This window comes from Streptomyces sp. NPDC008238 (genome assembly GCF_042956445.1).
GTDB lineage: Bacteria > Actinomycetota > Actinomycetes > Streptomycetales > Streptomycetaceae > Actinacidiphila.
In genome coordinates this window covers 12,082-68,683 of record NZ_JBIBGK010000010.1, presented here as the reverse complement: position 1 = coordinate 68,683, position 56,602 = coordinate 12,082, and the positions used below count along the sequence as shown (strand labels likewise).

The 56,602-nt window shown below is 73.2% G+C and carries 47 protein-coding genes and 2 pseudogenes; 26 read left to right on the top strand and 23 right to left on the bottom strand.

Translation table 11 applies throughout. The features are described 5' to 3' along the window. Nucleotides 1-13: 13 nt before the first annotated feature. Nucleotides 14-514, top strand: a pseudogene (locus ACFZAU_RS21705) (hypothetical protein); the annotation flags it as partial. A 128-nt stretch (nt 515-642) separates the two neighbouring features. Here the strand turns inward: ACFZAU_RS21705 and ACFZAU_RS21700 are convergent. After that, nucleotides 643-1,932, bottom strand: coding sequence for a type III PLP-dependent enzyme domain-containing protein (locus tag ACFZAU_RS21700; RefSeq protein WP_499600238.1), 1,290 nt, complete (start codon nt 1,930-1,932; stop codon nt 643-645). A gap of 483 nt (nt 1,933-2,415) precedes the next feature. Here ACFZAU_RS21700 and hutU point away from each other — a divergent pair, with 483 nt between their 5' ends. The 5 genes from hutU to ACFZAU_RS21675 all read left to right on the top strand — a co-directional run bounded on the left by hutU (nt 2,416) and on the right by ACFZAU_RS21675 (nt 8,133). After that, nucleotides 2,416-4,110 (top strand): urocanate hydratase, encoded by a 1,695-nt coding sequence (gene hutU / locus ACFZAU_RS21695; protein WP_500553559.1) that lies wholly within the window; start codon nt 2,416-2,418, stop codon nt 4,108-4,110. Continuing rightward, nucleotides 4,107-5,315, top strand: a complete 1,209-nt coding sequence (locus tag ACFZAU_RS21690) for an allantoate amidohydrolase (protein WP_500553558.1) — start codon at nt 4,107-4,109, stop codon at nt 5,313-5,315. Before hutU ends, ACFZAU_RS21690 begins: the two co-directional genes overlap by 4 nt. Beyond that, nucleotides 5,312-6,670 (top strand): formimidoylglutamate deiminase, encoded by a 1,359-nt coding sequence (locus ACFZAU_RS21685; RefSeq protein ID WP_500553670.1) that lies wholly within the window; start codon nt 5,312-5,314, stop codon nt 6,668-6,670. The genes ACFZAU_RS21690 and ACFZAU_RS21685 overlap by 4 nt, the downstream gene beginning before the upstream one ends. Continuing rightward, entirely contained in the window at nt 6,667-7,839 is a 1,173-nt protein-coding gene (gene hutI, locus ACFZAU_RS21680; protein ID WP_500553557.1) for an imidazolonepropionase, read from the top strand. The genes ACFZAU_RS21685 and hutI overlap by 4 nt, the downstream gene beginning before the upstream one ends. A gap of 66 nt (nt 7,840-7,905) precedes the next feature. Next, nucleotides 7,906-8,133 carry a hypothetical protein gene (locus ACFZAU_RS21675; RefSeq protein ID WP_500553556.1) on the top strand — a complete coding sequence of 76 codons (228 nt, stop codon included), beginning with the start codon at nt 7,906-7,908 and terminating at the stop codon, nt 8,131-8,133. A 61-nt stretch (nt 8,134-8,194) separates the two neighbouring features. Here ACFZAU_RS21675 and ACFZAU_RS21670 read toward each other — a convergent pair whose 3' ends face one another. Continuing rightward, complete coding sequence (locus ACFZAU_RS21670; protein WP_500553555.1) at nt 8,195-9,079, bottom strand: RNA polymerase sigma factor SigF; 885 nt, start codon at nt 9,077-9,079, stop codon at nt 8,195-8,197. 195 nt (nt 9,080-9,274) lie between these two features. On the opposite strand from ACFZAU_RS21670, the gene ACFZAU_RS21665 reads away from it, so the two are divergent. The 5 genes from ACFZAU_RS21665 to ACFZAU_RS21645 all read left to right on the top strand — a co-directional run bounded on the left by ACFZAU_RS21665 (nt 9,275) and on the right by ACFZAU_RS21645 (nt 14,244). Continuing rightward, complete coding sequence (locus tag ACFZAU_RS21665; RefSeq protein WP_500461988.1) at nt 9,275-9,643, top strand: STAS domain-containing protein; 369 nt, start codon at nt 9,275-9,277, stop codon at nt 9,641-9,643. A gap of 141 nt (nt 9,644-9,784) precedes the next feature. Then, a complete protein-coding gene (locus ACFZAU_RS21660) occupies nt 9,785-10,285 on the top strand; it encodes an ATP-binding protein (RefSeq protein WP_500553554.1) in 501 nt (166 codons plus the stop codon). A gap of 91 nt (nt 10,286-10,376) precedes the next feature. Further along, entirely contained in the window at nt 10,377-11,099 is a 723-nt protein-coding gene (locus ACFZAU_RS21655; protein WP_500553553.1) for an LPXTG cell wall anchor domain-containing protein, read from the top strand. Between the two features lie 599 nt (nt 11,100-11,698). Next, nucleotides 11,699-11,953 (top strand): hypothetical protein, encoded by a 255-nt coding sequence (locus ACFZAU_RS21650; RefSeq protein ID WP_500553552.1) that lies wholly within the window; start codon nt 11,699-11,701, stop codon nt 11,951-11,953. A 5-nt stretch (nt 11,954-11,958) separates the two neighbouring features. Continuing rightward, nucleotides 11,959-14,244, top strand: coding sequence for a hypothetical protein (locus ACFZAU_RS21645; RefSeq protein ID WP_500553551.1), 2,286 nt, complete (start codon nt 11,959-11,961; stop codon nt 14,242-14,244). A gap of 44 nt (nt 14,245-14,288) precedes the next feature. Here ACFZAU_RS21645 and ACFZAU_RS21640 read toward each other — a convergent pair whose 3' ends face one another. The 3 genes from ACFZAU_RS21640 to ACFZAU_RS21630 are packed head-to-tail and all read right to left on the bottom strand — an operon-like array spanning nt 14,289 to nt 17,152. After that, the gene (locus ACFZAU_RS21640; protein WP_500553550.1) at nt 14,289-15,473 is read right to left on the bottom strand and encodes a dipeptidase; all 1,185 of its coding nucleotides are present in this window, start codon (nt 15,471-15,473) and stop codon (nt 14,289-14,291) included. 3 nt (nt 15,474-15,476) lie between these two features. Further along, on the bottom strand, nt 15,477-15,980 hold the full coding sequence (gene purE / locus ACFZAU_RS21635; protein WP_500553669.1) for a 5-(carboxyamino)imidazole ribonucleotide mutase: 504 nt from the start codon (nt 15,978-15,980) through the stop codon (nt 15,477-15,479). 32 nt (nt 15,981-16,012) lie between these two features. Next, entirely contained in the window at nt 16,013-17,152 is a 1,140-nt protein-coding gene (locus ACFZAU_RS21630; protein WP_500553549.1) for a 5-(carboxyamino)imidazole ribonucleotide synthase, read from the bottom strand. Nucleotides 17,153-17,258: 106 nt separating this feature from the next. Here ACFZAU_RS21630 and ACFZAU_RS21625 point away from each other — a divergent pair, with 106 nt between their 5' ends. Then, a complete protein-coding gene (locus ACFZAU_RS21625) occupies nt 17,259-17,813 on the top strand; it encodes a GtrA family protein (protein WP_500553548.1) in 555 nt (184 codons plus the stop codon). A 37-nt stretch (nt 17,814-17,850) separates the two neighbouring features. Here ACFZAU_RS21625 and ACFZAU_RS21620 read toward each other — a convergent pair whose 3' ends face one another. Together ACFZAU_RS21620 and ACFZAU_RS21615 are read right to left on the bottom strand one after the other, a co-directional pair. Next, the gene (locus tag ACFZAU_RS21620) at nt 17,851-19,098 is read right to left on the bottom strand and encodes a sensor histidine kinase (protein ID WP_500553547.1); all 1,248 of its coding nucleotides are present in this window, start codon (nt 19,096-19,098) and stop codon (nt 17,851-17,853) included. Between the two features lie 47 nt (nt 19,099-19,145). Further along, nucleotides 19,146-19,820, bottom strand: coding sequence for a response regulator transcription factor (locus ACFZAU_RS21615; RefSeq protein WP_089222240.1), 675 nt, complete (start codon nt 19,818-19,820; stop codon nt 19,146-19,148). A gap of 342 nt (nt 19,821-20,162) precedes the next feature. Here ACFZAU_RS21615 and ACFZAU_RS21610 point away from each other — a divergent pair, with 342 nt between their 5' ends. Continuing rightward, a complete protein-coding gene (locus ACFZAU_RS21610) occupies nt 20,163-21,665 on the top strand; it encodes a peptide MFS transporter (RefSeq protein ID WP_499611135.1) in 1,503 nt (500 codons plus the stop codon). A gap of 664 nt (nt 21,666-22,329) precedes the next feature. Here the strand turns inward: ACFZAU_RS21610 and ACFZAU_RS21605 are convergent. Next, nucleotides 22,330-23,673 carry a UDP-glucose dehydrogenase family protein gene (locus tag ACFZAU_RS21605; protein ID WP_500553546.1) on the bottom strand — a complete coding sequence of 448 codons (1,344 nt, stop codon included), beginning with the start codon at nt 23,671-23,673 and terminating at the stop codon, nt 22,330-22,332. Between the two features lie 182 nt (nt 23,674-23,855). On the opposite strand from ACFZAU_RS21605, the gene ACFZAU_RS21600 reads away from it, so the two are divergent. Then, the gene (locus ACFZAU_RS21600) at nt 23,856-24,923 is read left to right on the top strand and encodes an LCP family protein (protein WP_500553545.1); all 1,068 of its coding nucleotides are present in this window, start codon (nt 23,856-23,858) and stop codon (nt 24,921-24,923) included. 128 nt (nt 24,924-25,051) lie between these two features. Here ACFZAU_RS21600 and ACFZAU_RS21595 read toward each other — a convergent pair whose 3' ends face one another. Continuing rightward, on the bottom strand, nt 25,052-26,278 hold the full coding sequence (locus tag ACFZAU_RS21595; RefSeq protein ID WP_499611129.1) for an LCP family protein: 1,227 nt from the start codon (nt 26,276-26,278) through the stop codon (nt 25,052-25,054). Between the two features lie 118 nt (nt 26,279-26,396). Then, entirely contained in the window at nt 26,397-26,660 is a 264-nt protein-coding gene (locus ACFZAU_RS21590) for a DUF1876 domain-containing protein (RefSeq protein ID WP_499611127.1), read from the bottom strand. Between the two features lie 129 nt (nt 26,661-26,789). Between ACFZAU_RS21590 and ACFZAU_RS21585 the strand changes: the two genes are divergently transcribed. Continuing rightward, nucleotides 26,790-27,332 carry an acyl-CoA thioesterase gene (locus ACFZAU_RS21585; RefSeq protein ID WP_499611125.1) on the top strand — a complete coding sequence of 181 codons (543 nt, stop codon included), beginning with the start codon at nt 26,790-26,792 and terminating at the stop codon, nt 27,330-27,332. A gap of 51 nt (nt 27,333-27,383) precedes the next feature. On the opposite strand, the gene ACFZAU_RS21580 is transcribed toward ACFZAU_RS21585, so the two are convergent. Beyond that, the gene (locus ACFZAU_RS21580) at nt 27,384-28,829 is read right to left on the bottom strand and encodes an LCP family protein (RefSeq protein WP_500553544.1); all 1,446 of its coding nucleotides are present in this window, start codon (nt 28,827-28,829) and stop codon (nt 27,384-27,386) included. A gap of 86 nt (nt 28,830-28,915) precedes the next feature. Between ACFZAU_RS21580 and ACFZAU_RS21575 the strand changes: the two are divergent. Then, nucleotides 28,916-29,956: pseudogene (locus ACFZAU_RS21575) on the top strand (glycosyltransferase family 2 protein); the annotation flags it as partial. Between the two features lie 16 nt (nt 29,957-29,972). On the opposite strand, the gene ACFZAU_RS21570 reads toward ACFZAU_RS21575, so the two are convergent. The 5 genes from ACFZAU_RS21570 to ACFZAU_RS21550 form a co-directional block, all read right to left on the bottom strand. Beyond that, nucleotides 29,973-31,892, bottom strand: coding sequence for an LCP family protein (locus ACFZAU_RS21570; protein WP_500553543.1), 1,920 nt, complete (start codon nt 31,890-31,892; stop codon nt 29,973-29,975). Nucleotides 31,893-32,097: 205 nt separating this feature from the next. Beyond that, nucleotides 32,098-33,756: an LCP family protein gene (locus ACFZAU_RS21565; RefSeq protein ID WP_500553542.1), complete on the bottom strand. Its 1,659-nt coding sequence runs from the start codon at nt 33,754-33,756 to the stop codon at nt 32,098-32,100. A 53-nt stretch (nt 33,757-33,809) separates the two neighbouring features. Next, a complete protein-coding gene (locus tag ACFZAU_RS21560; RefSeq protein ID WP_500553541.1) occupies nt 33,810-35,627 on the bottom strand; it encodes an LCP family protein in 1,818 nt (605 codons plus the stop codon). 120 nt (nt 35,628-35,747) lie between these two features. Continuing rightward, nucleotides 35,748-37,058, bottom strand: coding sequence for an LCP family protein (locus tag ACFZAU_RS21555; protein ID WP_500553540.1), 1,311 nt, complete (start codon nt 37,056-37,058; stop codon nt 35,748-35,750). A gap of 130 nt (nt 37,059-37,188) precedes the next feature. Then, nucleotides 37,189-37,941 (bottom strand): TIGR03089 family protein, encoded by a 753-nt coding sequence (locus tag ACFZAU_RS21550; RefSeq protein ID WP_500553539.1) that lies wholly within the window; start codon nt 37,939-37,941, stop codon nt 37,189-37,191. 116 nt (nt 37,942-38,057) lie between these two features. On the opposite strand from ACFZAU_RS21550, the gene ACFZAU_RS21545 reads away from it, so the two are divergent. From ACFZAU_RS21545 to ACFZAU_RS21530, 4 genes are all read left to right on the top strand, one after another. After that, entirely contained in the window at nt 38,058-39,638 is a 1,581-nt protein-coding gene (locus tag ACFZAU_RS21545) for a peptidoglycan recognition protein family protein (RefSeq protein WP_500553538.1), read from the top strand. 64 nt (nt 39,639-39,702) lie between these two features. Then, nucleotides 39,703-40,785, top strand: a complete 1,083-nt coding sequence (manB, locus tag ACFZAU_RS21540) for a mannose-1-phosphate guanylyltransferase (protein ID WP_499611109.1) — start codon at nt 39,703-39,705, stop codon at nt 40,783-40,785. Between the two features lie 146 nt (nt 40,786-40,931). Then, nucleotides 40,932-41,909, top strand: coding sequence for a DNA-3-methyladenine glycosylase family protein (locus ACFZAU_RS21535; protein ID WP_500553537.1), 978 nt, complete (start codon nt 40,932-40,934; stop codon nt 41,907-41,909). Between the two features lie 29 nt (nt 41,910-41,938). Next, on the top strand, nt 41,939-42,730 hold the full coding sequence (locus ACFZAU_RS21530) for a hypothetical protein (RefSeq protein ID WP_500553536.1): 792 nt from the start codon (nt 41,939-41,941) through the stop codon (nt 42,728-42,730). Nucleotides 42,731-42,823: 93 nt separating this feature from the next. Here ACFZAU_RS21530 and ACFZAU_RS21525 read toward each other — a convergent pair whose 3' ends face one another. Both ACFZAU_RS21525 and ACFZAU_RS21520 read right to left on the bottom strand, forming a co-directional pair. Continuing rightward, complete coding sequence (locus tag ACFZAU_RS21525; RefSeq protein WP_500553535.1) at nt 42,824-43,009, bottom strand: DUF397 domain-containing protein; 186 nt, start codon at nt 43,007-43,009, stop codon at nt 42,824-42,826. Beyond that, entirely contained in the window at nt 43,006-43,872 is an 867-nt protein-coding gene (locus tag ACFZAU_RS21520) for a helix-turn-helix domain-containing protein (protein ID WP_500553534.1), read from the bottom strand. Before ACFZAU_RS21520 ends, ACFZAU_RS21525 begins: the two co-directional genes overlap by 4 nt. Before the next feature lie 112 nt (nt 43,873-43,984). On the opposite strand from ACFZAU_RS21520, the gene ACFZAU_RS21515 reads away from it, so the two are divergent. Next, on the top strand, nt 43,985-44,416 hold the full coding sequence (locus tag ACFZAU_RS21515) for an ATP-binding protein (RefSeq protein WP_500553533.1): 432 nt from the start codon (nt 43,985-43,987) through the stop codon (nt 44,414-44,416). A gap of 33 nt (nt 44,417-44,449) precedes the next feature. Here ACFZAU_RS21515 and ACFZAU_RS21510 read toward each other — a convergent pair whose 3' ends face one another. Beyond that, complete coding sequence (locus ACFZAU_RS21510; RefSeq protein ID WP_500553532.1) at nt 44,450-45,100, bottom strand: GNAT family N-acetyltransferase; 651 nt, start codon at nt 45,098-45,100, stop codon at nt 44,450-44,452. An 80-nt stretch (nt 45,101-45,180) separates the two neighbouring features. Between ACFZAU_RS21510 and ACFZAU_RS21505 the strand changes: the two genes are divergently transcribed. After that, the gene (locus tag ACFZAU_RS21505; RefSeq protein WP_500553531.1) at nt 45,181-45,360 is read left to right on the top strand and encodes a hypothetical protein; all 180 of its coding nucleotides are present in this window, start codon (nt 45,181-45,183) and stop codon (nt 45,358-45,360) included. Here the strand turns inward: ACFZAU_RS21505 and ACFZAU_RS21500 are convergent. The 3 genes from ACFZAU_RS21500 to ACFZAU_RS21490 are packed head-to-tail and all read right to left on the bottom strand — an operon-like array spanning nt 45,357 to nt 48,164. After that, nucleotides 45,357-46,661 carry a coenzyme F420-0:L-glutamate ligase gene (locus tag ACFZAU_RS21500; protein ID WP_500553530.1) on the bottom strand — a complete coding sequence of 435 codons (1,305 nt, stop codon included), beginning with the start codon at nt 46,659-46,661 and terminating at the stop codon, nt 45,357-45,359. The genes ACFZAU_RS21505 and ACFZAU_RS21500 overlap by 4 nt on opposite strands. Next, complete coding sequence (cofD, locus tag ACFZAU_RS21495; protein WP_499611098.1) at nt 46,658-47,629, bottom strand: 2-phospho-L-lactate transferase; 972 nt, start codon at nt 47,627-47,629, stop codon at nt 46,658-46,660. Before cofD ends, ACFZAU_RS21500 begins: the two co-directional genes overlap by 4 nt. A 25-nt stretch (nt 47,630-47,654) precedes the next feature. Further along, nucleotides 47,655-48,164, bottom strand: coding sequence for a cysteine dioxygenase (locus ACFZAU_RS21490; RefSeq protein ID WP_499611095.1), 510 nt, complete (start codon nt 48,162-48,164; stop codon nt 47,655-47,657). 590 nt (nt 48,165-48,754) lie between these two features. On the opposite strand from ACFZAU_RS21490, the gene ACFZAU_RS21485 reads away from it, so the two are divergent. The 3 genes from ACFZAU_RS21485 (at nt 48,755) to ACFZAU_RS21475 (ending at nt 54,505) form a co-directional block, all read left to right on the top strand. Next, complete coding sequence (locus ACFZAU_RS21485; protein WP_018559705.1) at nt 48,755-49,018, top strand: WhiB family transcriptional regulator; 264 nt, start codon at nt 48,755-48,757, stop codon at nt 49,016-49,018. Between the two features lie 199 nt (nt 49,019-49,217). Then, on the top strand, nt 49,218-53,027 hold the full coding sequence (locus ACFZAU_RS21480; protein ID WP_500553529.1) for a glycosyltransferase: 3,810 nt from the start codon (nt 49,218-49,220) through the stop codon (nt 53,025-53,027). After that, a complete protein-coding gene (locus tag ACFZAU_RS21475; protein WP_500553528.1) occupies nt 53,024-54,505 on the top strand; it encodes a DUF5719 family protein in 1,482 nt (493 codons plus the stop codon). Before ACFZAU_RS21480 ends, ACFZAU_RS21475 begins: the two co-directional genes overlap by 4 nt. Before the next feature lie 35 nt (nt 54,506-54,540). Here the strand turns inward: ACFZAU_RS21475 and ACFZAU_RS21470 are convergent, their stop codons facing one another. Further along, on the bottom strand, nt 54,541-54,996 hold the full coding sequence (locus ACFZAU_RS21470; protein ID WP_500553527.1) for a metallopeptidase family protein: 456 nt from the start codon (nt 54,994-54,996) through the stop codon (nt 54,541-54,543). Between the two features lie 302 nt (nt 54,997-55,298). Between ACFZAU_RS21470 and ACFZAU_RS21465 the strand changes: the two genes are divergently transcribed. After that, entirely contained in the window at nt 55,299-55,718 is a 420-nt protein-coding gene (locus ACFZAU_RS21465; protein WP_078619945.1) for a DUF3499 domain-containing protein, read from the top strand. The last annotated feature ends 884 nt before the right edge of the window (nt 55,719-56,602 follow it).

Here is a 56,602-nt window from a genome sequence, read left to right as displayed (position 1 = left end):
GGAGGAGGCAGCGGTGGTGCGGGGAGCGTATGCGCTGGCGCGGGTGGCGGTCCTGGTGCGGGTACCGGCGCGCCGGCTGTGGTGGCTGGGGCTCGTGGCGGCGGGCGTCGGGGTCTTCGTGCCCGGACTGACCGGCCGCCGGATCGGGGTGCTGGGCGGGGCCGCGCTCTTCGTGGTCGCCGCGGTGGTGGCCTTCCTGGTGCGCCGGGGGCGGTACACGGCCCTGGCGGAGGCGGCCGAGCGCGCGCCCCGGGGCGCCTTCCTGCAGGACCGCCGGGTCACCGCGCGCGCCTGGGCCCGGGCCCGGCGCTGGTGGCTGCTCGGGGCGTTCGCGGTGGCCGTCGCGTCCGGCGTCGCCGCGCCCGCGGCGGCGGGGATGCTGCTGGCCGGTGCCGGGGCGGGGCTGTGGGCCAAGGCCGTATGGCTCGGACGCTGGGAGCGGGCGCACGAGACGCTGCTGTGGGTCCGGCCCGAGCACGCGGGACGCGGTCCCGCCGCCCCGTCCGTCCCCGGGTAGGAGGCCACCGGGCCGGTCGCGGGCGACGCCGGTCCGGGCGGATCGTCGCGCCGCCGGGCCGCGGCGGCCCACTGAGCCGTCCGGGTGACGGCCGGGGCGGGCCGGTCGTCCCGCGCCCGGCCGGTTCAGCCGCCGCTCTCCCGTACGAGGTCCTCGATGGTCTGGGCGCGGCGCAGGGTGCGGAAGTCCGGGTCGGGCCCGGAGTAGCCGTGGACGGCCGGGCGGGGCAGCGAGTTGTACGCGAAGTGCGTCGAGAAGTAGTACGCCCCCGTGTCGGGCAGCGCCACGAGGTCGCCCTCCGCGAGCAGCGGCAGCTCGCGCGCCGTCGCGACGAGGTCGCCCGCGAAGCAGCACGGCCCGGCCACGTCCTGGACGACCGGGGCGCCGTCCTTGGGGCGGCCCCGCGGATCGAGGGCCAGCACCCGCAGCGGCCAGGCGCCGGGCGCGAAGACGGTGCGCGTGGCGACCTGGGCGCCGGCGTGCGTCACGGCGATCGCGCGGCCCCCGGCGGACTTGGTGTACTCCACGCGCGCCAGGATCGTGCCCTGCTTGGCCACCAGTGACCGACCGAACTCCGTGACCAGCGCGTACCGCCCGTCGAAGAGCCCGGGCACGGCGGCGCGGAGCGCGTCGGCGTAGGCGCGGAAACCGGGCCGGACCTCGTCGGAGGCGAAGTTGACCGGCAGACCGCCGCCGATGTCGAGGGTGGTGACCTGCCGGCGCCCGGCCGCCGTGTTGATCCGCTCGGCGAGCTCGTACGCGGCGCGGACACCGGCCGCCATCAGCTCCAGGGGCACTCCCTGCGACCCGGTGTGGGTGTGCAGCCGGGTGAGCCAGGGCCGGTCGAGGTAGGCGCGGACCACCCAGTCCGCGGCGCCCTCGTCGCGCAGGGCGACGCCGAACTTCGACGTGGCGGTGGCCGTGCTCATCGCCCCGATGCTGCCCGCGCCGACCTGGGGGTTGACCCGCAGGCCCAGCGGGGCGCCGGTGGTGCCGGGGGGTACGAGCCGGTCCAGGCGGGCCAGTTCCTGCGGGTTGTCGGCGTTGAGGGCGATGCCGAGGGCGAGCGCCTCCCGCAGCTCGTCCGGGGTCTTGGCGGGGGAGTCCAGCACGATCCTCCCGGCGGGTACGCCCGCGGCCCGGGCCAGGGCCAGCTCGCCGGGGCTGGCGACCTCCGCGCCAATGCCTTCCTCGGACAGCAGCCGCAGCACCGGCACCAGGGAGGCCGCCTTGACCGCGAAGGTGTGCGTGACCTCCACCCCGGGCGTCGCGAAGGCCGCCCGCAGTTCGGCGGCGGCCGCCCGGACGCCGTCCAGGTCGAGCAGTCCGACCACGGGTCTGTCCGGGCCGACCAGACCCTGTTCGACCGCCGCGCGCAGTGCCCGTCCCCGTCGTGCCGCCGGTTCCTCGGTCATACCGCCATCGTGTCAGCCCGGGACCGCGACGGGCAGGCTCCCCGCCTCCGCCCGCGACGGTGGTGCCGGTCGCGGCCTACGAGTCGTGCGGGGCGTCCCTTGCGGGCGCCGGATCCGTCCAGGTCGGTCCTGTACCGGCCTGCGCGTGCCGCGGGTGCCGGAGGCCGCCCGCGGGGTGGCCGGCCGGCCCGGCCCGGGTCCCGGCCGGCCCGAACGCCGTTCAGGGCCTTGCCTGCGGCCGTGCGGCCTCGCGCTGCTAGCCCCGGTGGCGGCAGGGGCCGTGCCGGACGCCGCCCGTGCGTCCCGTGGCCGCCGGGCGCCGTCGTGCGGGGCCGGCGGGTACGAGCGGGCCGGGAAGGGGGAGGTGTCCAGCGGCACATCGGGGCGGCGGTGGTGGCGGGGAGGTACGACGGCCCGGTTGACTAGTGCTATTCAGCAGACCAGGATGTGAATGACTCAATCCAGTCACGAGGAGGCAGGGGCATGACCGGAACCGGTGCCGGACCGAGGACCGTACGCGCACCGCGCGGCAGCGCGCTCACCGCCCAGGGATGGCAGCAGGAAGCCGCGCTGCGGATGCTGCAGAACAACCTCGACCCCGAGGTCGCCGAGCACCCCGAGAAGCTCGTCGTCTACGGCGGCACCGGCAAGGCCGCCCGTGACTGGCGGTCGTTCGACGCGATGGTGCGCACCCTCCAGGGCCTCAAGCAGGACGAGACGATGCTCGTCCAGTCCGGCCGCCCGGTCGGCGTGATGCAGACCCACGAGTGGGCGCCGCGCGTGCTCATCGCCAACTCCAACCTCGTCGGCGACTGGGCCACCTGGGAGGAGTTCCGCCGCCTGGAGGCGCTGGGCCTGACCATGTACGGCCAGATGACGGCCGGTTCGTGGATCTACATCGGCACCCAGGGCATCCTCCAGGGCACCTACGAGACCTTCGCCGCCGTCGCCGAGAAGAAGTTCGGCGGCAGCCTGGCCGGCACCATCACCCTCACCGCCGGTCTCGGCGGCATGGGCGGCGCCCAGCCGCTCGCCGTCACCATGAACGGCGGCGTCGCGATCTGCATCGACGTCGACCCGCGCGCCATCGAGCGCCGCATCGAGCACCGCTACCTGGACGTGCGGGCCGACTCCCTGGAGCACGCCCTCGCCCTGGCCACCGAGGCCCGCGACCAGCGCAAGCCGCTCAGCATCGGCGTGCTGGGCAACGCCGCCGAACTGGTGCCGCAGCTGCTGGCGATGGACGCGCCCATCGACATCGTCACCGACCAGACCTCCGCGCACGACCCGCTGGCGTACCTGCCGATCGGCGTCGACTTCGCGGACATGACCTCCTACGCGGCCGAGAAGCCCGCCGAGTTCACCCAGCGGGCGCGCGAGGCGATGGCCAAGCACGTCGAGGCCATGGTCGGCTTCATGGACGCCGGCGCCGAGGTCTTCGACTACGGCAACTCCATCCGCGGCGAGGCCCAGCTCGCCGGTTACGAGCGCGCGTTCGCCTTCCCCGGCTTCGTCCCGGCCTACATCCGCCCGCTGTTCTGCGAGGGCAAGGGCCCCTTCCGCTGGGCGGCGCTGTCCGGCGACCCGGCGGACATCGCCAAGACCGACAAGGCGATCCTGGAGCTCTTCCCGGAGAACGAGTCGCTGGCCCGCTGGATCAAGATGGCCGGCGAGCGCGTCCACTTCCAGGGCCTGCCCGCCCGCATCTGCTGGCTCGGCTACGGCGAGCGCGACAAGGCCGGTGAGCGCTTCAACGAGATGGTCGCCGACGGCACCCTCGCCGCGCCGGTCGTCATCGGCCGCGACCACCTCGACGCGGGCTCGGTGGCCTCCCCGTACCGCGAGACCGAGGCCATGCTCGACGGTTCCGACGCCATCGCCGACTGGCCGCTGCTCAACGCCATGGTCAACGTCGCCTCCGGCGCCTCCTGGGTCTCCATCCACCACGGCGGCGGCGTCGGCATCGGCCGCTCGATCCACGCCGGCCAGGTCACCGTCGCCGACGGCACCAAGCTGGCGGGCGAGAAGATCCGCCGCGTGCTCACCAACGACCCCGGCATGGGCGTCATCCGGCACGTCGACGCCGGGTACGAGCGCGCCGAGGAGGTCGCCGCCGAGCGCGGCGTGCGCGTGCCCATGCGCGAGGGCGGCGAGGGCGCGGAAGGCGGGGAGGCGTGACCTCCTCGTTCCACGAGATGTGGACGGAGTTGCGGCCGATCGGCCGCGACTCCGGCTCCGGCGGCTACCGCCGCTACGCCTGGACCGGCGCGGACACCGACTGCCGCGCCTGGTTCCGGGCGCAGGCCGAGAGCCGGGGCCTGGCATACGAGCTGGACCGCAACGGCAACCAGTGGGCCTGGCTGGGCGACCCCGCCGCGGGGGACGCCGTCGTCACCGGTTCGCACCTGGACTCGGTGCCGGACGGCGGCGCCTTCGACGGGCCGCTGGGCGTCGTGTCGTCCTTCGCGGCGCTGGACGAGCTGCGCGCCCGTGGCGCCGCTCCCGCAAGGCCCCTGGCGGTCGTCAACTTCGGCGACGAGGAGGGCGCCCGCTTCGGACTGGCCTGCGTCGGCTCCCGGCTGACCGCCGGACAGCTCACCCCCGACAGGGCCCACACCCTGCGCGACGGCGACGGCGTCACCCTCGCCCAGGCCATGGAACGCGCCGGCCACGACCCCGAGGCGATCGGCCCGGACCCCGAACGCCTCGCCCGCATCGGCGCGTTCGTCGAGCTCCACGTCGAGCAGGGCCGCTTCCTCGCCGACACCCCGCACGCGGTCGGTGTCGCCTCCGCCATCTGGCCGCACGGCCGCTGGCGGTTCGACTTCCACGGCGAGGCCAACCACGCGGGCACCACCCGCCTGGAGGACCGCCGCGACCCGATGCTGACCTACGCCAACACCGTGCTGGCCGCCCGGAAGAAGGCCCGGCTCGCCGGGGCGCTGGCCACCTTCGGCAAGGTCGGCGTCGAGCCCAACGGCGTCAACGCCATCGCCTCCCTCGTACGCGGCTGGCTGGACTCGCGCGCCGCCGACGAGGCCACCCTGGCCGAGGTGGTGGGCGAGATCGAGCGCGCCGCGGTCGAGCGGGGCGCGCGCGACGGCGTCCGGGTGCAGGTCACACGGGAGTCGTTCACCCCGGTCGTGGAGTTCGCGCACGGCCTGCGCGACGAGCTGGTCGAGCTGCTCGGGAACGCCCCCGTGCTGCCGACCGGGGCGGGACACGACGCCGGCATCCTCTCCGAGGCCGTGCCGACCGCCATGCTGTTCGTACGGAACCCCACCGGGGTCTCGCACTCCCCGGCCGAGACGGCCACCGAGGACGACTGCCTGGCCGGGGTGACCGCACTCGCCGACGTACTGGAGGGCCTGGCGTGTCGCTGACGCCGCAGAGCTACTGGGCCGAGTACGCGTGGACGGGCGGCCGCGTCGAACGGGGCGTGGTCCTCGACACCGCCGCCGACGGCCGGATCGCCGCCGTGCGCACCGGGGCCGCCGCGCCGCCCGTCGGGGCGGTGACGCTGCGCGGGCTCACCCTGCCGGGCCTGGCCAACGCCCACAGCCACGCCTTCCACCGGGCGCTGCGCGGCACCGTGCAGCAGGGCAGCGGCACCTTCTGGACCTGGCGCGAGGTCATGTACCGGGTGGCGGCCGCGCTGACCCCGCAGACCTACTTCGACCTCGCCCGCGCCACGTACGCGGAGATGGCGCTGGCCGGCATCACCTGCGTCGGCGAGTTCCACTACGTCCACCACCGGCCCGGCGGCGGCCCCTACGAGGAGCCCAACGCCATGGGCGAGGCGCTGATCGCCGCCGCCGCCGAGGCGGGCATCCGGATCACCCTGCTCGACACCGTCTACCTCTCCTCCGGCTTCGGCGCCGCCCCCGAACCGCACCAGCTGCGCTTCAGCGACGGCGACGCCGAGGCCTGGGCCGAGCGGGCCTCCGCCCTCACCGACCGGCCGCACGCGCGGATCGGTGCGGCCGTCCACTCGGTGCGCGCGGTCCCGGCGGACCAGCTGGCGACCGTCGTGCGCTGGGGCGAGGAGCGCCAGGCGCCGCTGCACGTCCACCTGTCCGAGCAGCCCGCCGAGAACGAGGCCTGCCAGGCGGCGTACGGCGTCACGCCCACCCGGCTGCTCGCCGACCACGGCGTGCTCGGCCCGCGCACCTCGGCCGTGCACGCCACCCACCTCACCGACGAGGACGTCGCGCTGCTCGGCGGCTCCGGCACCACGGTGTGCATGTGCCCCACCACCGAACGGGACCTCGCCGACGGAATCGGCCCGGCCGGCCGGGTGCAGGAGGCGGGCAGCCCGCTCAGCCTCGGCAGCGACAGCCACGCGGTGATCGACCTGTTCGAGGAGGCGCGGGCCATGGAGCTGGACGAGCGGCTGCGCACCCGCACCCGCGGCCACTGGACCGCCGCCCAGCTGCTGCGCGCCGCCACCGCCGACGGCCACGCCTCACTCGGCTGGGACGACGCCGGGCGGCTGGAGGCGGGCGCGCTCGCCGACTTCACCACGATCGCGCTGGACAGCCCGCGCACCGCCGGACCCCCCGCCCGGCTCGGCGCCGAGACCGCCGTCTTCGCGGCCACCGGGGCCGACGTCCGCCACACGGTGGTCGGCGGCCGGCACGTCGTCCGCGACGGCGTGCACCAGCTCGTCCACGACGTCGGGGCCGCACTGACCGCCGCGATCTCCGCCGTCCCCGCCGCCGAAGGAAACCCGTCATGAGCAGCAGCGTCATCACCAACATCGGCAGCCTGGTCACCAACGACCCGGCGCTCGGGGAGGGCCCGCTCGGGCTGCTGGAGGACGCCGCCGTCGTCATCGACGGCGAGCACGTGGCCTGGGTCGGCCCCCGTGCGGCGGCGCCCGCCGCGGACGAGTCGTACGACGCGGCCGGACGGGCGGTCGTCCCCGGCTTCGTCGACTCCCACTCGCACCTGGTCTTCGCCGGGGACCGCACCCAGGAGTTCAACGCCCGCATGTCCGGCCGGGCGTACACGGCGGGCGGCATCCGCACCACCGTCGCCGCCACCCGCGCGGCGAGCGACGAGGAACTGCACGCCAACGTCGCCCGCTACGTTGCCGAGGCCCTGCGCCAGGGCACCACCACCATCGAGACCAAGTCCGGCTACGGCCTCACCCCGCACGACGAGGCCCGCGCCCTGCGCATCGCGGGCGACCACGCCGACGAGGTGACCTTCCTCGGCGCGCACATCGTGGCCCCCGAGTACGCCGACGACCCGGCCGGCTACGTCGACCTGGTGACCGGCCCCATGCTCGACGCCTGCGCCCCGTACGCCCGTTGGGTCGACGTCTTCTGCGAGCGCGGCGCCTTCGACGGCGACCAGGCGCGCGCCGTCCTCACCGCCGGCGCCGCCCGCGGCCTGGTCCCGCGGGTGCACGCCAACCAGCTCGGCCACGGCCCGGGCGTGCAGCTCGCCGTGGAGCTGGACGCGGCCTCCGCCGACCACTGCACCCACCTCACGGACGCCGACGTGGACGCGCTCGCGAACAGCCGCACGGTGGCCACGCTGCTGCCCGGCGCCGAGTTCTCCACCCGCGCCGTCTACCCCGACGCGCGGCGGCTGATCGACGCGGGCGCGACGGTCGCGCTGTCCACGGACTGCAACCCCGGATCCTCCTTCACCAGCTCGATGCCCTTCTGCGTGGCCGTCGCCGTGCGGGACATGGGCATGACCCCCGACGAGGCCGTGCGGGCCGCGACCCTGGGCGGCGCGCAGGCGCTGCGCCGGGACGACGTCGGACGGCTCGCCCCCGGCGCGCGGGCCGACGCGGTCGTGCTGGACGCCCCGTCGCACGTCCACCTCGCCTACCGGCCCGGTGTGCCGCTGGTGTCCGCCGTATGGCGGCGCGGGGTACGCGCATCGCTCTGACCCCCGCCAGGCGCGGGCGGACGCGGCCGCACCGGTGCTGGACGTTCGGGATCGAGACGTCGACGGGTGCTGACCGGGGCCCTGCTGTCCCTGGCGGCCACGGCCCCCTTCGGCACGGCCCCGTGCGTCACGGCGGCACCGGCCTCCGGCGCCGGTGACGGGGCCCGGCCGCTCGGCCGGGTCGTGCCCGCGCCGTCCTCGGTCGCGCCGGGCGGGACGGCGTCCGAGACGATCACCGGCAGCGCCGACATCGAGTACACAGCCTTCCCCCGCCTGCCCGTCCTGAGCACGTGAAGGGCCCGGTGAGAGAACTCTCACCGGGCCCGTCGCGCCGTTTCCGGGGGAGGGAGGCGGGTCACTCCTCCACGAGCAGGCCCCGCCGCAGACGCGCGAGGGTGCGGCTGAGCAGCCGCGACACGTGCATCTGGGAGATGCCCAGCTCGGTGCCGATCTCGGACTGCGTCATGTTGCCCACGAAGCGCAACGAGAGGATCTGCCGGTCGCGCGCCGAGAGCTCGGCGATCAGCGGCTTGAGGGACTCCACGTACTCGATCCCCTCCAGACCGTGGTCCTCGTACCCGATGCGGTCGGCGAGCGCGCCCTCGGAGTCGTCCTCCTCGGGCTGGGCGTCCAGCGAGCTCGCGGTGTAGGCGTTGCTCGCGCTCATGCCCTCGACGACCTCGGCCTCGCTGATCTGCAGCCGGTCGGCCAGCTCGCCGACGGTCGGCGCGCGGTCCAGCTGCTGCGCGAGCTCGTCACCCGCCTTGGCCAGGTCCAGCCGCAGCTCCTGCAGCCGCCGCGGGACCCGCACGGACCAGGAGGTGTCGCGGAAGAAGCGCTTGATCTCGCCGATGATGGTCGGCATGGCGAAGGTGGGGAACTCGACCCCGCGGCTCAGCTCGAAGCGGTCGATGGCCTTGATCAGGCCGATCGTGCCCACCTGGATGATGTCCTCGACCGGCTCGCTGCGGGAGCGGAACCGGGAGGCGGCGAACTTCACCAGGGCCAGGTTGAGCTCGACCAGGGTGTTCCGCACGTAGCTGTACTCATGGGTGCCCTCCTCCAGCGTCTCCAGTCGCTGGAAGAGCGTCTTGGACAGGGCCCGCGCGTCCACCGGGCCCACTTCGTCGAAGGGCGGGATCTCCGGGAGGTCCTCCAGGCCCTCCGGTGTTCCGTGTTCCTCGTGGACGCCGGCCTCGGTGGTCGCCGACGCGTCGTGCGCGTCGAGCCGGGATGCCATGCTCTCCTCCCTCGGGTGCGGCGGCAGGGCAAGCGGAGCGTGAAATTCAGCCCACACTCAACGCCTACCCCGTCCGGCGGGGATATTGCAACCCGGCGGACATCGATCTCCGGACCGCCGGAGCGACTACCACCCAGGTCAGGAAGCGCGTAGGGTGCGAGGTGCGGATCTCCGAGTCGTCCGGGAGGAGTGTGCATGGACCGCGAGATGGTCGACACGGCCGGGCGTGACCGGCTGCACGTTTCCGTGCAGCGCTACGGCACGAAGGCGGTCGTGGCGCCGGCGGGTGAGCTCGACCACCACACCGCCGACCTGCTGCGCGAACCGCTCGACACCCTGATCGAGGACGGCTTCGGCACCCTCGTGGTCGACTGCACGCATCTGGAGTTCTGCGACTCCACGGGCCTCAACGTCCTGCTCGGCACCCGGCTGAAGGCCGAGGCGGCGGGCGGTGCGGTCCATCTGGCCGGGATGAAGCCGGCCGTGGCCAAGGTCTTCGCCATCACCGGCGCCGAGGCCGTGTTCACCGTCCACGACACCCTGGACGACGCACTCGAGGAGTGACCCTTCGCGGCGGCCCCCACGGGGGGTGCCGCGGCACGCCCTGTTTCGTCCACGTCCGGAGGTGTTCACGGGAGCGGCCCGGGCAGGAGAGACCTGGGGATCACTTCGGACACTGGCGGACATCGGTGAGTGGAGGCGCTGATGAGCACCACCCGGCCCCCTGCGGCCGACGACCGCGGCCCGGACCCGGGCGGTGCGGCAGAGCCGACGCGCGGTCAGGCCCGACAGGACGGCGAGGCACGTCGGCTGTCGCTCACCGACGTGGCCGGCGTGGTGCCCAGCGCCCGTGACTTCACGCGCCGGGCCCTCCACGACTGGGGCTGGCTGCCGGCCGACACCGCGGACCGCCGTGCGGCCGCCGAGGACGTCCTGCTGGTGGTGTCCGAGCTGGTGACCAACGCCTGCCTGCACGCGGGCGGCCCGGAGGAGCTCCGGCTGTTCCGGCACGCGAAGGCGCTGCGGCTGGAGGTCGCCGACGGCGGCTCCGGCAGCCCCTCTCCGCGCACCCCGCACCGGGCCGGACGGCCCGGCGGGCACGGGATGTTCATAGTGCAGCGGCTCTGCCTGGACTGGGGGGTCGTGCGCCACGCCGACGGCCGGCCGGGCAAGACGGTCTGGGCCGAGGTCGCGGCCCCCGCCTGAGCCGCATCCCTTCCCCTCTTTCCCCCACGGGCGTACGGTCGCGCCATATCTGAGGGATCGTCAGTAACTTCTGGGGGAAGGGAGACATCCGGTGTCGCTCCCCAAGCGCAAAGCGGCGGCGGCCGCGGTGCCGGCCGTCGTCGCCGTCGCGGCGGCGGTCGTCCTCGGCGCCGCCCCGGCCGCGTACGCGAAGGTCGTGGACGTCACGTACGACTGCAAGACCCCGATCGGCGACAAGAGCGCCGTCTCGCCCATCGACATCACCGCCGCCAGGTCGGGGTCCGGCTACCGGATCGTGATGTCCTTCCGCAAGGGCGTGTCCTCCAGCCCCGTCGACCTGGGGAAGGGCGCCATGAACCCGAGCGCCGTCATCACCCTGGGCGGGGCCGACCGCGGGTCGCTCAAGGTCTCGGGCCCGGCGAACGCCGAGATCGTGCCTGCCAACACCCCGATCAAGATCAACGACCTGTCGGGCACCTATGTCCCGCGCGGGAGCGGCAAGGTCACCTTCACCGCGGGGGTGCTCACCATCAAGGCCCTCGGCACGACGACGACCTGCACCCCGGGGAACGCCCCGGGGCCCTCGCTGACCCTCGACGTCACGGCGGCGGGCGGCTCCAAGGGCGGCTCCGCGTCCGGCGGTTCGGGGGGTTCGGGCGGTTCGGGCGGGTCCGGGAGTTCCGGCGGCGAGTCCCTGCCGCAGACCGGACCCGAGGACGGCGCGGTCGCCCTCGGCACCCTCGGCGGAACCGTCCTGCTCGTGGGTGCGGCAGGGTTGCTGTGGCTGACCCGCCGTCCGGGGCACCGTATCTGACGATCCGTCAAATTCGGTCAGGCTTTCGCATTGACTTCTCTTGATCGCCGGACGTCAATGTCCGTCGTCGGTACAGAGGGGACTCTGTGCCAGAAAAGTGATCAAGAGGTGCAAAATGATCGCCATTCCTCGAAAAGGCACCTTATGGAGACGGAGGTCTGCCGCCGTCCTCGGGGCGCTCGCCCTCGTGCTGGGCGGCGGGACCCTCCTTTCGGGGCCCGTCGCCGCGGCGACCTCCACCTTCCAGGTGCACTGCGTACCGCCCGGCATCTCCGGCATCCCGCCGTTCGACGGGCCGACCGTCGCCGGCATCTCGGTCAGCGACACGACGCCGCAGGTAGGCGACACGGTCACCGTCACCTACGTGCTGGACGGCCCGATGGCCAACACCAGCTCCTTCAACCTCCCCATCCCCGAGGACCAGATCACCCCGACCGTCAAGGTGAGGCTCGGCGGCGCAGACGCAGGAGCTCACCCTCGTCGGCCCCAAGGAGAACCCGGTCATCCCGGCCGGTGCCCAGTTCCCGGACTTCACCATCACCGGCACCTTCGCGGTCACCGCGCCCGGTCAGATCACCCTGACCCCGGGCGACTACAACGTGCACTCCGACTACGGCATCTCGGCCGACACCCCCTGCACCGCCTGGGCGGCGGTGGGCCTCGCCCTGGCCCTCCTCGGGGGCCTGGTCCTCCTGCTGGTGCGGATCCGCAGGCGGCGCCGGGCGGGGGAGCCGGACCCGGCGGCGCGGCAGCACCCGTATCCGCCCGGCGGCACCGACCTCGCGGCCCGCGCGGGCGGCGGACCCGACGACCCCGGCGCCACGGGCGCGACCGTCGGCGGCAGGACGGCGTGAGGCCCATGCGACGGTCCGCCCACCGCATCCCGGCGGCAGCCCTCTGCCTGCTCGCGCTGCTCCTCGCGAACGCCCCCGTCTCCGCCGCGGCGGCCCCCGGCCCGGCGGTGACCGTCGTCCCCGGGGAGGCCGGCGTCGGCGGCGACATCACCGTACGGGGTACCGGCTGGCGGCCCGGCGCCCTCCTGACGCTGCTGATCTGCGGCCAGAACGCGATCGGCGGCACCAACTCCTGCGCCAACGCGTACGGCCGGGCCGTCACCACCGACGCCCGCGGCGCCTTCCGCCGGGCGATGCCCGTGGCGGAGCCGCCCGAGCCCTGTCCCTGCGTCGTCCACGTCGCCACCGTCACCGGCGCGCACACCGTGGTGGACGCGCCCTTCGTGGTCGCCGGCCACCGCACCGCCCCGCTGCCCGAGCGGACCGGCACGGGCCGGCTCGCCGTGCTCACCGCCCGGCTCGACGGCTCGAGCGGCCTGCTCACCTGGTTCGGCGCGCCGCCCGGCCGGCGCCTGGTGCTCACCGTCGGCAACCTGGGCTCGGGCCCGGTGGAGGACCCCGTCTTCCGGGTCGGCACCTCGCACGGGCTCTTCGGCCCGCAGTGGGAGGAGCGCACCTGGCGCGGCACCGTACGGCCCGGCGCGAAGGCCCGGGTCGAACTGCCCGTGGAGCTGGCGGCCGGCGCCCACGGCGACTACACCGTGACCCTGGAGCACGGGGGAAGGGTCCTGGTCACCGAGGGCTGGGACGTCCCGCGCCCCTGGGGCGTGACCCTCTTCTGGCTCCTGCTCTGCCTCGTCGTGCCCGCCGCGCTCTTCCGGCTCGGCATGGCCGTCGTCGACCGGGTCCGCCCGCGTGCCCCCGGCCCGGCGGGCCCGCCGCCCGGCTACGCACCCGTCCTGCCGTGGTTCACCCACGACCACCAGCCGCAGCACCGCACCGCTGAGGGCATCCCCAGGGCGGACGGCACCGCCCACCGCCACGAAAGGACCCTCGTGACCAACCGACGATCCCGGGCCGCCACCGCCGTCGGCCTCGCCCTGATGCTCAGCGGTGCGGGCGTCCTCGCCGCGGCCCTACCGGCGGCGGCCGCCGAGGTCGCGTACGCCACCGAGTGCACCCCGCCCGCGGCGTCCGGCCTGCCCAAGGTCGACGGCACCACCAACGCCGACGTCACCGCGCCCGCCACCGCCGTGGTGGGCGACGAGGTCGAGGTGGTCTGGAAGTTCACCCAGGCCGCCTCAAAGAACCCGGACCTGATCGACCTCCCCGCGAACAGCGTCAAGCCCTCCGGCGAGGTCACCGTCGCCGGCGCCCAGAACGGCACGCTCGCCGTCGAGGGACCGCGCGAGAACCCGGCGATCCCCAAGAACAGCGAGATGAAGCTCTCCGACATGAAGGGCACGCTCAAGCTCACCGCACCCGGCGACGTGACGCTCACCCCCGGCGGCTACGCGATCAACGCCTTCTCCACGGACACCACCTGCGTGCCCAGCGAGGACGTCCCCGTCGCCGTGACGATCAAGGTGACCGCGGACGGCAGGGGCTCCGGCACCCCGACGACCACCCCCACGACCACCCCGAGCAGCACCCCCACCACGACGCCCACCACGACCCCGACCACCACGCCCAGCGGCACCTCCACCGGCGGAACCTCCCACACCGGCGAGGAGGTCGACGTCTCCTACGCCTGCAAGACCCCGATCGGCGACAGGAGCGCGGTCTCGCCGGTGCGGATCGACGCCGAGGAGAAGGGCGGCGCCTACGACCTGGTCGTCCACTTCGGGAAGTCCGTGATGGACAGCCCGGCCGACATACCCGCCGACTCCGTCAAGCCCTCCATGAAGGTCGTGGTCGGCGGCGCCGACCAGGGCGAGGTCGCCGTCGAGGGCCCCACCAACGAGGACCCCGTCAAGGCCGGCGACCCCATCGAGATCCCCGACCTCACCGGCACCTACACACCCGCCCACGACGGGCGGGCCACCCTCACCCCGGGCGTGCTGACCGTCGAGGCCCTGGGCACCACCACGACCTGCACCCCCACCGAGGACCCCGACGTCTCGCTGACCCTGGACGTCACCGGCCAGGAGGGCGGCATCACCGGCGGCTCCGGCGGGTCGTCCGGCACGTCGGGCACGTCCGGCGGCACGGGCACCACCTCTGGCGGCCTCGCCGCCACCGGTTCGTCCGACCGGGCCGCCCTGCACGCCCTCGCCCTCGTTGCCGGGACGGTGCTCCTCCTCGGCGGTGCGGTCTTCACGTTCACCCCGTGGAGCCGCCTGCGCCGCTGACCCGGCGGCGCGCGTACGCCGGGCCGGGGGCGGTCACCGGACGCTCAGCCGTCCAGGTCCTCGATGGAGGCGGTGGAGGGGCCGCGCTTGCCCGCGAGCCCCGCCGCCACCGACCCGGCGTCGCGCAGCACCCGGACCGCGTTGCGCCACGCGAGCTTGCCGAGGTCGTCCTCGGACCAGCCGCGGCGCAGGAGTTCGGCGAACAGCCGCGGGTAGCCCGAGACGTCGCCCAGCCCCTCGGGGAGGTGGGCGACCCCGTCGTAGTCGCCGCCGAGGCCGAGGTGGTCGACGCCGGCGACCTCGCGCATGTGGTCCAGGTGGTCCGCCACGGTGCCGATGTCCGCGAGCGGCCGGGGGTGCTCGGCCGCGTAGGCCTCTTGGACGGCCAGGGCCTCCGGGGACTGGTCGAGCGGGTGCAGGCCGTGGGCCGCCATGTTCTCGTTCGCGCCGACGATCCACCCGGCGGCGGCCGGCAGGATGAACTGCGGCACGAAGGTGGCCATCGCGACGCCCCCGTTGCGGGGCAGCTGCTCCAGGACGTCGTCCGGGACGTTGCGGACGTGGTCGCAGACGGCGCGCGAGGAGGAGTGCGAGAAGATCACCGGGGCCTCGCTGACGCGCAGTGCCGCCCGCATCGTGCCGGGGGAGACGTGGGAGAGGTCGACCAGCATGCCGAGGCGGTTCATCTCGCGGATGACCTCCTCGCCGAAGGCGGTCAGTCCGCCGTGCCGCGCCTCGTCCGTGGCCGAGTCCGCCCAGTCGATGGTGTCGTTGTGGGTGAGCGTCATGTAGCGCACGCCCAGCGTGTACAGCATCCGCAGCACACCGAGGGAGTTGGCGATGCTGTGGCCGCCCTCGGCGCCCATGAGGGAGGCGATGCGCCCCTCGGCGCGGGCGGCCTCCATGTCGTCCGCCGTCACCGCGAGCCGCAGGGCGTCGGGGTGACGGTCGACCAGGCGCAGCACGCAGTCGATCTGCTCCAGGACGGCGACGACCGCGTCGCCCCCGGCGAGGTCGCTGCGGACGTACACCGACCAGAACTGCGCCCCGACGCCGCCGGCCCGCAGCCGCGGGATGTCGGTGTGCAGGTGGGCGGACTGGTCGCCGGAGATGTCACGCCGGTCGAGGTCGTAGCGGACCTGCTCGCGCAACCGCCACGGGAGGTCGTTGTGGCCGTCCACCACGGGGTGGGCGGTGAGCAGCTCCTGTGCGCGTGCGAGCAGGTCCATGGACTACTTCTTCCCTCCGAAACCGAAACCGGCCGACCCCTCCACCTTGGCACGCAGGCGCTTGCCCTTCTCGGTGGCCTGCTGGTTCAGCTCGTCCTGGAAGTGCCGCATGCGCTCCAGCAGTTCCGTGTCGTGCGCGGCGAGGATGCGCACCGCCAGCAGGCCCGCGTTGCGCGCGCCGGCCACCGAGACGGTGGCGACCGGGACGCCGGCGGGCATCTGCACGATGGAGAGCAGCGAGTCCATGCCGTCCAGGTACTTCAGCGGCACCGGCACCCCGATCACCGGCAGCGGCGTCACCGACGCCAGCATCCCGGGCAGGTGCGCGGCGCCGCCGGCACCCGCGATGACCGCCTTCAGGCCGCGCTCCGCGGCCTGCTCGCCGTACGCGACCATCTCGCGCGGCATGCGGTGCGCGGAGACGACGTCGACCTCGTACGGCACCTCGAACTCGTCCAGCGCCTGGGCTGCGGCCTCCATGACCGGCCAGTCGGAGTCGGAACCCATCACGATGCCGACCAGCGGCCCAGCGGGATTGCTCACTCTTGGATCGTCCCTCGCAGGTAGTCGGCGGCGTGCCGGGCGCGCTCGCGCACCTCGGCCAGGTCGTCGCCGTAGGTGTTGACGTGGCCCACCTTGCGGCCGGGCTTCACGTCCTTGCCGTACATGTGGATCTTCAGCTGCGGGTCCCGCGCCATGCAGTGCAGGTACGCCGCGTACATGTCGGGGTAGTCGCCGCCGAGGACGTTCGCCATCACCGTCCACGGCTGGCGCGGGCGCGGATCGCCCAGCGGCAGGTCCAGGACCGCGCGCAGGTGGTTGGCGAACTGCGAGGTCATGGCGCCGTCCTGGGTCCAGTGGCCGCTGTTGTGCGGGCGCATGGCCAGCTCGTTGACGAGGATCCGGCCGTCGCGGGTCTCGAAGAGCTCCACCGCGAGGTGGCCCACCACGCCCAGCTCCTTGGCGATGGTCAGCGCGAGCCGCTGGGCCTCCGAGGAACGGGCCTCCGGCAGCTCGGGCGCCGGGGCGATGACCGTGTCGCACACGCCGTCGACCTGGATGGACTCCACCACCGGGTAGGCGACCGCCTGGCCGTGCGGGGAGCGCACGACGTTCGCCGCCAGTTCCCGTACGAAGTCGACCTTCTCCTCGGCCAGCACCGGAACGCCCGCCCGGAACGGCTCGGCGGCGCCGGCCTCGTCCCGGACGACCCACACGCCCTTGCCGTCGTAGCCGCCGCGCACCGTCTTGAGCACGACGGGGTACCCCCCGCCCTCCTCGGCGAAGCGCGTCACGTCCGCCGGGTCGGCGACGATGCGGTGCCGCGGGCAGGGCACGCCGATGGAGTCGAGCCGCGCGCGCATCACGCCCTTGTCCTGGGCGTGCACCAGCGCCTCGGGCCCGGGGCGGACGGCGATGCCGTCGGCCTCCAGCGCCCGCAGGTGCTCGGTGGGCACGTGCTCGTGGTCGAAGGTGATCACGTCGCAGCCGGCGGCGAACGCGCGCAACGTGTCGAGGTCGCGGTAGTCGCCCACCACGACCTCACCGGCGACCAGGGCCGCGGAGTCCACGGGCGTGTCGCTGAGGAGCTTGAACCTGATGCCGAGCGGAATGCCCGCCTCGTGGGTCATACGGGCGAGCTGGCCGCCGCCGATCATGCCGACTACGGGGAATGTCACAGTCACCAGGATATCGGGGTACGAATGGCGCACCGACCGCCGTCCCCCGGGGGCCCCGGTTAGCATGAGGGTCACTGACCAGACACAGACGGGGCCGAACGATCACATGGACGGTGCGACCGGGTCCGCCACCCGCACAGGACTGCGGGACCGGCTGACGGCGATGTCCCGCGAGATCGCCAAGTTCGGCGCGGTCGGCGGGGCGGGGGTCCTGGTCAACATCGGGGTCTTCAACCTCGTCCGGCACACCACGGACCTCCAGGTGGTGCGGGCCGGCATCATCGCGACCGTCGTCGCGATCGCCTTCAACTACGTGGGCTTCCGCTACTTCACCTACCGTGACCGCGACAAGTCGGGCCGCACCCGCGAGCTGACCCTGTTCCTGGTGTTCAGCGCGGTGGGCCTGGTGATCGAGAACGGGGTGCTCTACACGGCGACCTACGCCTTCGGCTGGGACAGCCCGCTGCAGAGCAACGTCTTCAAGTTCATCGGCATCGGCGTGGCGACGCTGTTCCGTTTCTGGTCGTACCGCAGCTGGGTGTTCAAGGCGCTCCCCGTCCGCGAGACGGTGCACCAAGCAGAATCGTTCCTGGTCGCGAAGGGGAACGAGACCCCCGGCGCCCGGACCGGCGCCCCCGGCGCGCGCTCCTCCGCCCGCTGATCCCCCACCGGGACCCCGCGCGGCCCGCTGCGTCCCGCTAGCGCTTCGGCTGGTCCGCGCGCGCCAGGAAGAGCGCGAAGACCGGCGGACGCTGCTGCAGCAGCTCCAGCCGGCCGCCGTCGGCCTCCGCCAGGTCGCGGGCGACCGCGAGACCGATGCCCGTGGAGTTGTGCCCGCTCACCGTGCGCTCGAAGACCCGCGCCCCCAGCTCCGGCGGCACGCCCTGGCCCTCGTCCGTGACCTCGACGACGACCTGCGTCCCGGTCACCCGGGTGGAGATCGCGACCGTGCCGGAGCCGTGCATCAGGCCGTTCTCGACCAGCGAGGCCAGCACCTGGGCCACCGCCCCGGGGGTGCCGACCGCGCGCAGCCGCTTCTTGCCCGCGGAGGTGATGGGCCGGCCCGCGCTGCGGTACGCCGGGCGCCACTCCTCCACCTGCTGCTTGATCACGTCGTCGATGTCGAAGACCACCGCCGAGCCGGTCCGCGGGTCCCGCGCGTTGGTGAGCAGCCGCTGCACGACGTCCGTGAGCCGTTCCACCTGACCGAGTGCGATCGTCGCCTCCTCCTTGACGGCCTCCTCGTCCTCGGCCGTCGCGATGATCTCCTCCAGCCGCATCGACAGCGCCGTCAGCGGGGTCCGCAGCTGGTGCGAGGCGTCCGCCGCCAGGCGCCGCTCGGCGGTCAGCATCCGGGCGATCCGCTCGGCGCTGCGGTCCAGCACGTCGGCGACCCGGTCCAGCTCCGGCACCCCGTAGCGCCGGTGCCGCGGCCTGGGGTCGCCCGAGCCCAGCCGCTCCGCGGTCTCGGCGAGGTCGGTCAGCGGGCTGCCGAGCCGGCGCGCCTGGCGCACCGCGAGGACGACGGCGGCCAGCACCGCCAGCAACGCCACCGCGAGGATGATCAGCAGGGTGCGGCCGATCTCCTGGCTGACCTTGCTGCGGGACTCCTCGACGGTGACCGTCTCGCCCTGCTCGCCGGTCTGCCGGGAGGAGATCACCTGACCCGTGGGCTTGGCGCCGATGGTGATCGGCGCCTCCCCGGGGATCCGCACCAGCGCGTACCGCCCGGGGGCGATCTGCTGGGCCAGCACCTCGCGGCTGATCCGCTCCTCGCCGATCATCCTGCTCTCGACGATGCCGATCAGCCGCACCGCCTCGGAGTCCACGCTCTCCCTGGCGCTGTTCTCGATCGTCCGGGCCTCCACCAGGACGAGGGAGACACCGAAGACGGCGATGACGACGAGCACCACGGCGAGCGTGGACTGGATGAGGCGGCGGCGCATGAGTGAAGCGTCTCAGACCGCGCGGACCGCCGGCGTGCCCGCTCTTCCTAGTTCTTCTCGAACCGGAAGCCGACCCCGCGCACCGTGGAGATGTAGCGGGGGGCCGCCGCGTCGTCGCCGAGCTTCTTGCGCAGCCACGAGATGTGCATGTCCAGGGTCTTCGTGGAGGACCACCAGGTGGTGTCCCACACCTCGCGCATCAGCTGCTCCCGGGTGACCACCCGGCCGGCGTCCCGCACCAGCACCCGCAGGAGGTCGAACTCCTTCGCGGTGAGCTGCAGTTCCTCGTCGCCCATCCAGGCGCGGTGCGACTCCACGTCGATCCGCACCCCCTGGGTGGAGGGGTGCTGGGCCTCGGAGGTGCCGCGCCGCAGCAGCGCGCGCACCCGGGCCAGCAGCTCGGCCAGCCGGAAGGGCTTGGTCACGTAGTCGTCGGCGCCGGCGTCCAGGCCGACCACCGTGTCCACTTCGTCGGCGCGGGCGGTCAGCACCAGCACCGGGAAGCCATGGCCTTCGGTGCGCAGCCTTCTGCACACCTCGAGCCCGTCCATTCCGGGCAGCCCCAGGTCGAGCACCAGAAGGTCGAAGGAGCCGAGCAGGGCGGCTTCGAGCGCCGCGGGTCCGTCCTCGCGCACCTCGACCTCGTACCCTTCGCGGCGCAGCGCGCGTGCGAGCGGTTCCGAGATGGATGCGTCGTCCTCGGCGAGCAGTACGCGGGTCATGCGCTGATGGTAGTCCGCCCGGAGAAAGCGCACGCCGGGCGGGCCGTGGCCGTTGTGAGGTACATCTCAAGTCGTCCCATATAGCACATCTCGTGCTGCCATAAGGTAACCAAAAGCCCGAATCAGTCCAGGGGACCTCCGGCGCGCCCCACGCGTCGCAGGGGCCCCACTGAGACGGGGCTGGTCCCCACCAGCAACCAGTCAACGACCTGTAGGCCGGGACCGCGCCTGTGAAGGCGTCGGTCGTGGATCCCGGTGCGCCCCCACGCGCCCCGGTGCCGGTCACCCCCCACCCGGGCGCGCACCGCTCTCGCAGCGCGTCCCGAGAAGCAAGGAAAGCCCATGGCGTCCAGCCTGACTGAGGGCCTCGCCGCGCCGGACTCCGGACCCAGCGGCAGGAACTTCCTCGGCCACCCCCGCGGCCTGGCCACCCTCTTCCTCACGGAGACGTGGGAGCGCTTCAGCTACTACGGCATGAGGGCGCTGCTCGTCCTCTACCTGACGGCCTCGGTCACGGACGGCGGCCTCGGCATGAAGGCCGCCACCGCCGGCGCCATCTACAGCGTCTACACCGCCACGGTGTACCTGCTGGCGATGCCCGGCGGATGGTTCGCCGACCGCCTGTGGGGCCCGCGCCGCACGGTCGCCATCGGCGGCACGATCATCATGATCGGCCACTTCCTGCTGGCCGTGCCGGTGGAGGCCTCGTTCTTCGTCGGCCTGGTCTTCATCGCCGTGGGCTCCGGCCTCCTGAAGTCCAACATCTCGACGATGGTCGGCCAGCTGTACCCGGACCGCAACGACCCGCGCCGGGACGGCGGCTTCACGATCTTCTACATCGGCATCAACCTCGGTGCCTTCCTCGCGCCGCTCGCCATCGGCACCGTCGGCCAGCAGGTCGACTGGCACCTGGGCTTCGCCATGGCCGGCGTCGGCATGGGGCTGGGCCTGGCCCAGTTCCTCATCGGTACCAGGCACCTCGCGCCCGTCTCCAGCGTGGTCCCCACGCCGCTGGACGCCGCCGAGCGCGCCGGCCTGATGAAGAAGGCGCTGATCTGGCTGGCCGCCGCGGTGGTCTTCTACGGCGTCGTCACCTTCACCGGCCACTTCACGATCAACTGGGTGCTCTGGCCGCTCTCCCTGCTGGGGCTGGCCCTGCCGGCGTACTACTTCACCCGCATCCGCCAGGACCAGGAGCTCACCCCGGACGAGAAGACCAAGGTCGGCGGTTACATCTGGTTCTTCGTCGTGGCCGCCGTCTTCTGGATGATCTACGACCAGTCCGGATCGACCCTGACGGTCTTCGCTTCCGAGCACACCGCGTCCACCCTGTGGGGCTTCAACTTCCCCGAGAGCTGGTTCCAGTCCCTGAACCCGCTGTTCGTGATGGCCCTCGCCCCGGTCTTCGCCGCCCTGTGGATGACGCTCGGCCGCCGGAACCCCAGCACGACCGTCAAGTTCGCCCTCGGCGTCGCCGGCATCGGCGTCTCCTTCGTGGTGATGATGCTCGCCCAGGCCGCCGCCTCCGGCGACACCAAGGTCACGCCGCTGTGGCTGGCCGTGGTCTACCTGATCCAGACCACCGCCGAGCTGTGCCTGTCCCCGGTGGGGCTCTCGGTCACCACGAAGCTGGCCCCGGTCAAGTACGCCAGCCAGATGATGGGCCTGTGGTTCCTGGCCGTCACGGCGGGCGACTGCGTGGCGGCGATCCTGCAGCTGGTCATCGGCGACGCGTTCCTGTCGGAGACGTCCTTCGCGATCCAGGGCTTCGTGGCGCTCGCCGCGGGCGCGGCGTTCGTGCTCTACCGCAAGCGGGTCATCCGGCTCATGGGCGACGTCCACTGAGTTCCTCGTCGGCCGGTGGTTGTGTGCGGCGCCGCGGTGGTTGATGTTGGGGCGTTTATCCCACCCTCCCGCCCGATTGCCCGGCGCGGTCAGTGACCGCCACGCTGCGTGCGGTGTGGGGTCGGCGCCGCGCCGGGGTACCTCCTCGGCGCTCGCGGTTTACCTCCACATCGTCGGGCGCCGCACTTAACCGCTCGTCGCCTGTGGGGGCACCCCGCCACACCCCCTCCGGGAGGATGGGGCGACTGACGGCCGGACGGGGTGAAGAAGCGGTCCGGAGCACCCCGGTTGCCTCACTGGCCCTCCACCGGCCGTTGTGCGCCCATACCGGCAGAAGGGGGTGTGGCGGGGTGGGCCCATGGGGGTCCCCCCGGCCGAAGGCTGGGGGAGACGAGCGGCGCACGCGGCGCCCAAGGATGTAGACGTAAACCGCGAGCGTTCTGGGGGTCCCCCCGGCCGAAGGCTGGGGGAGTGCGCCGGCGCGGCGCCGACCCCAACACACGGTGCGAGGCCCGCACCAATCGTGCCGGATGGGGGTCCCCCTGGCCGAAGGCTGGGGGAGGGCGGGAGGGCGGGGGAGAAACCGCGACCCCAGCCACAAACGACCCGCACACGACAACCGGGCGGCCCGGCGCAGCACGTACTCCGGGTCGCGCCCGGAGGGCTAGGCGTTCGGGCGGCCCATGGCCCGGAACGTCCACCCGGCCTCACGCCACCCCACCGGATCGAGCGCGTTCCGCCCGTCGATGACGTGCCGCCCGCGCGCCACCGCCCCGAGCGCCGCCGGGTCGAGCTCCCGGAACTCCCGCCACTCCGTGAGGTGCAGCACGACGTCAGCCCCCCGGACCGCCTCCAGCGCACTCGGGGCGTACCCGAGCGTCGGGAAGAGCCGCCGCGCGTTCTCCATCGCCTTGGGGTCGTACACGGTGACCTGCCCGCCCTGGAGGTGGATCTGCCCGGCGACGTTGAGCGCGGGGGAGTCCCGCACGTCGTCGGAGTCGGGCTTGAAGGCCGCGCCGAGCACCGCGATCCGCTTGCCGAGGAAGCCGCTGCCGCCGCAGGCCTCGCGGGCGAGCTCGACCATGTGGGCGCGGCGGCGCATGTTGATGGAGTCGACCTCGCGCAGGAACGTGAGCGCCTGGTCCGCGCCGAGTTCCCCGGCGCGGGCCATGAAGGCGCGGATGTCCTTGGGCAGGCAGCCGCCGCCGAAGCCGATGCCGGCGCGCAGGAACTTCTTCCCGATCCGCTCGTCGTGCCCGATGGCCTCGGCGAGCTTCGCCACGTCCCCGCCGGCCGCCTCGCTGACCTCGGCCATCGCGTTGATGAAGGAGATCTTCGTGGCGAGGAAGGCGTTGGCCGCCGTCTTGACCAGTTCCGCGGTCGGGTAGTCGGCGACGACGAAGGGCGTGCCGTGGCCCACGGGGGTCGCGTAGACCTCGCGCAGCAGCTTCTCGGCGTGCTCGGAGGCGACGCCGACGACGATGCGGTCCGGGTGGAGGGTGTCCTCGACCGCGAAGCCCTCGCGCAGGAACTCGGGGTTCCACGCCAGCTCCGCCTGGTCCCCGGCGGGGGCGAGCTCGGCCAGTCGGGCCGCCAGCCGGGCCGCGCTGCCGACCGGCACGGTCGACTTGCCGACGACCAGCGCGGGCCGCTCCAGGTGCGGGGCGAGCAGTTCGAAGGCGCTGTCGACGTAGCTCATGTCGCAGGCGTACTCGCCGTGCTTCTGGGGCGTGTTCACGCAGACGAAGTGGACGTCGCCGAAGGCGGCGACCTCCTCCCAGGAGGTGGTGAAGCGCAGCCGCCCGCTGGAGTCCGGCAGGCCCGCGACGTGGCGGCGCAGCAGCTCCTCGAGACCCGGCTCGTACATCGGCACGCGGCCGGCGGAGAGGGTCTCGATCTTCGCCGGGTCGATGTCCAGGCCCAGCACCTCGAAGCCCAGTTCGGCCATCGCCGCGGCGTGGGTGGCACCGAGGTAGCCGGTGCCGATCACGGTGAGCTTGAGCGCCATGCGGAGGGTCCCTCCCAGGTCGTGGCCTGATTGCGATGTTGAGCATAGCCCCGGCGGGGCGTCCGGGTTCCCCCGGTGAGGGCACCGAAAGAGGCGCCGGGAATGGCCATGGCACCGCCCCACGCGCCACAATGCCCCCCGACGCACACGTGGGGAGCGGGTGCACATGGTGGGGGTGGACGATGACGACGACGGATCCGGCGGGCCACGAGCAGACGGCGGTCACGGAAACGGAACGGGAAGCGGTACCGGGGAAGGCGGCGGAGCCGGCCCGCAGGAGGCGCAGCCGCACCCGGCGGGTGCTGCTGGGCGCGCTGGTCCTGCTGGCCGTGGGCGTGCTGGGAGTGGCCGGAACCTTGTGGTGGGCGGTGGACCACTACACCGGCAAGGTGGACCGCATCCCCAACGTCTTCCCGACGAACGTGCCGGAGAGCGAGCAGCCGCAGGCCGCCAAGGGCGGTGAAACGTTCCTCCTGGTCGGTGTGGACGCCCGCTCCGACCTGCCGACCACGGGCCGGGACGCCCGGGCCCCGGAGTGGAAGCGCGGCGCCCAGCGCAGCGACACGATGATGCTGGTGCACCTGCCGGCCGACCACAAGCACGCCTACGTGGTCTCGCTGCCGCGCGACAGCTGGGTCCCGATCCCGGGGAACGGCAAGGCCAAGCTGAACGCCGCCTTCTCCTGGGGCGGCCCGCCGCTGCTGATCGACACCGTGCAGCGGCTCACCGACGTGAAGGTCGACCACCTGGCCGTGATCGACTGGAGCGGCTTCAGGACGCTCACCGACGACATCGGCGGCGTCGACCTGGCCGGCAAGCACATGAACGGCGAGGAGGCCCTGAAGTACGTCCGCGAGCGCTACAACCTGCCGCGCGGCGACCTGGACCGTACCCACCGCCAGCAGGCGTTCCTGCGCGCGGTGATCGCCAAGACGCTGACCAAGGACTCCATGAGCAACCCGCTGAAGGCCAAGGAGCTGCTGGACCGCGTCACCGGGGTGGTCAGCGTCGACGACCGGCTCTCCGACAGCGGCCTGCGCGACCTGATGTGGAGCATGCGCGGGGTGCGCGCGGGCGACATGGTCTTCATGAACGCCCCGGTCGGCGGCCTCGACATGATCAAGGGCCAGTCGGTGGTGCTGCTCGACGACAACGGCAGCGAGCAGCTGTGGGAGGCCATGCGCAACGACACCATGGCCGAGTACGTGGCCAACCACTCCATCGACCGCCTGGGCTCCTCGACACCGTGACCCGCCGCGGGTCCCGCGGACGTACGGAGGGGCCGGGGGGGGGGGGGGGGGGGGGGCCCGGCGGCGGGGGGGGGGGGCGGGGGGGGGGGGGGGGGGCCCCCCCCCGGCCCCTCGGCCGTCGGGGGAGGTCAGGAGTCCGGGGTGACCGTGACCTTCTCGTCGTTCTTCAGCTGCGAGACCAGCTGCTTGACCTTCGGCATGTCCCACTTGAGCGCGCTGCCCACGTTGGTGCTGACGGAGCCCGAGGTCGGCATGTTCATCGAGAGCCCGTCGCCGCCGGAGACGCTCTTCATCGCCCAGAACATCGACGCCAGGTCCCACAGGCTCATGTCCTTGTCGACGATGAGCGTGTCCAGGCCCGCGCCCATGGTCGGGTAGAGCTTGAAGGGGTTGAGGACCGTGCTGGGCGTGGCCGTCTGGCTCGCGAGCGCGGCGAGGAACTTCTGCTGGTTCTTGGTGCGGCCGAGGTCGCCCTCGGCCTCCTGGTAGCGCTGGCGGACGAAGGCCAGGGCCTCGTCGCCGTTGAGGGTCTGCCGGCCCTTCTTGATGTGCAGGCCCGAGTTCTTGTCGTCGATGTCGCGGGGGATGTCCAGGTCGACACCGCCGACCGCGTCGACGAGGCCCGCGAAGCCGGCGAAGCCGATCTCGGCGTAGTGGTCGATGTGCAGGCCCGTGTTGTACTCGATCGTCCGCACCAGCAGCGTCGGCCCGTCTATCGAGTAGGCCGCGTTGAGCTTGTTCTGGCCGCGCGAGGAGAAGGTCTTGCCCGACTCGGAGCCCTTGAACTCGGGGATCGTGACGTAGGAGTCGCGGGGGAGCGAGATCAGCGAGTTCCCGTTGTCACCGACGTGCAGGATCATCATGGAGTCGGTGCGCTTGCCGTCGGCGGAGCCGGTGTGCAACTGCTTCTTCTGCTCGCTGGACAGGCCCTCGCGGCTGTCGGAGCCGACGATCAGGTAGTTGGTGCCCTCGCCGGTCTCCGGGCGGTCTATGACCGTGCCCAGGTCCACCTCGCGGCGCACCTTGCCGTCCGCCCAGAAGTAGGTGCCGATCGACCACGCGGCTACCACGACGACCAGACCGATCAGGACCGCCTTGACCCGCCGCCTGCGGCTGCCGGGAGGCGTGGTGCGGCCGCCGGTGGACGGCGGGCCGTACGAGCCTCCGCCGTGACCGTCGTGGCCGCCCGGCCCTCCGTGGCCGGGGACGCCGCTGCCGTACGCCTGCTGGCGCGGCACGCTGCCGGGAGCCGCCGCCGCACGGCGCGGGGACAGCTCGGGGGGCAGCGGCGGCTCGGAGACCTGCTGCTGCCGCTGGTTCCTGTTGTCGGACCAACCGTCGGGCCATGCGTTCATGTACGGCAGTGTGCCCTGCCGCCCCGTCCGGCAGTGCCTCCGTGGCGCTTCTGAAGCAGAGCTGATGCAAAGGTCACAGGACCGGCGCGGTGCGGTGACCGGTTGTGCCCGGGTGCTCTCAGCCGGTGAGGTGCGTGGGGGAGTTGGTGTGGGTCTCGATCATTCCGGCGGCCTGTTCCAGCAGTTCGTGCGCGAGGTTGGAGCAGGCCCGCGACGCGGCCACGTCCTCCCCGATGCGCATGTCGGGCTCGTCGTTCGGATTGCGCCGCGAATAGCCGTGGCCCACCACGCCCGGGGCGCCGTCCCCGGTGAGCGAGGCGGTGCAGGCGGTGCGGCTGCCGTCCTCCTCGAGGGACAGCTTGATCGTCCACGTCTTCTCCATGGCGGATCACCTCTCGGACCTCGGGACGTCGGCCCCTTTCTCAGCATCCGCCCGCCCCCGCCGGCGGGCAAGGTGTGCCCGGCGGGAGCAGGGCGGGGAGCACGCCGCCGCAGTGCTTAGGGTGGAGCCATGTTCGAGGAGCCACCCCCGCACCCTGTGCCGTCCAAGCCCACGTCCGCCTCGCGGATCACGCTGGCGCACATCATGACCCACCACGACACCAACCTGCTGGGCACCGTGCACGGCGGTGTCGTCATGAAACTCGTGGACGACGCGGCGGGCGCCGTCGCCGGCCGCCACTCCGAGGGGCCCGCGGTGACCGGCGCCATGGACGAGATGGCCTTCCTCGAACCGGTGCGGGTCGGCGACCTCCTGAAGGTGCAGGCCCAGGTCAACTGGACCGGGCGCAGTTCCATGGAGGTCGGCGTGCGCGTGCTCGCCGAGCGCTGGAACGAGTCCGGCCCGGCGACCCAGGTGGCCAGCGCCTACCTGGTCTTCGTGGCCGTGGACGCCGAGGGCGCGCCGCGCCGGGTGCCCCAGATCGACCCCGAGACCGAGCGCGACCGGCGCCGTCTGCAGGAGGCGCAGATCCGTCGCACGCACCGGCTCGCCCGCCGCCGGGCGATCATGGAGCTGCGCGAGAAGCGCGCCGCCGAGGGCTTCGACGACTGACGGGCCCCGCCCGCTCGTCCGCCCTCGGCGGCACGGGCCCACCGGCCGCCGTCAGCCGCACAGCACGCGGTCGCCGCGCGTCGGCGGGATCTCCACCGGCGGCGCCGGCGGCGGGTCCGGCTCGCCGGCCCGCACCGGGGTCAGCCCGTCGTAGTCCGCGCCCACGGTGATCCGCAGCGTCGGCCCCAGCCCGGAGACCGGGCGCAGTTCCGCGTACGGCAGGGCCGTTCCCAGGGCCTTGGCGGAGCGGTCCCAGCCCGGGTCGTAGTGGATGACGGTGTACTCCGCGTCGTGCCGGACGGTGTTGCCGGGCGTACCGGTGGTGCGGAAGCCCAGGTGGCGCAGTTCCTTGTCCACCCGCGCCCCCAGCCCGTTGACCGTCGTCCCGTTGTTGACCTGGACGCGGATCGACTTGGGCGGCACGTCGACCCGCTCGGGCTCGGGCGCCGGCGGGCTGGGCTTCACCAGGGGGCCGCCGTCCGGGCCGGTGAGCGGCCGGTCCTCGCGCAGCGCGTCGAAGATCCGCTTCGCGCCCTCGACGTCCCAGCGCAGGGTCGTCCCTACCCCCTGCACCCGGAACGGCGTGGCGTCCACCGGAACCGTGGCGTACTCCACCGAGCGGGCGCCGAAGCCGCCGCGCAGCCCGGTGGCGAGGGCGATCAGGTCGTCCGGCTTGGTCTGCCGGTCCGCGCGCACCGAACCGAGCGCGGCCTTGGCCACCTGGTCGAGCTTCACGGGGTTCTGCAGCAGCCCGATGTCGGTGACCCGGCGGACCAGCGCCGCCAGGAACCGCTGCTGGTTCTGCATCCGCGGCAGGTCGGGGGTGCCGGGCAGGTGACCGGAGCGCACGTAGCGCAGTGCCGTGCCGCCGTCCGCGCGCACCGTGCCCGCGGGCAGTTCGAGTCCCGTCACGGGGTCGCTGAGCGGACGGGCGAAGCAGAGGTCGACGCCGCCGATCCCGTCGACGGTCCTCATGAACGAACCGAAGTCGAACTCGGCGTAGTGGTCGATCTTGAGCCCGGTCATCTTCTCGACCGTGCCGACGGCGAGCCCCGGGCCGCCCACCCCCCAGGCCCACTTCAGCTTGCCCGCCCGGGGCAGCTCCGCGTACGAGTCCCGCGGCAGCGCGACCACGCTGACCCGCCTGCCGTCCCGCGACAGGTGCGCCAGCACCATGGTGTCTGTGCAGTCGCAGGGCTCCCCGCCCAGCCGCAGCGCCGTGCGCTGCGCCTGGGTCAGCCCGCGGCGCACGTCCGTGCCGACGAGGAGGAAGTTGGTGCCCTTGGTGGGGCTGGGCCGGTTCTTCATCCCGGCGAAGGCGTCCACCCGCTCCAGGCGGTCGTCCATGTGCCCCAGGACGGCGTGCCCGATCCCGCTGGCGGTCAGGATGCCCAGCGAGAGGGCACCGAGGACGCGCATCCCACGGCGCACGGGCGTCCGCTTCCGGGTCCGGCGGGCGGCTGCGGCGGGCTGCTGACGGCGACGAGCGACGGTCATGCAGTCACGCTAAGGAGTCATACCGTCGTACGGGATGAGCCCCGCCCGGCCGCACGCGCTCCTATCATCCGTTCGCGGTAACGTGTGCGGCTGTGAACGCTGCGACCCCCCACGTGCTGCCCGCCGTCTCCGTGATCATGCCGGTGCTCGACGAGGAGCGGCACCTGCGAAACTCCGTCCGCCACATCCTCGAGCAGGACTACGCGGGCGAACTCGAGGTGGTCATCGCCCTCGGCCCCTCCACGGACCGCACGAACGAGATCGCCGCGGAGCTGGTGCGCGAGGACCCCCGCGTCCACACGGTGCCCAACCCCACCGGCCGCACCCCCGCCGCCCTGAACGCCGCCATCAAGGCCTCCCGGCACCCCGTCGTGGTGCGGGTCGACGGCCACGGCATGCTCTCGCCCGACTACATCAAGACCGCGGTGCGGCTGCTGGAGGAGACCGGCGCCGTCAACGTCGGCGGCATCATGCACGCCGAGGGCGAGAACGACTGGGAGCGCGCCGTCGCCGCCGCGATGACCTCGAAGATCGGCGTCGGCAACGCTGCCTTCCACACCGGGGGCGCCGCCGCCCCCGCCGACACCGTCTACCTGGGGGTCTTCCGCCGCGAGGTGCTGGAGCAGCAGGGCGGCTACAACGAGGAGTTCATCCGCGCCCAGGACTGGGAGCTGAACTACCGCATCCGCGAGGCCGGCGGCCTGATCTGGTTCTCCCCCGAGCTGCGCGTCTCCTACCGCCCGCGGCCCAGCGTCCGCGCGCTGGCCAAGCAGTACAAGGACTACGGGCGCTGGCGCCGCGTCGTCACCCGCTACCACCAGGGCTCGGTCAACCTGCGCTACCTGGCCGCCCCGGCCGCCGTGGTGGCCATCGCGGCCGGCGTGGTGGTCGGTGCCGCGGTCACCCCGCTCGGCTTCGTCGTCCCCGGCGGCTACCTCGCGGCCATCGCGCTGGGCTCGCTCCCGGCCGGCAAGGGGCTGTCCGCCGGCGCCCGGCTGCGGATCCCGGTGGCGCTCGCCACCATGCACATGTCCTGGGGCTTCGGCTTCCTGACCAGCCCGCGGTCGCTCGCCCGGCGGGTCATCGCCAGCCGCCGCCCCGCGGTGCGGGCGGCGGCCGACGCGTGAGGCCGGGGGCGGACTCCTACCAGCTGTAGTAGGAGTTCACCTTCATGCACGCCGAGTCGTCGGAGGCGTTGAGCGCGCTCGCGCTGTCCAGCACCTCCTTGGTGTCGGTGCTGCTGGCCGCCGGGTACGTCGCCCCGGTCGTCCAGTCGGCGCCGATCACCAGCGTGACGCCCTCGGCGGAGGAGGACTTCTTCACCACGCCGGCGGGCAGCTTCAGCGCCTTCGCGACGGCCAGGGCGTTCGCCTTGTCGTCGTCGCTCGCGTAGGTGATCGTGCTGCCGGACTGCGACTGCGGTGTGGAGTCGGCCTCGGCCTGGGTGAAGCCCAGCGACTTCAGCTCCTCCGTGACCGCGCCCGCCCGGCCGGAGACGGCGGGCGTCGAGGCGCTGCCGGTGCCGTTCTGGACGGTCACCGCGATCTCGCCCTTGGGCGAGGCCTTCGCGGTGGCGGTGGACTTGTCGGCCTTCTTCTTCTTGGCGGCCTTGCCGTCCACGGCCTGGTCGTTGCGGAGCAGCGTGAAGAGCTTGCCCGCCGCACCGGTCGGCACCACGTGCGCGGTCGGGTTCTCCGGGTCGGCGCCCCACGGCATCGTCGTCATGGTGATGCGGTCTGTGGGCACGCCCTTGAGGTCGTTGCCCATGTCGTAGAGCTTCTTGACGGTGCCGAGGCCGGTGTCGACGGTCAGCGCCTTGGTGGCGGCCTCCGCCAGACCGGTCAGCTTGCCGGGGTCGGTGAGCTTCGTCCCCGACTTCAGCTGGCGCACCATCGCGTTCATGTACATGTGCTGGGCGTGGGTACGGCCGATGTCGCTGCCGTCCTCGAAGCCGTGCCGGGTACGGAGCCACTGGAGGGCCTGCTGGCCCTTGATGGTGTGGTCGCCCTTGGTGAGCTTGAGCCCGGACTTGCGGTCCCAGACGTTGCCCTTGACGCAGACCGGGACGCCGCCGACCGCGTCGGCCATGGACACCACGCCGGCGAAGTCGATCATCATGAAGTGGTCGATGGATATGTCCGTGAGCTTCTCCCAGGTGGCCACGGTGCAGCCGGGACCGCCGTGCTGGAGGCTCGTGTTGATGGTCTCCGTCGTCGTCTCGGGGTAGACGCGCCCGTCGTCCGGGTCGGTGCACTTGGGGATGGTGACCCGGGTGTCGCGCGGGATGCTGACCACGGTCATGTTGCTGCGGTCGGCCGAGACGTGCAGCAGCATCTGGACGTCGGCGAGCGGTTTGCGGTCCGCGTCGGCCTTCGCGCCGCCGAGCTTCTGGTTCTCCTTGGAGGCCCGGCTGTCGGAACCGAGGAGGAGGATGTTCAGCGGGGTCTGGCCCGCCGCGTTCGCCTTGCTCTTGGCGGCCTGGCTGTCGCCGAGGTTGAGCGCGTCCTTCTTGATGTTCGCGTTGAGGTGCTGGTAGTACGCGTAAGCGGCGCCGGCCGTCCCGAGTATCGCCACCGACGTGACGATCGCCACCCAGCGCAGCGCGCGCCTCTTGCCCTTCTTGCGGCGGCGGTTCCCGCGGCGGCCGCCGCCGTCCTGGCCGTCGTGTCCGTCGTCGTACCCGTCGTCGTCCGCGCCGTCGCCCTGCGTCGCGGTCAGGGTGCCGGTGGCCCCGCCGTCGTCCGCGTAGTCCTCGTAGGCGCCGTAACCGGCCCCGTGGCCGTCGTCGCCGTAGCCCCCGGCCTCATGGCCCGCCGTGTCCTGGCCGCCCGGCTGGTAGGGCGCGTACGGATCCTGCGGCGGGTACCCGCCGCCGCGCTGCGGCTCCTCGGGGCGGTAGCCGCCGCGCTGCGGCTGCTGCGGAACCGTCGGATGCGGGTGCGGAGTCGGCTGCTGCGGCACGTACGGCTGTCCGTGACCGTTCCCGTACGGAGCGTCGCCCCATCCGGGTTCGTGAGGATCGAAGGGGACGTTCCGCCCCCCGGGGATGCTGCCGTGGCGCATGTGGGCCCTCCCATGACGCGCTGGTCACTACGGTCACCGGCTGCGCCGCGGCGCTCGGATCGTGGGTGATGTTCAGCTGTGCGGCTGTCGAAGTCCTGTGGAACCGGAACAGCCCTGCTCGCGAATGGTTGGAGGTCACGATACATAAACCGCGACGGGGTCAAGGCTTTGGTTTCTTATCGCCTGTGTAAAGCGAACGTGCGCATTACCCCAAACCGGGATCCCAGCGATATGGCCTGTACACGTCCATGCAGGCTGAATCATTCGCTCCGTTGAGGGCCCCGGCGCTCTTGGGCAGCGTTCCGCCGTCGTCGGCGGCACCCTGGAACGCCGTCCCGTCGCGCCAGTCGGCGCCCACGACGAGTGTGACGGAGCCGACATGTGAGGATGCCTTCACAGCGCCGCCGGGGAGCCCGAGCGCCTTCGCCACGGCGAGCGCGTCCGAGCGGCCCTGCCCGCCCTCGGCGGCCGGGTACTCGAGGACGGTGGCCGCCGTCGGCTGCGCCGTGCCGTCCGCCGTCGCCCGGCCGAAGCCGGACTGCGCCAGCACCCCGGCCAGGGCTCGCGCCCGGCCGTTGACCGGAGTCCCCGCGGCGTCGCCGGCGGTGCCGTTCACGACCGTCACCGGGATGTCCGCGGCGGGCCGGGCGGCCGGCCCGGACGGCTCGGTCCTCTCCTTCGGCTTCTTCTTGCCCTTGTCGTCGAAGGCGACGTCGTGGACCAGCCGCGACCACACCTTGGGGGCGGCCACCGGGTCCGGCATGTAGTGCTGGTCGTTCTCGGTGTCCGTGACCGGCGGCATGGTCAGCATGGTGATCCGGTCCGACGGCACGCTCTTGAGCTGCATGCCGAGGTTGAGGAGCTCCTTCGGTGTCCCTATCTCCTCCGACACCTGCAGCGCCTTGGTCGCGGCCTCGGCGAGGTCCCGCAGCCGCCCGCCGTCGGTGAACACGTTCTGCGAGCGCAGCTCGCGCACCATCGAGTTCATGTACATGTGCTGCGCCTGGGCGCGCCCGAGGTCGCTCTCGAAGGCGTGCCGGGTGCGCAGCCACTGCAGCGCCGTCTTGCCGGTGATCTTCTGCCGGCCCGCCTTCAGCTTCAGCCCCGAACCCCCCGGCTGCTGCGGGGTCGGGTGGTCCCACACGGGCTGCTTCACGCAGACGTCGACGCCGCCGATCGCGTCGGCCATCTTCACCACGCCCGCGAAGTCGATCATCATCCAGTGGTCGATGTAGACCTTGGTGAGGTTCTGCACGGTGGCGAGCGTGCACCCGGGACCGCCGCGGGCCAGGCTCTCGTTGATGATCGCGTGCGTGGTGGCGGCGTACTTCTTGCCCGTCGTCGGGTCGGTGCACGCCGGGATCGGCACCCGGGTGTCGCGCGGGATGCTCACCACGGACATGTTGCTGCGGTCGGCGGAGACGTGCAGCAGCATGATCACATCGGCGCGGGGCGGGTTGCCCTTGGTGTACTTGGCGCCGCCGAGCTTCAGGTTCTCCTCGGAGTTGCGGCCGTCGGCGCCCAGCAGCAGGACGTTCAGCGCGTTCGTCGGCGCCTTCGCCACGTCGCTGTCGCCGCTGTTCCGCTTGCCCTTGCGGATGTTGTCGCTCAGGTGCTCGTAGTACGCGTAGGCGGCGCCCGCCGTCCCGAGGACGACCACCGCGAGACCGGTCGCGGTCCACTTCAGGACCCGGCGTCCGCGCTTCGCCGGCCGCGGCCCTCCGCGGCGCCCGTCGCCGTCACCCGCGGGGTCCGTGTGCGGGGACCGCGCCGTGTCCGTGCCCCGCTCCGCCGCCCCGTCCCGCGGGTGGTCGTCGTAGAGGCTGTCGTCCCAGCCGAGATCGCGCACACGACTGTCCGTCATCGTCCGGTACCCACCCTGCCACCTCTGTCGGCCCTCGTGCCCTCAACGGGCGGCTACTTGGCGCACACGCTCTTGTCGTCGGCCTCGACCTTCTGGATGCCCTCGGGCGCCTTCGTCGGCGCGGCGATCGGCGTGCCGGCCTGCTTGAAGTCCTTTCCGAGGGTGAGGGTCATGTTGGCGCGCGGAGCGGCGTCCTCGGTGCCCTGCTGGAGCGCCGAGGCCGGCAGCCCCATCATCTCGGCCAGCCGCCGTGCCTGGTCGGCCTGGTTGGGCGCGTACTCCAGCGTCGTCTTCTTCACCTCGGCGGGCGCGTTGCCGCCGTTGGTGGAGCGGCTGACGCCCTCGTCGTTCTGCAGCCAGTTGACGGTGTCCTGGGCGGCGCCGAAGACCCCGCTGCCGTTGAACACCTCGACCCGGACGTCGATCGGGTCGGCCTTGGGGCCCTTGAGCTTGGCCGCCTGGGACGCCTTCTGCTTCTTCTTCACCTCGGTGAGTGAGATGTCGTCCTTCACCATGCTGAACAGCTGCGGCGCCTTGGTCTCGTCCAGCACCACCGTGGTGTGCACCTTCTCGGCGGGGTTGTCTATGACCGGCACCGTCGCGAAGGTGATGTTCTTGGTGTTGACCCGGCTCAGGTCCTTGGCGAGCTCGCTCAGCTTGGTCACGCTGCCGATGCCGGTGTCGACGGTGAGCGCCTTCGTCGCGGTGTTCGCCAGCTTGAGCAGCTTGGTCGGACTGGTCAGCGTGTCGCCCGACTTCATCTTGCGCATCATCGAACTGAGGAACTGCTGCTGCAGTTCGATGCGGCTCAGGTCGCCGCCGAAGCCGACGCTGTGCCGGGTGCGGACGAAGGCCAGCGCCTGCTCGCCCGCGACGGTGTGCCGTCCCTTGGCCAGCTTCAGGTGCGAGTCCGGGTCGTCGATGTCCTTGGCCAGGCACACCTCGACGCCGCCGACCGCCGTCGACAGGTCCTTCACCGCGTCGAAGTTGGCCATCATGAAATGGTCGGGGGTGATGCCGGTCAGCGCCTTGACGGTGCGCATCGTGCAGCCCGGGTCGCGGCCGTACTGGCCCAGGCTGGTGTTGAACCGGACGTCGCTCTCCGCCGGGATGATCTTCGTGGAGCCGTCGGGCTGCTTCGTCGGGCAGTCCGGGATGTCGGTGATGATGTCGCGCGGGATGCTCAGCGCCGTCGCGTTGGAGCGGTCCTTGGAGACGTGGAAGAGGATCGTGGTGTCGGCGTGGCCGACGTTGGCCGCGTCGCCGTACTTGCCCTTCAGACCCTGCCGGCTGTCGGTGCCGATGACGAGGATGTTGACCGGACCGGTGGACGTGGCGTTCTTGGAGCCGATGCCCGGGTCGATCGCGTTGATGTTGCCGTTGAGCTGCTGGTACAGGGCGTAGACGCCCACGCAGGCCGCGATGATGACGACGCCGAGCGTGCCGGCCGTCCAGATCAGGGCCCGCTTCTTCGCCGACTTCCGGGCCTTGGGGCGACGCCGGCTGGTGCGTGCGGCCGCACGGCCGCCGCCCTCGGCCCGGGCGGCCGCCCGGCCGCCGCCGGCCGCCCTTCCGGGCCCCATCGTACGGCCGTTGCCCGCAGCGCGGCCGCCGCCCGCCGCCCTGGAGCCGCCTTCGGCGGAGCGGCCGCCCTCGGCGCCGCGGCCCTCGCCCTCGGCGCCGGAACGGCCCTGTCGTGCGCGGTCGCCGCCCTGTGGCTGGACGCGCTGTGCCCGCCGGCCCGTCCCCTGCGCGGGAACGGCTCGCTCCGCCTGCTGCGGGGGGTCGAGCCGCAACTGGTAGCTGCCCGTCTCAGGATCGAAAACCCACTGATCCGCCGGGTCGACGTGCCTACGGCCTTGCGTGTCCACGGTCGATCGAGTCCTCCGTCTCGGCCGCTGCAACAGGCCGGATCGCTCACACTAACCCCACAGTTCAGCGTCTACGCCCGCCGCTGACAAATTCCGCTCCCCTACAACTGGACAAACTGTTCAATCCCCACTGCCGCCGCACACGTCGCGGTCGGCGGTGGTGCCGCGGTACGACGGGGACGCGCTCGCCGAGCCCGACGGTGTAGGAGATGCCGGAGGGGCGGTGGAGGTTCCGCCGTCCGTCGGACGGGGCGAGCCCGAGCCGGAGTCCCCGTCGCCCTCGACCGTCACCTGCCCGTCCTCGCGCAGCGTCGTGAACAGTTCGTCCGAGGCGGGCTGCACCAGTTCGTCACGGTTGGGGTCCGCGGTGTAGGGGCGCCGCGGCACGGTGAGGAAACGCACCTGGTCCGTGGGCGTCTTGCGCAGGCTCTGTGCCAGTTCGTACAGCTCGGCCAGCGAGTCCAGGCCCTCGTCCGCGGTGAGCGAGGAGGTCGCGGCGTCCAGCAGCGGGTAGAGCTTGGCGGGGTTGAGCAACACCCCCGTGGAGTCGACCTTCTGCACCAGGGAGGCGAGGAACTGCTGCTGGCGGTCCATCCGCTGGGTGTCGCTGCCGTCGCCGATGCCCTTGCGGGCGCGGACGTAGCCGAGCGCCTGCTCGCCGCGCAGCACCTGGCGCCCCGCCTCCAGGTCCAGGTGCGCGTCCTGGTCGTGCACGGCGTGCGGGACGCAGACCTCGACGCCGTCGACCGCGTCGACCATCTTCTTGAAGCCGTTGAAGTCCACCACGAGGTGGTGGTCGACGCGGATCCCGGTCAGCTTCTCCACCGTGCGGATCGTGCAGGCCGCGCCCCCGAACTCGAACGCCCAGTTGAACTGCGCGAACTGGGGGTTCGTCATGCTGCCGTCGGCCCGCCGGCACGAGGGGATGTCGACCATGAGGTCACGCGGCAGGCTGACCGCCGTCGCGGTCTTCCGGTCGGCGGCCAGGTGCAGGAGTATCGCGGTGTCCGAGCGCTGGGTGCCGGTGTCCTGGCCGTACTTGCCGTTGCCGTTGCCGCGGTCGTCCGAGCCCAGGAGCAGGATGTTCTCGGCGGTGGTCGCCTCGGGCAGCACCGTCGGCCGCTCGGACTGCACCCGCATCAGCTCGTGGGCGGTGTCCGTGTCCGTCCGGATGTTCCCGTCGAGCTGCTTGTAGACGTACCAGGAGACCCCGGCCCCGGCGAGCAGCACCAGGGAGACGACCACCCCGAGGACGCGCAGCCAGGTGCGGCGGCGCTTCCTCGGTGCGGCCTCGGCGGGTGGGGTGTCGCGCTCCGGGCTGTCGCTCTCCGGGGCGCCGGCTTCCGGGGTGTCGGTGGGTGGGGCCTCGGCCGCTGGGGTGTCGGCGGGAGGGGTGTCCTCGGCTTCCGGCGAATCGGCTGGCGTGGTCACGTCCGGGCCCGTCCTTACAGGTGCTACTGATGATCAGGTCACCTATAAAGACCGTCCAGTCCCGTCCTCGGTTGTGCGGAGTTGTTCAATTCCGTCCGAGGCGGCCGAAGACGGTGGGCCGGGCGCCCGGCTACGCCACGTGGGTCACCCGCTCGCTCTCCCGGCGCTTGTCCAGGTCGGCGGGGGGCAGCCGGTCCAGGTTGCGGCAGAGCACCACGGAGGCGTCCGCCGCCAGCGGCGCCAGCAGCCCGGCGGCCAGCCCGTCCCAGTCCTCGTACGACCGGCCCGACAGCAGCCGCGCCCCGGCCGTCAGGCCCAGGGCCGAGGCGGAGGACCGGGCCCGCCCGACCACCTCCGCGCCGGTGAGCTCCTCCCCGTCCGGCAGCTCCAGCGCCGGCGCGTCGGCGTCCACCGGCGCGTACGGGACGAAGCGGTCGCCCTGCGACGGCACCTCGACCGCGTAGTCCAGGAAACCCTCCGGGGGCTGCGGGAACCGGCCGCCCAGCGGGCGCAGCGCCAGCGCGACCCGCTCGCCGGGGCAGGCGCGGGCCGCCTCCAGCGCGTCCGGGCCGGACACCACGAGGTCGGCACCGCCCGGGTCGCCCCCGGGCACCACGACCACGCCGGTGGAGAAGCAGGCGAGCACCCATACCGCGGTCTGCCAGTGCGCCGGCAGCAGCAGTGCCGCGCGGTCACCCGGCTGGGCGCCCAGTTCGTCCTGGATGAGGTTGGCGGTCTTGGCCACCCAGTTGCCGAAGGTGGCCACCGACAGTTCGACGCGTTCGCCGGTGGCGTCGTCGTAGAAGGTGACCAGGGGCCGGGCGGGGTCCGCCGCGAGCGCGGAACGCAGCAGGTCGGCGGGTGTACGGGCAGTCGCTGTCACGCGGCCCAGGCTACGTCAGGCGGCGGCGTCCCGGGCGGCGCTGAGGGCCCGGCAGAAGAGGACGGTCCGTCAGATCCCGGCTGCGCGTTCTGGGGGCTTATGCAACCGTTCTTCCCATGCGTGCACTTCTTGCGACGTCGATCTCCGCGGCGTGCATGGCTGCCCTCGCCCTGCCGCTCGCCTTCCCCTCCGGCGCCACCGCCACCAGCGCGCCGGCGCGGGCGGCCGCCTCCGACACTCCCCCCGGCGCCACCCGCACCCTCGCGCTGGGCCCGCTCGCCACGTCCGGCCGTGTCGTCGGCGCCCCGCTCTCCCAGGGTCTGCCCGCCCGTGCCGTACGTCCGTTCTCCATGATCGGCATCACCTGGGACGACGTCGGCACCGACCTGCGCGGCACCGTCCAGGTCAGGACCCGCGCCCTCGGCACCGGGCGGTGGTCGAACTGGCGCACCGTCGAGGCGCACAACGACGACGCCCCCGACGCCGGCTCGGCCGAGGGCTCGGGCCCCGCGGTGCGCGGCTCGACCGTCCCCCTGTGGGTGGGCCGTTCCGACGGGATCGAGGTGCGGGTCGTGCCCGAGGCCCCCACCGGCGGCAGGCGCGGGGTGCAGCCCGGCCTGCCCAAGGGGCTGCGGGTGGAGATGGTCGACCCCGGGGACGCACCGGGCGACGGCCCCGGTGACGGTCCCGGCGGTGACGTGGGTGGTGACCTCGGCGGTGACCTGGGTGGTGACGTGGGTGGCAGCTACCTCGATCCCGATGCCGCCCTCGACCCCGGCCCCGCCGGACCGGGAGGCACGGGCCCCGGCGGTGACGTCACGGCAGGCGGCCCCTCCGTCCCCGGTCCCTCCGGCGGCGACCCCTTCGCCGGTGTCGGCCCCGGTGAGGGTGCCGGCCCCGCTGAGGACGGCGACCCCTTCGACGGCGTCGGACCCAGCGAGGCCGGTGACCCGCTCGGCGGAGGTCGCCCGCAGGACGGCACCACCACCGACACCGCGGCCGACCCGAGCGACACCACGGGCACCCTGGTCGAGTCCCCCTTCGTGCCCGAGCTCAGCCGGTCCCAGACCGAGGCGCTCACCGGGCAGCGCTTCACCGGCGCCCGCCCCCGCATCGTCACCCGGTTCGGCTGGGGCGCCGACGAGCAACTGCGCAACGAGGACTCCGAGTTCACGGATGCCATCAGCGCGATCTTCGTCCACCACACCGCCACCGGCAACGACTACGAGTGCTCCGACTCGCCCTCCGTCATCCGCGGTATCTACCGCTACCACGTCAAGAGCAGTGGCTGGCGCGACATCGGCTACAACTTCCTCGTCGACAAGTGCGGAAACATCTACGAAGGCCGGAGCGGCGGCGTCTCCAAGGCCGTCTTCGGCGCGCACACCCTCGGCTTCAACGAGCACACCATGGGCATCGCGGTGCTCGGCGACTACTCCGAGGAACGGCCCAGCGGCGAGGCCCTGTCGGCCGTCGCCCGGCTCGCCGCGTGGAAACTCGGAATTTACGGCCGCAACCCGGAGGGCATGACTTATCTGGTGTCCGGAGGGAGCAACAGGTACCCGAAGGGCACACGTGTCCACATGAACGTCATCTCGGGCCACCGGGACGGATTCAACACGCAATGCCCAGGAACGGTGTTGTACGACGATCTCGGCATCATCCGCCGCACCGCGGCGGGGCTCCAGGGCCGCTGATCGCACCCTGCATAGGATTGGCCGCTCATTCGTTCGGCCCGCCAGGAAGCGGAGACAAACACAGGTGACTGAAGCGATCCTCTTGGTCGGCGGCAAGGGCACCAGGCTGCGCCCCCTGACGGTGCACACCCCCAAGCCGATGGTCCCCGCGGCCGGTGTCCCGTTCCTCACCCACCAACTGGCCAGGGCGCGCGCGGCGGGCGTCGAGCACATCGTCCTGGCGACCTCCTACCTGGCCGAGGTCTTCGAGCCGCACTTCGGCGACGGGTCGGCCCTGGGGCTGCGCCTGGAGTACGTCACCGAGGACGAGCCGCTCGGCACCGGCGGCGCCATCCGCAACGTCGCGGACCGCCTGGACTCCGCCCCCGGCGACCCGGTCCTCGTCTTCAACGGGGACATCCTCACCGGCCTCGACATCGCCGGCCTCGTCGCCACCCACCGCGACTCCGGCGCCGACGTCTCCCTCCACCTGACCCGGGTCGAGGACCCGCGGGCCTTCGGGCTCGTGCCGACCGACGCCACCGGACGCGTCACCGCGTTCCTGGAGAAGCCCGAGACGCCCGAGGAGATCGTCACCGACCAGATCAACGCGGGCGCCTACGTCTTCGACCGCTCCGTCATCGACTCCATCCCCACCGGCCGCCCGGTCTCCGTCGAGCGCGAGACCTTCCCCGGCCTGCTGGCCGACGGCGCCCACCTGCAGGGCATGGTCGACTCCACGTACTGGCTCGACCTCGGCACCCCGCACGCCTTCGTCCGCGGCTCCGCCGACCTCGTCCTCGGCCACGCGCCCTCCCCGGCCGTCCCGGGCCGCTGCGGCGAACGCCTCGTCCTGGAGGGCGCCCGGATCGCCGACGACGCCAAGCTCACCGGCGGCACCGCCGTCTCCCCGGGCGCCGTCATCGGTTCCGGTGCGGTCGTCGAGGGCAGCACCGTCCTGGCCGGCGCCGTCGTGCACCCCGGCGCGACGGTCGTGGACTCCCTCATCGGCGCCGGGGCGGTCATCGGGGAGCGCACCGTCGTCCACGGATCGGTCATCGGCGACGCCGCGCGCATCGGCGCCGACAACGAACTGCGGCACGGGGTGCGCATCTGGTGCGGCGCGGTCATCCCGGACGGCGCGGTCCGCTTCTCCTCCGACCAGTAGCCGCCGTGCGCCCGGCCGGTGGGCGCGTCCCGCCCACCGGCCGGGGGGCCCGTGGCCCGTGTCCGGGCGCCGGCGGCCCCGGAAGCCGGCGGCCCCGGCGCCCGGAAAGCCCCGAAGCCCGGCGGCCCACGCCGTACGCTCGGAGGGTGCATCCCGAGCAGACCCGACTCCTCCGCGCCTCGTCCGGCCGCGTCCCCGGCCCCCGCACACCCGGCCGCACCCGCCGCTGGACCCCGCGCGGCCCCCTGGACCTCGGGCTCACGCTCGGCCCTCTGAGCCGCGGACCCGGCGACCCCGCCTTCCGCGTCGGCGCCGACCGCGCGGTCTACCGCGCCTCACGCACCCCCGAGGGCCCCGGCACCCTGCGCATCGCCCGCCCCTCCGGCGGCGAGGTCGAGGCCGAGGCGTGGGGCCCCGGCGCCGAATGGCTGCTGGACGGCCTCCCCGGGCTGCTCGGCGACACCGACGACCCCGCCGCCTTCACCGCCCGGCACCGCGTCGTCCACGAGGCCCACCGCCGCAACCCCGGCCTGCGGCTGACCCGTACCGGACTGGTGCTGGAGTCCCTCATCCCGGCGATCCTGGAGCAGAAGGTCACCTCCGACGAGGCCTACCGCTCCTGGCGGGTCCTGCTGTGGCGCTTCGGCGAGCCCGCCCCCGGCCCCGGCGAGGAACTGCGCATGCGGGTCATGCCCGACGCCCGCGGCTGGGCCATGATCCCCTCCTGGGAGTGGCACCGCGCCAACGTGGACGGCAAGCGCTCCGCCGCCGCGGTACGTGCCGCCCGCGCCGCCGCACGCATGGAGCAGGCCACCGCCCTCGCCCCCAGCGACGCCCTCGCCAGGCTCCAGGCCGTCCCCGGCATCGGCCCCTGGACGGCGGCCGAGACCCTGCAGCGCAGCAACGGCGACCCGGACGCGGTCACCGTCGGCGACCTCCACCTGCCGCACACCGTCGGCTACGCCCTCACCGGCGCCCACCGCACGGACGACGCCACCATGCTGGAGCTCCTGGAGCCCTACGCCGGCCAGCGCCACCGCGCCGCCCGGCTCATCCTCCTCACCGGCCGCCGCCCCCCACGCCGCGCCCCCCGCATGGCCCCGGGCAACATCGTCCCGCTCTGACGCGTGGGACGCCGCCCTATGCTCTGCGGGTGACGACCACGAACGCCGCCCTCGCCGACATACTCGACCGCCGGAAGCCGGAGGAGGAAGCGGAGCAACTGCTCGCCGCCGTCATCGATTTCGGCGTGTTCGTCCCCGTGGGCGACAACGGCTCGGTGATCTTCATGAAGGGACAGGACGGGGATCCCGTGCTGCCCGGTTACGTCAGCGAGGCGTGCTGTCACCAACGCCGGCCCGAAGCCGCCGCCGCCCTTCATTGCGACGTGACGCGCCTGATGGACATCCAGAAGCACACGAACACCGAGGCGCTCGCCGTCTTCTCCGAACACGGCTGGGCCACGGTTCCCTTCGCCCTGGTGGCACACACCCTGCGCACCCGGGGCATGCGCCTGACGAGCGAGCGCACCGTGAGGTACAGCTGGTCCACGCATCCGATGGCCGTGGCGCTGCGCGACACGGTCCGCGACCGGCTCCTGGACTTCCCCGGCATCGGGTGCGTGTGGATCGCCGAGGTCCGCTGGATGGACACGGGCGCGGAACAGCTCATGCTCCACCTGGCGCTCACGAACGCCGCGCAACCGGGCACGGCCGACGCCCTGATGGAGGACGTGCTCTCGGCGATCGCCCTCGGCCCCGAGACCCGCGAGGTCGTCGTACGGGTCCTGCGCCCGGAATCCGACGCCGATGCAGCCGCCGCGCGCGAACTCGACACGATGGGCCTGGACACCGTGCGCGCGGACCATGCCGCACGCCGCGTCGAGGTGATCTCGCGCGAGTACGACGTGGCACCCGAGCGGCCGCGCCGCTGGTGGCGCCGGTAGGCGCGCTGCCGGACGGGGAGATCGACGCGGTCCGGGGCGACCGCGACCGCGTGGTCACCCTCCGGCCGAGGCCCGGAGGCCGGCAGACAGCCGCTAGAGCCCGGCGGCGAAGCCGACGAAGGCGGCCCACTCGGCGGAGGTGAAGTCCAGCCCCGGCCCGTCCGGGTCCTTGGAGTCCCGCACGTGCACGATCCCCTGCCCGACGGCGACCTCGACGCATTCGCCGCCCTCGCCGCCGCTGTGGCTGCTCTTGAACCAGGTGAGTGTTTCCGTGTTCATAGCTCTCCCAGCGTCTTCTCGATCAGGGCCAGCGACTCCCGTGGCGTGAGCGCCCGTGCCCGGAGGATGCCATATCGCGATGCCATGAGACGCACCTCTTCCGGGTCGACGATCAGGCGGCTGTACCCCTGGACTTCCGTGTAGGCCACTTGTGGCCTCTCCCTCGGGACCAGCAAGGTGAAGGCCCCGTCGTTGCTGGGATGTTCCTCCCGGTCGGTCGGCATCACCTGAAGCTCCACGGTCCGCAGGCGGCCGATGCGCAGGAGCTGTTCGAGCTGGACCTTTTGTACGGCGTGCCCGCCGAGAGGACGCTGGAGGACGACCTCCTCCATCACGAAGCTCGCGACCGGCCCGGGCCACCGTTCGAAGACCGCTTGTCGTGACAGACGATCGGTGACCCGCCGCTCGATCGTCTCGTCGTCCAGCAACGGCCTGCGCATGGCGAACACAGCCCGTGCGTATTCCTCCGCCTGCAGCAGTCCGGGGACGATCTGATTGCTGTAGAAGTGCAGCTCCACCGCCTCCGCTTCCAGGCGCGCGTAGTCCCGGAACCATGACGGGTGCCGGACGCGGGTCTTCGCCCTGGCGCGAACGACGTCCTCCGTCGCTGCCCGCAGCAGCCCGCCCGCGCCCAGCAGTTCGTCCGCGGCGGCCAGGAACTCCGGCTGCGGGACCCTGCGGCCGCGCTCCAGCGACGAGATCTGCTCCTCCCCGTACCCCAGGCGTTCGCCCATCTCGCGCTGCGTGAGCCCGGCCCGCTCGCGCAGCAGCTTGACCTGCTTGCCGAGCGCCCGGAACAGATCGGCCGCCGCGTCCGCGTCCTCCGGGGGCGGCGGGCGCTCCTCCCGTGTGACATCGTCCATGCGTCCCCGTTCCCCGGACATCCGTACCGACAACGCAGCGCATCCGTACAAGCGCACTCTGTACCGGCGCCGCTGCTGGTCAGGGTAGGGCGCGGCGACCACGCTCGGTGAGGTGAACGCCGAAATCATCACTCCCGCCGCCGAGTTCAGGCAGCTCATCAGCGCCACCCGTGCAGGGGCCCGTCTCGCCCGCCACCTGACGCTGCGCAGGCTCGGCGAGTGGGGCATCCCGCGCGGCAGCGACGTCTCCGACCGGGCCGCGGCGATCGTCGCCGAACTGGCTGCCAACGCCGTCACCCACGGCCGCGTGCGAGGCCGCTGCTTCGAGCTCCGCCTGATCCTCACCGCGCGGCGGCTCCGCGTCGAAGTCGGCGACACCTGTGGTGAGCGGATGCCGCACCTGCCGGCCGCCGCCCCGGGCCCGGAGGCGGAATCGGGGCGCGGCCTGCTGCTGGTGGAGGCGCTGGCGGACCGGTGGGACGTCGTGGACCGGTCTCCCGGCAAGACGGTCCGGGCTGACGTCGAACTCCCTGTCGGCGACTGACCGACGCCTGTGTCAGAGCACAGCTCGGCGGCGTTAGCCGTCCCCGGCGCCGAAGAGGTCCCGGCACGGCTCCAGCCCGTGGAACTCGACGGGAACGGACCGGTGCGCCTCCCAGTCCGCGCGGTCCAGGCGGAGCCGGTGCAGGGTCCGGGCGGAGCCCTTCACCGCCGCCACGTCCACACCGTCGAAGCGGTACCCGAGCTTGTCGGAGACCCGGCGGGAAGCGGGGTTGTCCGTCATCGCCGCGGACGTCACGCAGTGGGCGCCGAGTCCCTCGAAGGCCAGGTGCAGCACCGCGGCCCGCATCTCCGTGCCGATGCCCCGGCCCTGGTGGGCCAGCCCCAGCCACGAGCCCGTCCGGGCCTCGCGGGTGACGGAGAAGTCGTCCGCGCACAGGTCCTGCCGTCCGACGACCTCTCCCTCGCAGCGCACGGCCAGGCTCAGCGTCCACGCCTCCGGACGCCAGGCCGCTACCGTCCCCAGCACGTGCTGGAACGTGGCCCGCTCACGCTCGCGCGGAGGCGCGTCGGTCCATGGGACGGTGAAGGGCATACGGGCCTCGTCGTGGACGCCGGCGGCGGCGACGCCCGCCAGTCGCGCGAGTCCCGCCAGGTCCGGCAGGCCCAACTCCAGCCGCGGGGTGGTGATCCGGAGTGCGTACAGGGGCCACACATGCTCTTCCATGCCCGGAGCCTGCCCCCGCGCCCGGCCGGACGTCGACCCGATTTCCCGGGCGCCGTGCCCCGCGAAAACCGCTTGCGCGGGTGTCGTGCGCGCCCGGCACACTGCGGCTGGACCACTGCTGCGGGCTGTGGATGATGTACGACGGCAGGCTCACCGAGGTGCCCCTGCTCCGGGCGGAGCGTCATCCGTACCGGAACAGCGTCACCGGCCTCCTCAGCCGGACCGACCACACCCGCGACGGCGTCCCGAAGGACGCCTAGCGCACCTCGATGAACGCCTCCGCGCTCCGCCTCGGACGCTCCTTCGGGGGCGCCGCGGGGCGGCCGATCGCGACGGCACCCATCGGGTCCCAGTCGTCCGGCAGGTCCAGCACCTCGCGCACCACGTCGCGGCAGAACATCGTGGACGACACCCACGCCGACCCCAACTGCTCGCCGGCCAGGGCGACGAGGAGGTTCTCCACGGCCGCCCCCATGGCGACCACGAACATCTCGCGCTCCGCCGCCGACCGCCGCGCGTCCGGGTAGTCGTGCGCCCCGTCCGCGACCAGGCAGGGCACCACCAGGTACGGCGCCCGGCGCAGCACGTCGCCTCGGCGGACCCGCTTGGCGATGGACTCCTCGCTGCGGCCGTCGCGGCGCAGGTCCGCGATCCAGGCGTCGCGCATGGCGTCCAGCAGCCGGACCCGCGCCTGCTCCGACTCCAGCAGCACGAAGCGCCACGGCGTCGTGTGGTGCGGTGCCGGCGCGGTGACGGCGAGGGCGACGGCGCGCCGTACGGCGGCCCCGTCGACGGGCTCGTCGGTGAAGTCGCGGATGGTGCGCCGCAGGGAGACGGCCTCGCGCACGGCCTCCGAAGTGCCCAGCCGGAACATGTCGTCGGCGGCGGGCCGGACGAGGGCGCGGCCGCCGGCGCCGTCCTCCTCCGCGGGCAGCACCAGGCGCTCCAGACCCCGGACGACGGCGACCGGCGACCCGGTGGCCTTGCCCTTCACCAGGTCCCCGGCCGCGGCGAGCTCGTCGGCCAGGGCCGTGACCGTGACGGCCAGTTCGTTGCCGTGGGAGTCCGTCGCCCCCCGCAGGTCGTCCAGCACACGCAGCCCGGCCGCGCCGATCGCGACGTCGGTCAGGCCCTCGCGCCAGGGCCGCCCGAAGGTGTCGGTGACGACCACGGCGACGTTGACGCCGAGCGCGTCCCGCACCCCCGCCCGGATCGTACGGGCGGAGGCGTCCGGGTCCTCGGGCAGCAGCAGCACCGTGCCGGGGGCCGTGTTGGAGGCGTCCACGCCGGCCGCGGCCATGACGAAGCCGTGCCGGGTCTCCACGATCCGGGTCGGCCCGCGGCGCGCGACGAGCCGCACCGCCTCCGCGTCGATCGCCGCCTCGCGGTCGGCGGCGCGCACGACGCGTCCCTCCGCCTTGCTGACGATCTTCGAGGTGACGACGAGGACGTCGCCGTCCGCCAGTTCCGCCGCGTTCGCCGCGATCAGCTTCGCGATGTCCGCGCCGGGCCCGACCTCGGGCAGGCCCGCGACCGTCCACACACGGAAGGACGCGATCACGCCCGCACCTCCCCGGCCAGCGTCAGCGCCTCGCGGGCCATCGCGGCCGTCGCGTCCAGGTCCGTCATCATCAGCGGCACGGCCCGGCAGCGGATGCCCGCGGCCTCGACCTCCGCCACCGAACCGGCGTCGACCGTGTCGACCAGCCAGCCGTCCAGCAGCCCCGAGCCGTAGTGGGCGGCGACCGCCGCCGCCGTGGACTCCACGCCGACCGCCGCCAGCACCTTGTCGGCCATGCCGCGCACCGGTGCGTCGCCGACGATGGGGGAGAGGCCCACCACCGGCACGCCCGCCTCGGCGATGGCCTCGCGGATGCCGGGCACGGCCAGGATCGTGCCGACCGACACCACCGGGTTGGACGGCGGGAAGAGGATGACGTCCGCCTCCGCGATCGCCTCGAGCACGCCGGGCGCGGGCTTGGCGCCCTCCGCGCCGACCGGCAGCACCGCGTACGCCGGGACGGAGGCCCGCAGCCGCACCCAGTACTCCTGGAAGTGGACCGCCTTGCGTCCGCCGCCGGGGCCCGCGTCCGGGTCGTCGACGACGACGTGCGTCTCGATCCGGTCGTCCGTCATCGGGATCAGCCGCACCCCTGGCTGCCAGCGCGCACACAGCGCCTCCGTGACCGCGCTGAGTGGGTAGCCCGCGCCGATCATCTGGGTGCGCACGATGTGGGTCGCGAAGTCGCGGTCGCCCAGGCCGAACCACTCGGGTCCGACGCCGTAGGCGGCCAGCTCGTCCTTGACCGTGAACGTCTCGTCGGCGCGGCCCCAGCCCTGCTCCTCGTGGATCCCGCCGCCGAGGGTGTACATGACGGTGTCGAGGTCGGGGCAGACCTTGAGGCCGAACAGGTGGATGTCGTCGCCGGTGTTGCCGATGACGGTGACGTCCGCCTCCGGCGCCGCCGCCTTCAGACCGCGCAGGAAACGGGCTCCCCCGATGCCGCCGGCCAGTACCACGATTCGCATGCGGACAGTCTGTCAGCCCGCCGCGTCAGCCTGCGAACGTCCCCTCGGCCGCCGGCTTCCCCGGGGTGCAGGCGTACGGGGTCATCTCCGTCAGGCCGGGGAAGTAGACGTGCAGGCTGACCGCGCCTTCCAGGGAGTCGTTGACCACCTCGTGGACGTAACCGGGGGCGAACACCCGCTGGTGCCCCGGCAGGAGTGAACGGCGGGTCTCGCCGTTGCCGCCGAGGGCGCGCTCGGTCAGTCCGCCCTCCAGGACGGTGAGCACCCCCGAGGAGCGGCCGTGGTCGTGCAGACCGCTGCCCTGGCCGGGGACCCAGCTGAGCAGCCAGACCTCGTACCCGGGCCCGGTCTCCAGGCGGTCGTACCAGCGGGTGGTGGCGTCGTAGCGGACGCGCGGCGCCCAACGGGCGCGGTCCGCCGCGATCTTGCGCGCCAGTCCGGCGAATTCCGCGACCGTGCCGGGGTAGGCGGGAGCAGGCGGAAGGAGGTGGGGAATGGCGAGGGGGTCGCCGGCGATCGAGACGTCGCTGTTCATGGGTGCGGGAGTTCCTACGGGAAGTGAGGAGCGTCAGGCATGCGCATGAGGCTGTGCGGGCTGGGAAGTGTCCTTCAGCGGCAACAGCTGGAACAGCGACAGTGAGCTTCCACGGCACGACGGAACTCGCCGAGGCGGCGGGTCCGGGTGGGCACGTGGGTCACTGGCATGCGCTCTAGCACACCGGGTCCCCGGCGGCCTGTCAACTTGATGTCGGGTTTGTCGTAAATCTTTCACCTGATCCGGCTATTCAGCGTGGTGAAAGGTTTGTGTGCAGAACACCCAGGAAAAGTGCCGACGCAACCACACGGGTACGCAGGAACGTCTCCTCGTGAAACGTCGTTGTGTTTTCGTGATCGCATCGTGATCGCCACCCTTCAGGGGCCGCGACCGCGGTTGACGTATGCGGACGTTTGGGCTGATTTGAACACTTTCTGTCAGGCCTTGGTTCCGCAGGGTGAATAACGGGCCCAATAGCAGATCTCGGCTTGACTGGCCCGTATCGGCACACTTGTAATTTCACTCGTGTCGTTCGACCGTCGCAGGTAACGGCAACATCACGGGGACGCGAAAACAGACGAGGGGCGCGCATGACCGAGCTGTTCCAGCTGTTGCTGGCCGAAGAGGCCGACGAAGAGCTCGGGTGGCAGGAGCGCGCGCTGTGCGCGCAGACCGATCCCGAGTCCTTCTTCCCGGAGAAGGGCGGCTCCACCCGCGAGGCCAAGAAGGTCTGCCTCGCCTGCGAGGTCCGCTCCGACTGCCTGGACTACGCCCTCGCCAACGACGAGCGCTTCGGCATCTGGGGCGGGCTGTCCGAGCGCGAGCGCCGGCGCCTGAAGAAGGGCGTCGTCTGACGCCCCTTCGTACGGCAGCCGCGCGGTGACCGCAGGGCGACCGCACGGCGTCCGCACGGTTCGCGCCCGTCACGGCAGGCTTCGTCGGCATATGTGCCCCGGACCCGGAAGGGCCGCCTCCCGCAACCGTTAGTGTGGGGGCCCGTCCGAGACGCCCAAGGCGTCGTCCGAAGTCCAGCGAACCGGGGCCCGAACCTCGATGTCCGTGAACAGTTCAGCCGGGACTCAATACGCCGCCCAGGCACCGGAGTTCCCGCGCCACGTCGTCACCGCCGTGCTCGTCTCCCATGACGGTGCCCGCTGGCTGCCCAACGCGCTCTCGGGCCTGGTCTCCCAGGACCGCCCGGTCCAGGACGTCATCGCCGCCGACACCGGCAGCAGCGACGACTCCGCCCGTCTGCTCGCCGAGAGCCTCGGCGACCACCGCGTCCTGCACCTGGCCCGCCGCAACGGCTTCGGCGCCGCCGTCGACGAGTGCGTCCGCGCCGCCGAGCCCCTGACCGCGGAGCAGCTGCCCTACCTGGCACGGCGCAGCAGCTGGGACCCGGCCACCCGCACCTGGAACGACGACGCCTACGACGAGCCCGAGCAGCCGCACGGCGAACCCGTCCAGTGGCTGTGGCTCCTGCACGACGACTGCGAGCCCGCCCCGGACGCCCTCCTCAACCTGCTGCGCGTCGCCGACTCCTCGCCCTCCGCCGCGATCATCGGCCCCAAGCTGCGCAGCTGGTACGACCGGCGCCAGCTGCTGGAGGTCGGCGTCTCCATCGCCCGCAGCGGCCGCCGCTGGACCGGCCTGGAGCGCCGCGAGCAGGACCAGGGCCAGCACGACCAGGTCCGCCAGGTGCTCTCCGTCTCCAGCGCGGGCATGCTGGTGCGCCGCGACGTGTGGGAGGACCTCGGCGGATTCGACCGCCGGCTGCCCCTCATGCGCGACGACGTCGACTTCTGCTGGCGCGCCCAGTCCGCCGGCCACACCGTCCTCGTCGCCCCCGACGCCGTCCTGCGGCACGCCGAGGCCGCCTCCCGCGAGCGCCGCCCCGTCGACTGCGCCGGCCGCTCCGCGGTCGACCCGCACCGCGTCGACAAGGCGGGCGCCGTCTACACGCTGCTGGCCAACACCCGCGGCGCGCTGCTCCCGTACGTCTTCGCGCGCGTCGTGCTCGGCACCGTGCTGCGCACCCTCGCCTACCTCGTCGGCAAGGTCCCCGGACAGGCCGTCGACGAGATCACCGGCCTGCTGTCGGTCCTGCTGCGCCCCGGCCGCCTCCTCGGCGCCCGCCGCCGGCGCTCCCGGGCCGTCGTACCGCCCTCCGAACTCCGGCCGCTCTTCCCGCCGCCCGGCGCGACCGTACGGGCCACCGTCGAGCAGGTCGTCAGCAACGTCTCCGGCCGCGCGGCCGCCGACGCCTCCTCCGCGGGACGCCACGGCGGCGGCCTGGAGTCCGGGCCCAGCGGTGGCGACGACGACGGCGAGTACATGGACGTCGAGCAGTTCGCGCTGCTCAAGCGCATCGCCCGGCAGCCCGCCCCGATGCTCTTCGCCGTCCTGCTGCTCTTCTCCCTCATCGCCTGCCGTGCGCTCCTCGGCGGCGGCGCGCTGTCCGGCGGCGCACTGCTGCCCGCCGCCTCCGACGCCTCCGACCTGTGGGGTTCCTACCTCGGCGGCTGGCACTCCCTCGGCGCCGGCAGCACCGAGAGCGCGCCGCCGTACCTGGCGATCGTGGCCACCCTGTCGAGCATCCTGCTCGGCAGCTCCGGCCTCGCCCTGACCGTGCTCCTGGTCGCCTCGGTGCCGCTCGCCGGCCTCAGCGCCTACTTCGTGTCGCGGCCGCTGGTCGACTCCCGCCTGCTGCGCGCCTGGGGCGCCGTCGCGTACGCCTTCCTGCCCGCCGCCACCGGCGCGCTTGCCGGCGGCCGGCTCGGCACCGCCGTCCTGGCTATCCTGCTGCCGCTCATGGCCCGCGCCGCCGTCTCCGCCGCGGGACTGCGGATGTCCGCCGACGCCGTCGAGCGCGGCCTGCGGCCCGGCTGGCGCGCCGCCTGGGCGGTCGCGCTGCTGCTGACCGTCACGACCGCGTTCACCCCCATCACCTGGCTGATCGCGCTGGTGCTCGCCGGCGTCGCCATCGCCACGCGCGTCGTGCGCGGGCAGGGCCGGCTCCTCGTCCCGCTCGCCCTGCGGGCCGTGGCCGTGCTCGGCGCCCCCATGGTGGTCCTCGCGCCCTGGTCGCTGGGGCTGCTCACGCACCCCCGCCGCTTCCTGGACGAGGCCGGCCTGCCGTTCGGCGCCCAGTCGGCCGGCGCCACCGACCTGCTGCTGATCAACCCCGGCGGCCCCGGCGCCACGGGCGGCTACCTGCTCGCGGGCATCGTGCTGGCCGCGCTGGCCGCACTGGTGCGCGCCGAGCGCCGCTCGGCCATCGTCACCGCCTGGGTGGGCGCCCTGACCGGCCTGGTCTTCGCGGTCCTCGCCAACACCGCCGCCTGGGCCGGCCCCGCCACCCTCGTCTACGGCTTCGCCCTGCTGGCCGCCGCCGCGGTCGGCGCCGAGCGCGCCCAGGAGCGGCTCGCCGCCTCCGGCTTCGGCTGGCGCCAGCCCGTCGCCGCGCTCGTCGCCCTGGCCGCAGTGCTCGCGCCGCTGTCCGCCGCCGTCGGCTGGATGGCCGGCGGCGCCGACGGCCCGCTGGAGCGCCGCGACCCCACCCAGGTGCCCGCCTTCGTCGCCGAGGAGAGCACCACCCGGGACCAGGCCCGCACCCTCGTCCTGTCGGGCACGCCCGCCCATGTCTCGTACGCCCTCGTCCGCGGCGCCGGCGCCCGCCTCGGCGACGCCGAGATCGCCGCCGCGGACGGTGGCGACGCCCGGCTCGCCAAGATCGTCGGCAACCTGGTGGCGGGCTCCGGCGCCGACCAGGCCAGCCAGCTCGGCGGCTACGCCGTCCGCTACGTCCTCGTCCAGAGCGGCGCCCCGCGCGAGGTCGGCCGCACCCTCGACAGCACGCCGGGCCTGTCCCGGCTCAGCCAGGCCGACGGCAGCGCCCTGTGGCGGGTCGACGACGACGTCGCACGCGTCACGATCGTCGAGCCCTCCGGCGGCAAGGACTCCGGCAGCAGCGAGGACAGCTCCGGCGAGGACGGCTCCGGTGAGGACACCGGGGCCCCCGCCGGCACCGTGACCGTCGCCTCCGGCAAGGTCGAGGCCCACACCACCGTCCCCGCCGGCACCGACGGCCGCGTGCTGCGCATCGCCGACCGCGCCGCCCCCGGCTGGACCGCCACCCTCGCCGGCAAGGAACTCACCGCCACCACCGTCGACGGCTGGGCCCAGGGCTTCCGGCTCCCCGCCAACGGCGGCCGGCTCGACCTCGTCTACGACGACCCGTTCACGCACACCGTGTGGCTGTGGGTCCAGGGCTTCCTCGGCCTGGTGCTCGTCGTCATGGCCCTGCCGGGCCGGCGCCGCGAGGTCGACGACGACCTGCCCGACGCGGAGCCCGAGCCCGTGCTCGCCGCCGCGGGCGCCGGCATCCCGTCGCAGGGCGGCGACGGCCGCCGCGCCCGCCGGCTGCGCGCCGCCGCCGAGGCCGAGGGGGAGTCGGAGGCGGACGACGCCCCCGACGAGCCCCGGGCCGCCGAGCCCGCCCGGCACGAGCAGGCCGAGTACGCGCAGTACGCCGAGTACGACCCGTACGCCGCCCCGCAGCAGGACGACCCGTACGGCCAGGAGCAGTGGGCCGCGGAGTACCAGAGCAGCTACGGCTACGAGCAGCCCGCCCAGCAGCAGGAGCAGGTCTACGACCCGTACGGCTACGGGCAGCAGTCCTCGCAGCCCGGCTACGACCGGCAGGGCTACGAGCAGGAGCCCCAGCAGCCGCAGGGCTACGAGCAGCAGCCCCAGCAACAGCAGCAACAGGGCTACGACGCCTCGTACGCCCCGTACGGCACCTATGACACGGACGCGTACGACACGGACGGCTACCGCCGCGACGGGAGCAACCAGCAGTGAACCGCAGCACCCTCTCCCTGATCGGCGTCACCGCCGCCCTGGCCGCGGTCGCCGGCGTCGCCACCGTCTCCGGCGCGGGCACCCCGGACGCGGCGCCCGCCGTGAGCGCGGCGCGACTGCCCGTCGAGCGGTCCACGCTGACCTGCCCGGCGCCGTCGGACTCCGACTTCGCCTCGACCACCTACACCGCCTTCACGCCCAAGGGCGTCTCCGCCGGCTCGGGCGGCACCGCCGCCCTGCTGCCCGCCGCCGGCCAGGACGGCAAGGCCCCCGCCAAGCGCAAGCCGGTCGCGCCGCTGAAGGAGGCGGGCACGCCCGTCACCGCGGTCACCGAGGCCACCGACGCCCCCGCCCTCATCGGCACCGCCGACGGGGCGCTCGCCCCCGGCTGGACCGTGCAGCAGACCACGGTCGTCGACGCGGGCCCGGCCCGGGCGGTGCTCGGCACCTCCTGCGCCGTGCCGGACAGCGAGTTCTGGTTCCCCGGGGTCAGCACCGGCGCCGACCGGCAGGACTACGTCCACCTGACGAACCCGGACGACACCGCGGCCGTCGTCGACCTGCGGCTCTACGGCGACAAGGGCGAGGTCAAGACCACCACCACCGACGGCATCACGGTGCCGCCCGGCGCGACCGTGCCCGTCCTGCTCTCCACGCTCACCACGGAGAAGACCGACGCCCTCACCCTGCACGTCACCGCCCGCAGCGGCCGGGTCGGCGCCACGGTGGAGGCCGAGGACGCCAAGGCGGGCGGCGACTGGCTGCCCGCCTCCACCGACCCGGCCGCCGGCGCCGTCATGCCCGGCATCCCCGGCGACGCCTCCTCCGTGCGCCTGGTGGTCTTCGCGACCGGCGACAGCGACGCCGACCTCAAGCTGCGGCTCGCCTCCTCGGGCGGCGAGATCACCCCGGCCGGGCACGAGACCGTCCACGTCAAGAGCGGTATGACCACCGCCGTCGACCTCGGCGACGTCACCAAGGGCGAGGCCGGCTCCCTCGTCCTCAGCCCGACCGACCCCTCCGACGACGCCCCCGTGGTCGCCGCCCTGCGGATCACCCGCGGCAAGGGCGACAATCAGGAGACGGCCTTCGTGTCCGCCACCGCCCCCATCGGCGACCGCGCCAGCGCCGCCGACAACCGCACCAAGGGCTCGACGCTCGCCCTCACCGCGCCGGAGGGCGACGCCACCGTACGGGTCGTCACCTCCGCCTCGACGAAGGGCGGCGAGGCCGTCACCAAGAACGTCCCGGTCAAGCGCGGCACGACGGTCGTCCTGTCGCCGCCTGCCCCCTCGTCCGGCAAGGGCTCCTTCGCCGTCACCGTGCAACCGGCCTCGGGCGGCCCCGTCTACGCCTCGCGGATGCTCGCCCTGCCGGAGGGCGGCGTCCCGATGTTCACCATCCAGACGATGCCGGACGACCGCGGCCTGGTCGCCGTCCCGAAGTCGGAAGAGGACCTGTCCATCCTGAACCGCTGACGGCCCCCGCGCGCCCGGCCCCCGGCGCGGGGAGGCTAGCCCTCCCCGTACCGGGGGTCGACGTTCTCCGGCGACAGCCCCAGCAGCTCGGCGACCTGCTCCACGACCACGTCGTGCACCAGCAGGGCCCGCTCCTCGCGGCTCTTGGCCCGGATCTCCACCGGCCGCCGGTACACCACGATGCGGTGCGGGTTGCCCTTGTGCCCGCCGAGCAGGCGCCCCAGCGGCACCCCGTCGTCGAACCGGCCGTCGGCCGCGGCGCCGTCGGCGGCACCGTCCACCGGCCAGGGCACCTCCTGCACCGCGAACTCCACCTCCGCCAGCTGCGGCCAGCGCCGCTCGAGCCGGTCGGCCGCGTCGCGCACGAGGTCGTCGAAGGCGTCGGCGCGGGTGCGCGCCAGCGGCACCTGCGGGGGCGCGAGGGGGCCACGCATGCCGCGGCCGTGTCGGTCGCGGTGGCGTTGGCGCGGTGCGGGCGAAGGGGTGTCCATCACCTCTGAGAGTAGCCGTCGGGAGCCCCGGGTATGCGGCTCCGTGACCGCTGCCACCACCACGGGGTACGAGGACGGGACATCCCCGTCGATGTCGCAGAATGTACGGTCGCCGACCCCCTGAGCCCGAGCGATTCCTCTGCCCTGACCGCTTCGCCGATCGCTGTTGGCATCATTTGCGGCGATTGGTGATCGATGCGCCCGCGGGGGCATCCGCACATTTCCGGCCCTTCGCAGGTCAGCTGCCTCGGGCACAGGTCGGACCTTCCCGGCCAACCCGGACGACACGACGGGGTGAGCTCCTGGGGAGTCGTCGCGGCCCGCTCAAGAGTGCGGTACCGTCCAACGTCGTGAGCCTTGTACGTCGCTGTTCGCGCACCGCGTGTGGCCGTCCCGCCGTCGCGACGCTGACGTACGTCTACGCGGACTCCACCGCCGTCCTCGGACCGCTCGCCACCTACGCGGAACCCCACTGCTACGACCTGTGCTCCGAGCACTCCGAGCGCCTCACCGCCCCCCGCGGCTGGGAAGTCGTACGGCTCGCCACCGACACCGGCCCCACCCGCCCCAGCGGCGACGACCTCGAAGCGCTCGCCAACGCCGTGCGCGAGGCCGCCCGCCCCCAGGAACGCGAGGGCAACGGCACCAACGGCCGAGGCGGCGACCCCATGGAGATCGCCCGCCGCGGCCACCTCCGCGTCCTCCGCTCCCCCGACTCCTGACGCCTGCCGGCCGGACTCCCCGCCGGCACCCCCGGCATCGGCACGGCCCACCCGACCTGCCCGGCCCCGGCAGGCACCTGTGGCCCTACCCGTCCCGGGCCTTGGCGGTGGTTCGGCGTGTGGTGGACTTCCCGGTCGGCGCCCCGGGGCGGCACCTTGCGTGCGACTCCTGACCGGCAGTGTCGGCTGCCTCTTCGCTGGTCCCATGGCACTTCGTGGTGGTGCCTCCGGTCGGGTACGAGCGGCCGCCTTGTGTCCACGTCCTGACCGGCACCTGTGGCCCTACCCGTCCCGGGCCTTGGCGGTGGTTCGGCGTGTGGCGGACTTCCCGGTCGGCGCCCCGGGGCGGCACCTTGCGTGCGACTCCTGACCGGCAGTGTCGGCTGCCTCTTCGCTGGGTTCCTGGCTCTCCGTCGTGGTGCCTCCGGTCGGGTACGACCGGCCGCCTTGTGTCCACGTCCTGACCGGCACCTGTGGCCCTACCCGTCCCGGGCCTTGGCGGTGGTTCGGCGTGGTGGACTTCCCGGTCGGCGCCCCGGGGCGGCACCTTGCGTGCGACTCCTGACCGGTACCGGCGGCTGCCTCTTCGGTGGGTTCCTGGCTCTCCGTCGTGGTCCCTCCGGTCGGGTACGACCGGCCGCCTTGTGTCCACCTCCAGCCGGCGCCTCTCGCCCTACCCGTCCCGGGCCTTGGCGGTGGTTCGGCGTGTGGCGGACTTCCCGGCCGGCGCCCCCGGGCGGGCACCGTGCATGCGACTCCTGACCGGTACCGGCGGCTGCCTCTTCGCTGGGTTCCTGGCTCTCCGTCGTGGTCCCTCCGGTCGGGTACGACCGGCCGCCTTGTGTCCACCTCCAGCCGGCGCCTCTCGCCCTACCCGTCCCGGG

What these genes read in the sequence shown, in the direction of transcription:
- ACFZAU_RS21545 (WP_500553538.1), top strand. Translation starts at nt 38,058, where the DNA reads ATGCGTGCACTTCTTGCGACGTCGATCTCCGCGGCGTGCATGGCTGCC.
- ACFZAU_RS21610 (WP_499611135.1), top strand. Translation starts at nt 20,163, where the DNA reads ATGGCGTCCAGCCTGACTGAGGGCCTCGCCGCGCCGGACTCCGGACCC.
- cofD (WP_499611098.1), bottom strand. Translation starts at nt 47,629, where the DNA reads ATGCGAATCGTGGTACTGGCCGGCGGCATCGGGGGAGCCCGTTTCCTG.
- ACFZAU_RS21625 (WP_500553548.1), top strand. Translation starts at nt 17,259, where the DNA reads ATGGACGGTGCGACCGGGTCCGCCACCCGCACAGGACTGCGGGACCGG.
- ACFZAU_RS21620 (WP_500553547.1), bottom strand. Translation starts at nt 19,098, where the DNA reads ATGCGCCGCCGCCTCATCCAGTCCACGCTCGCCGTGGTGCTCGTCGTC.
- hutU (WP_500553559.1), top strand. Translation starts at nt 2,416, where the DNA reads ATGACCGGAACCGGTGCCGGACCGAGGACCGTACGCGCACCGCGCGGC.
- ACFZAU_RS21565 (WP_500553542.1), bottom strand. Translation starts at nt 33,756, where the DNA reads ATGACGGACAGTCGTGTGCGCGATCTCGGCTGGGACGACAGCCTCTAC.
- ACFZAU_RS21480 (WP_500553529.1), top strand. Translation starts at nt 49,218, where the DNA reads ATGTCCGTGAACAGTTCAGCCGGGACTCAATACGCCGCCCAGGCACCG.
- hutI (WP_500553557.1), top strand. Translation starts at nt 6,667, where the DNA reads ATGAGCAGCAGCGTCATCACCAACATCGGCAGCCTGGTCACCAACGAC.
- ACFZAU_RS21615 (WP_089222240.1), bottom strand. Translation starts at nt 19,820, where the DNA reads ATGACCCGCGTACTGCTCGCCGAGGACGACGCATCCATCTCGGAACCG.
- ACFZAU_RS21670 (WP_500553555.1), bottom strand. Translation starts at nt 9,079, where the DNA reads ATGGCATCCCGGCTCGACGCGCACGACGCGTCGGCGACCACCGAGGCC.
- ACFZAU_RS21645 (WP_500553551.1), top strand. Translation starts at nt 11,959, where the DNA reads ATGCGACGGTCCGCCCACCGCATCCCGGCGGCAGCCCTCTGCCTGCTC.
- ACFZAU_RS21510 (WP_500553532.1), bottom strand. Translation starts at nt 45,100, where the DNA reads ATGGAAGAGCATGTGTGGCCCCTGTACGCACTCCGGATCACCACCCCG.
- ACFZAU_RS21665 (WP_500461988.1), top strand. Translation starts at nt 9,275, where the DNA reads ATGGACCGCGAGATGGTCGACACGGCCGGGCGTGACCGGCTGCACGTT.
- ACFZAU_RS21640 (WP_500553550.1), bottom strand. Translation starts at nt 15,473, where the DNA reads ATGGACCTGCTCGCACGCGCACAGGAGCTGCTCACCGCCCACCCCGTG.
- ACFZAU_RS21490 (WP_499611095.1), bottom strand. Translation starts at nt 48,164, where the DNA reads ATGAACAGCGACGTCTCGATCGCCGGCGACCCCCTCGCCATTCCCCAC.
- ACFZAU_RS21605 (WP_500553546.1), bottom strand. Translation starts at nt 23,673, where the DNA reads ATGGCGCTCAAGCTCACCGTGATCGGCACCGGCTACCTCGGTGCCACC.
- ACFZAU_RS21485 (WP_018559705.1), top strand. Translation starts at nt 48,755, where the DNA reads ATGACCGAGCTGTTCCAGCTGTTGCTGGCCGAAGAGGCCGACGAAGAG.
- ACFZAU_RS21700 (WP_499600238.1), bottom strand. Translation starts at nt 1,932, where the DNA reads ATGACCGAGGAACCGGCGGCACGACGGGGACGGGCACTGCGCGCGGCG.
- ACFZAU_RS21520 (WP_500553534.1), bottom strand. Translation starts at nt 43,872, where the DNA reads ATGGACGATGTCACACGGGAGGAGCGCCCGCCGCCCCCGGAGGACGCG.
- ACFZAU_RS21595 (WP_499611129.1), bottom strand. Translation starts at nt 26,278, where the DNA reads ATGAACGCATGGCCCGACGGTTGGTCCGACAACAGGAACCAGCGGCAG.
- purE (WP_500553669.1), bottom strand. Translation starts at nt 15,980, where the DNA reads ATGGGTTCCGACTCCGACTGGCCGGTCATGGAGGCCGCAGCCCAGGCG.
- ACFZAU_RS21660 (WP_500553554.1), top strand. Translation starts at nt 9,785, where the DNA reads ATGAGCACCACCCGGCCCCCTGCGGCCGACGACCGCGGCCCGGACCCG.
- ACFZAU_RS21580 (WP_500553544.1), bottom strand. Translation starts at nt 28,829, where the DNA reads ATGACCGTCGCTCGTCGCCGTCAGCAGCCCGCCGCAGCCGCCCGCCGG.
- ACFZAU_RS21585 (WP_499611125.1), top strand. Translation starts at nt 26,790, where the DNA reads ATGTTCGAGGAGCCACCCCCGCACCCTGTGCCGTCCAAGCCCACGTCC.
- ACFZAU_RS21525 (WP_500553535.1), bottom strand. Translation starts at nt 43,009, where the DNA reads ATGAACACGGAAACACTCACCTGGTTCAAGAGCAGCCACAGCGGCGGC.
- ACFZAU_RS21570 (WP_500553543.1), bottom strand. Translation starts at nt 31,892, where the DNA reads ATGCGCCACGGCAGCATCCCCGGGGGGCGGAACGTCCCCTTCGATCCT.
- ACFZAU_RS21600 (WP_500553545.1), top strand. Translation starts at nt 23,856, where the DNA reads ATGACGACGACGGATCCGGCGGGCCACGAGCAGACGGCGGTCACGGAA.
- ACFZAU_RS21590 (WP_499611127.1), bottom strand. Translation starts at nt 26,660, where the DNA reads ATGGAGAAGACGTGGACGATCAAGCTGTCCCTCGAGGAGGACGGCAGC.
- ACFZAU_RS21470 (WP_500553527.1), bottom strand. Translation starts at nt 54,996, where the DNA reads ATGGACACCCCTTCGCCCGCACCGCGCCAACGCCACCGCGACCGACAC.